This window comes from Streptomyces sp. AHU1, from assembly GCF_045343905.1.
In the GTDB taxonomy this organism is placed as follows: domain Bacteria; phylum Actinomycetota; class Actinomycetes; order Streptomycetales; family Streptomycetaceae; genus Streptomyces; species Streptomyces triticiradicis.
Window position 1 is genome coordinate 8,968,187 of the sequence record NZ_CP174283.1, and the last position, 55,897, is coordinate 9,024,083.

Here is a 55,897-nt window from a genome sequence, read left to right on the forward strand (position 1 = left end):
GAAGGCGAGACCGACCCCGTGGACGTCTGGACGGCGTGTGTGACGTGGAGCGAGCGGATCCTGGAGGCCGTGGACCGCATCGCCGGGGAGCGTGTCGACCGGCTCGAGCGGTACCGGACCTGGTCGATGGCACCGGTCACCGCCGAGGCACTGCTGAAGACGTTGCTTGCCTTGGTATCCACGCCCCCGTCCTGGACATCGAAGCCGCCGCCACCGCACGGCCCTCGCACGAGCTGCTCGCCGGCCTGCCACGCCTGAGAGAGGAGGACCAGCTTCACGCGGATGCTCTCAGGGTGCTCGTCTACGACGACGCCTCTGCCCTGCATCTGGCCCGCTTGAGTCAGATGGTCCGCATCTGCCTGATGACCGTCGCCGCCGCGCTGCCGTCCAGTGACCCGGTCTGCGCCGACATGGGCTGAGCCTTCCTGTTGAGGTAGTTCTGACCAGCCTGAGCTCACACCACAGCCGGCTCGATGAGGAGGCCGCTGGGACGCCTGGGAACGACGTCGGTGGCCGCACTCAGAGGATCGAATCGACTCGTCACTTCCGGAACAGTCGAGAAGGTCCGGCCTAAGGTGGTCGCGGTCCGGAGCCGCACGTTCATTTGGCGGGCCTGATTGGCGTATCCGCCGTGCTGGGCGACAATCTGCTGGAAACGCCGTACTGCGTCGTCGAGCATCCCGCGGTCTCTCGAAGCGGTTGCGTACAGAACGGCCAAGTCGCAGGCCACCAGCTCTCGGTTGGCTTTGCCGATCCGTAGTGACAGATCGATGAACCGCTCGAACGCCCTGTCAACGCGGCGGAGGACCTCGGGCCGAGACGGATCCAGGGTCACATCAGAACGGCGGACACTGAACCCCAGTTCGACTTCCAGTTGAGTGCGTGCCAGCGTGTAATGGATCTCCGGATCTTCCTGGGTCGCGGCGATGCGCTCCATTCGGGCGACGGCTCGATGGGCACGTTCCCGGTTTCCACCGCGCAGCGCCTCGTGATGGGCGATCCGTCCGTACGCGTCGCTGAGATCGGGAAGGTACGTTGCCTCGTACGGACGATGACGCTCCAGGTGGCGGGTTGCGGCGAGGTAGCCCTGTACAGCGGCACCATGGTGGCCGAGCGCGCCCAGCATGAAGGCACGGCCGGCCATGCCCTTGAAGACGCTCCAATCCTGGACTCCTCTGGGGCTGTACCGAAGCGCTTCGTCCTGCCGCGCTCGGGCGAAGCGCAGAGCGTGGACATTCTGCGGCTCGAACGTGGCGAAGTAGGCAAGACCGAGGTAGCGCAATCGGGTGTCCACTCCGGCTGCGGCAACGTCCGGAATCAAACGTCCTGCATGGTGGAGCAGCAGTGGCAGCACCTCACGCTGATTGCTGTTGATGGACCTCTCCAGTTGGTCGAGTGACTCGTGCGGGTCGTCAGTCAGCTCGACGGCCTCGGCCGTCACGAGACTGCCGGTCAGCTCGGCCGGGTCCCGTAATGGCGCGAGCGGTGGTCGATGCGCGGTCGTCGCAAGCCAGTTGACGGCACGTCCCGCATCTCGATATCGCGCATCCTTGTTCCCTGCTCGATACACGGGAGCGTCGTCATCTCTCCGCGACGATGGTGTGCCACGGCTGCCTGAACGATTTCGCGACAAGGCCAGCAGGGCGTCCGCTGCCCGGTCCGGATCCCGCGACATCAGGCACTCGGCCCGTACGGCCTCCCAGAGTTCCTGCGCATCGAGTCTGTCAGGTGCAAGCGTTCCCTCGACAACCGATGCCGCATCGGTACTCGTGAGCAACTGCGCCATCGATGCGTCGACGGCGAGGATCCGGCGATGAACCTGGCGCGTCGACAGTCCCATTTCTCGCGCGAGACTCCGCACGTCCGTTCGCTCGCCACGCAATCCGGCTGCATCGATCCAGAGCGCGGCGTCCAAAGCGGTGACGCCGGCAACGGCTCTCTCACTCACCAGCAGGTGCGCGAGGTGCGCCCGCACGGCGGGCGGCTCAGCCGAGCCGAACACCTTCCTGGCCAGTTCGGGCTTGGGTACCTCGGTCAAGCCGATGACCTCAGCCCCGTTCAGGGCACGTACACAGCGCAAGTCCAGCAGGAGCCACTCACGAATTGCCCTGACGTCAGCAGCCACCAGCGCAATCACCTCGGGGTCGGTCACGCGTGCCTCCAGGCTCACCAGGCTCTTGTATGGACGTTCTCCGAGTGCCTTGCTGTCCGTCATCGCATCAGCAGTGTCAGTATCGTTCCGGCTGCGGTGACGACCGCAGCAACGGCCGTTAGGTACGCAGCGACTACGTGATGGTGTGCAAGGTTCCTGCCAGCATCTGGCCGAGTGGGATCCGAAGCGGGAGCGCAGTCTGCCTGGTTGCCGGGTGCCGGGACGTGCACGCCACTCCTCATTTCAGCAGCGTTTCGACCCTGAGCGTTCGATGACTCCATCGTGATCCACCCCATCTGTCTGCCGGGAAAGTGCCTAAGGCAGAGCGAACCAGGGCCGGTTGAGCAGTAGTTGACAGTTCGCGATTGTGCGACATGGCAGGACAGTGAGATCTCATTGGGTGCGGCTGCAGTGAGCCGGTGATGCCGGGCGCCGCTGTCAGGCGGTGAGCCGGTGGGGGCTGTCTGGGACCGCCCCGGTCGTGAGCCGGGTGAAGTGTTCGGTCGCGATGATGTTGCGCCGGGTCTCCTCGGGCAGGCGGGCGAGGATGCCGGGCAGTGACCGTTCGCGGGTGACCTCTCCTCGATGCGCGAGGATCGCGGCCCACTTCTGCTCCAACCAGGGGGTGACATCGACGGTCGTAGTGGCGTATGCGTCCGGTACCACGAGCACGGATTTACCGGCGGCCTTCAGAAGGGGGCCAAGGTCGCTGACGCCGGACTCGGGGTGCGTGGCGCAGTACACGGCGCGCGGTTGCCAGGGCTTTCCGGCCTCGGGGTGAAGGCGGGGGAGCCCCGCGTCCTGGGCGGCGAGGAGAGCGGCCTGGTGGGTGCGGCGGTGGTCCGGGTGACCGGTCAGCTGGCCCAGAGCGTCGTGCGTAACCACGATGTCCGGGCGGAAGGAGCGGATCTGCTGGACCAGGGCGGCGACCGCCTCGTCGAGCGGTGCGTCGACGAGGCGGGGACGGCCGGGAGCCGCCTGCGGGTTGCGGGCATCGCCGTATCCGAGCATGCGCGGTGCGCCTGCGCCGAGCTCCCGCAAGGCGTCGGCGAGTTCGACAGCCCGCAAGCTGTCGGGTGCCCACGTCATGGTGACGACGGCGGTGCGCGCGTGTGCGGCAGCGTGCTGGGCCAGGATGCCGCCGGCGAGGAGGCTCTCGTCGTCGGGGTGGGCGAAGATGCCGAGCAGGGACGGCAACGTGGAGGACGCGGCCTTCTGGGGGGTCAGGACGTCGGAGTCAGGCATGCTGTCCTCCTGCAGCCAACATGCTCATTGCGTCGGCGGGGGTTCGGCCCGGCCACTGGAGGACAAGCCGTGCGCTGGGCTTGTCGAGCACGTCGCCGGGCGGCAGCTGGTCGTCGGGCGTTGCGGCCGGGTGGATGGTCATCGGCGGATAGCCCATCTCGCGCACCTCGCGGTCCCAGGCGCGCACGCACGAGGCGAAGCACTCCGCCACCTCTTGGGCTGCCGGGCCGTAGGCGTGAATGAAGAACTCCGTACGGCCGGCCGGCTCCGGGGCATCCTTGACCTTCCGGTAGGTCAGATAGGCGAGTGAACCGTTCGCCAGGATCGCCGCCGCGTCCTGCTGCGCCACGAGCGTGGACCCCTTCGACGCGGTCAGGCGGCAGAACCCCGGCAGTGTGGTCGCGGCGTAGACCTGCAGCGTCTCGAAGTTGAAGATTCCCCGGACGACCAGACCTGTAGAGCGCTCGTGCCGGGGCCCGCGCAGAGCCTCGTCGAGGCCGGCCGTGTCGCCGGGCGTCCCGTCCTCCCACCGCACCGTGACGTCGCCGTCGGCCAGTCGCACGGCCGGGGCGGTGTGGGCGGCGGCACCGCGGTCGCGTACGAACCCGCAGTATGTCCAGTGCTCGCAGTGCAGCACGTCGCCGCGCCGGACCAGGGTGAGGGAGCGGGTGTAGCCGCCCATCTCCAGCGGCACCACCAACCGCGCCCCTTCAGCGAGTTGTTCCCGCCAGGCCGGAGCGACGTCCCACGCGTTATGCGTGATCACCATGCCGTCGAACCCCTGGGCGGGGACATGGTCAGGCGCGCCCAGAGCACCGTCGCCGAGGACAGCGGTGACCCGGCCGCTGCCGGCCTCCGCGCACAGCCGCCTCGTTCGGTGCACCACGTACGGGTCGACATCCACGGTCACCACCCGGCCGCGCTCTCCCAGGACGTGCGCCAAAAGTTCCGCGTTGTATCCGCCGGAGCCGACCTCCAGCACGGTCATCCCCGGCTCCAGCCGGAGTTGCTCGATCATGTCGGCCTGCAGCCAGGCAGCGGAGACGGAGCTGAGCGCGGTCTGGGCTGACTCCCGGACCGTCACCACGGCGAGGTCGTCGTGGTAGGCCGTCTCGAGCCGGGTCTCGGGGACGAACCTGTGCCGAGGCACCTCGCGCAACGCGGCTTGGACCTGCGGAGAGGGTGCCCAGCCCTTGCTGATCACGATGTTCGCCATCCGTTCGCGCAGCCGGACCGCCTCGGCCGGCTCTCCGGGCACCGACGGGGCGGCGGGGGAACACGCGTAGGGGTGGACCGGCGGGAGGCCCGGCAGCACCCCGGGCCACACCGCGGTCAGGGCCTGGGCGCTGGGTGCGAAGATTTTTCCGAGGGTCGTCAGGATGTTCAGGTCGTGGAACTCCCAGCGTACGAAGCGGTGTGGCTCGGGCAGAGCGAGTTCACCGTCCCAGCGGGAGACGCGGACCACTGCGGTGACGCGGCGTAAGTCCAGGCGGTCGTCGTGCAGCATGGTGATGACGTGAGCGTCGTTCAAGCGCGCCGTCAGCCCGGTCTCCTCGTTCAGCTCCCGCACGGCGGCCGTGGTTGCGGCCTCGCCTGTCTCGATGCGGCCGCCGGGCAGCTCCCACATGCCCCGGGTGGAGCGGCCCAGCAGGACCCGTCCGAAGGCGTCGGTGACCACCACTGCGGCACCGAAGACGGCCTGCGGCTCGGGCCGCCCCTTCTCCTCCGCGCTGAACGATCCGGTCGGTCCGCGCAGGAGCAGCACCGCCAGGCCCGCCGCGTCGAACTGCTCGACGCGCTCGAACCCGTCGGTGAGCGCGGCGAGTTCGTTCTCGTCCAGGGCGATGTGGCGCCGCTCTTCCGGAGTGTTCTCCACGATCGGCGTGATGATGACGAGGGCCCCGCCCTCGCGCAGCCGCGCGGCCAGATGGCGAAGGACACGGGCGCGATCGCGGATGAACGCGATGGACAGCCGCAGGACGATCAGGTCGTAGCCGTCCTCGGCGAGGCCGGTCAGGTCGCCGTGCTCGACATCCAGGCTCAGCCAGCGCACCCCGTCCACCTCGGCGTGCTCCGCGCGGGCTCGCTCGAGCGCACCCTCGGCGAAGTCCACGCCGTCGACGGTGTAGCCGAGCGAGGCGAGGTGGACGGACATCTCGCCGGTCCCGCAGCCGATGTCGAGCGCGCGGCCGGCCTCGGGCGCCGGGGCGTGTTCGACGATCAGGTTCTTTTCCTCGTCGCCGAGCCGCCGGAAGCCTCGCCCGTCGGTGTAGTGCTTGGACCAGTCGGTCCGGGTGTATGCCACAGGTCGCTCCTCGTTCGTGAAAGGCGGAGTGGTTGTCAGAGGCGGGGTGCGATGCGCAGCCGGGTCAGGGTGCGCAGGCCGCGCTCCATCAGCTCGGGATCACCGTGGGCGGTGCCGTAAGAGATGCCGGAGACGGCATCGAGGACGGACAGGACCGTGAGCCGGGCCTCTTCCGCGGGTGTGAAGGGGCGGCCGTAGCCGTCCATCACGGCCTGGAAAAGGTCAGGCCGGCCGTGCCAGGCATCGGCCAGCCGTACGAAGTCCCGCACCGCCGGCCCTTCTTCCGACCGTTCGAAGTCGATCACGTACAGGGCGTCGGCGGCCTCGTCCCACCGCAGATTGCGGAGCTGGAAATCACCGTGCGTGGATACCGCCTCCAAGGGGTCCAGGCTGACGACTCCCTCGACGGTGGCGCGGATGAACTTCTCGTCCCCGGGGGCAAGATGGGGCAAGGCTCCACGCAGGTGCCGCTCCAGCTTTCCCAGCGGCAGGCTGCCGACGGCGGGCCGGGGCGGGGCGCTGTGATGGATGGCCGCCGCGAGCTGCCCAATGCGGTGGAAGATCCGGCGCTGCTGCCCGGGCGGGTAGACGGCACCGTGCAGGGACCGGCCTCCCACCGCGGTGAGCACCACGGCCCGCAACTTGGCATCGGCGGCCACCAGCCGGGGCACGGCCGCGCCGAGACCAGGAACCCAGCCGCGGAGCGCGTCCACTTCACGCTGGTGGAAGCGAGTGTTCTGGTGGATCTTGACGTACCAATTGCTGCCCTCGGGACCGCGCGCCCGCCACACCCTGCTCTCCTCGCGCGCCCAGGACACGTCCGTCCAGGTAGTGATCCGGCCGACCGCCTGCTCGGCGAAGGCGCGCACCGCATGCTCCGGGACCACGCCGGGGCCGATGTGGTCGGGGACCAGGGCCAGCCGGTCGGCGGACCGGTCGTAGGCGATCGGGTCACCAGGCTCCTGGAAGTGCACAGCCATAGGCGCGCCGGCCCGGTAGGCGTCCAGCCCCGCCCGGCAGTACGCCACCATCGGCTCCGGCAGGGCGTCGTACGAAAACCACCCCATGGCATCGCACACCCGGGGCTCCATGACCCGCGGGGTGCCGTGCCAGCGCCTCACCTCGAAGAACAGCCCGATGCGGGCGCCGCCGCCGGGGGAGCGATGGTGCACGGTGACGGCCGCCCGGACATCGGCCGGATCGACCACGACACCGGCCTCCTCGAAGGTCTCGCGTACCAGGGCTGTGACCATGTCCTCCCACGGACCGTCCAGATGTCCGCTGATCAGGTGCCAGCAGCCAGCCGCGTACACCTCACCGGCCCGCCGGGACAGCAGCACCTCGGGCCCCGTTGCGCCGTCGCGCACGGCGATCAGATGGACGTCAAGCGGCTCGGTGTGTCGCTGGGGGCCACTCACGCGTCACCGCTGGAGCAGTGAGCGATCAGCGCGGTGAACACCGCGTCTTCGTTCAGTACGCCGCCGCGGGCATGGTCCTGGAAGAGCTGGAGCGTCTCGGCCTCGAACGCGGGAGGGCGGTCGTGCCAGAGACTTGCCGGGCAGGCGGGACGGGGCGCTTGTCCCGGCAACCGGGCCGGTGTCAGCCCATCAGCGCCCTGGGCCCGTCCGGGCCCGCTCGCGGTATGTGCGCTCACGGCGTTCACCAGCCCTGTTGCGAGTAGGTGTGGCCTTGGGCGATCCCTGCGATGGCCGTCCGGGTGTAGGGGACGAGTCGGTCAGGGAGCTCGTGCGGCGGCCACCACCGCCAGGCCAGGCACTTGTCGGGCTCGCGGATCTCCGGCGTGCCCTTCCAGCGGTGCGCTCGGAAGACGAGCTGCATCAAGGGCGGTTCGCCCGGGGAATCCACGACGTGTACGACGTGTGCCAGCTCCACGTCTGCGGGGTCGATGACCAGACCCGCTTCCTCCCACGCCTCCCGGATCAGGCACGCGGTCGCGGACTCCTGCTCGCACCGCCCGGCCAGGTAGTGCCAGGTGTCGCCCGCGTAGCGGGACTCGGGGTGACGCAGGCCCAGGAGCACCCGGCCCTCCTCGTCCTCGACGTGGAGGTGGACGCCGACGCCGTTCAGCACGGTCCGGCCGCCTCCGTCCCGCAAACGAGGGGCTTCGGCCGGTGCGCGGTCCGGGGTGTTCTCGGCCGCGTGCCGGCGGATGAGGTCCCGGGTCGCGGGGCTCAGGCGCAGGCGGTCGAGCTCGTCGGGACTGAACCAGCGCAGCAGCACCCCCTCGTGCAGCCAGAGCCGTTCGGGGTCGCCGCGCCAGCGGCCGGTGAAGACCTGAATCGGGATGCTGAGCCCGTCGACGCTGGTGGCCTCCTCGACGGCGTACGGCTCCAGGTCCTCCAGGCGGAGGGTGGGGACCTCCTCGGACAGCTCACGCAGCAAGGTGCCCTCGAGGCTCTGGTCCTCGTGAGCGCGGCCGCCGCCGAGAAGGGCGAACGCCCCTGACTGCCAGATGACGCCGGGCTTGTGGTCGCGCAGATGGAGCAGGTAGCGGCCCGCACCGTCGTGGATCAGCACGGAAGCGTTCACCGGCTCGGGCTGCCCGTCCAGTTGGGCCTCAAGGAGTTTCGCGCGCAGAGTCGGCGAGGTGATCTCCGGCAAAGCGAGCCATCGGGCGCCGGACACTTCCTCGTCCTGCAGCGTGATTGCCGGGGGCTCTTCGTCGGCGAGATAGAACGCGTACCGGAAGTCGTAGTGCCGGTGGGCCGGTTCGCCCTTGGACGGGCGGGCGTCGATGTTGTGGACGTCGATGTCGATCGGGGAGCCGAGCATCTGCCGGGTCAGGCACAGGGCGCCCGGCGCGATCCCGGCCTCCTCCGACACCTCGCGCAGCGCCGCGGCGAGCAGCGTGCGGTCCTCGGGCTCGATGTGGCCGCCGGGTGTCAGCATGAGATTGCCGGTGGCCCGGTGCCGGATATGTAGGACCCGGCCCCGGCGGTCGATGACGACGGCGCTGCAGGTGACGTGCCCGGGCAGCGTCGTACGGGCGGTCACGTCGAGGGGCCGGTCCAGGGCGGCGAGCAGCCCGGCCAGGGCGTCACGCTCACCGGGATGGCGCTCGAGGTACGCCTCGATGGTCTTACGAATCGCGGAAGAACTGAGTGGCATGAGCGTCGTCTCGCCTTCGACGTGGGCGGTTCTGAGGGGTGGACCGTGGAACTCGCGCTGGTGGATCAGTTCGCCCTCTCGTGGTCGGGCGGCTGGGAAGCGCAGGTGCCGGCCACGGCCTCCGGCAGGTTCTGGACCCCATCGCTGTCGCGTTCGACGGGCGTCAATGAGTTCCCCTCTCGTGGACGTGATGGTGGTATCGCCGTGCTCAACGACAGCGCACCGATTTCGAACACCTGCGCTTTCGGACGGGTTGCGCACCCCGGAATTGAGCGGATTTTCGAAGGTGTGTGCTGCATCGACCCTTGCTGCGCAAGAGCACACGCCCGGTGACGGATTGGCCGAAACGCCGACGCTCAGGCAGCTGTGTCTGTCGGACGCGCATCCGTGGCCGGTCGGCCAGGGCTTGAGTCAGGCGGCGGTGCGCTGCGCAGTCAGCAAGACCGTCGAGAGGGTGTCGGCTTCGGTGATCCGGCCGCCGCCGCACATCGCCACCTCCTCCTCCAGCGTGACCCAGCGCAGCTTCATGTCGGCCTCGCTCTCATCCCGGTGGTGTTCACCGGTGCTCAGGCCCCGGGCGAGGTACAGGTGCTTACGAGTACGCGCGTCGGCGGGCATCCGCCACATCACCGTCAGCAGCTCGACCTCGAAGGCGCGGATGCCGGCCTCCTCGGCCAGCTCCCGGTGTGCAGCCGCCAGCGGGTCCTTGCCGGGCTCGCATCCGCCACCGGGACACATCGGCAGCCGCTGACCGCACACGTAGACGTTCTCCTCCACCAGGGCGATCCGGTCCCGGTCGTCGAGGGCTACGACGCGCACGCCGTCGACCGATTCGGTGTACTCGTAGGTCCCCAGGCTCTGGTCAGCGCGCCGGACCGAGTCGCGGCGCACCACCACCCGGACTCCCGATGTACTGGACGGTCGACGAGACCGTAATCCAGCCGCCGATCATGCTGACTCCTCCCTCGGACTGTGCTGTGCCAGCAGGAGACACAAGGCTGCTTGGAGTGCGTTCACGCGACAGAGCCGTCCCGGTCGGCCCGGACGGTTACTGAGATTCTTCGCGTGATGTCGCCCCTGTCAGGTGCCGGAACAGCAACAGTGCTTGATCCGCCAAGCACTCGCCCAAAGATCATCGATAGGCGGGGGAAGGGAGGTCCCTCAAGTCGCGTTCCCGCGCGTTGTCGGTGGCTGCCCGTACGCTCTCGCCATGGATTTGGTGACGTCACCGTGGGAGTCAGCTGCGCGAGTTGACCAGATAGGGGAGCTGGCGAGCAAGGGCGACCTCGCCGGGCTGTCGCGTGCCTTGCTCCTTGCGAAGGACTCATGGCACGAGGGCTTCGGAGTGACGACGGTGCTGCGCGGTCTGCCAGAGGCGGACCGCATTGCACTGGCCCGGTCTTTCGCCGAGCACGCAGTAACGACACCGGCAGACGGTGAGGTCGGTGACCGCGGGCTGGTGCTGCTCGCCGCGGTCTCGCGTGACATCGTCGACGCCGACTGGTGCGAGGCATGGGAAGCGCTGCTGACGGAGATGGCGGATCAGTTCTGGTCCTGTGGCATCAGCGACGAGCTGTGGACGTGCAGCCAGGCTCTGCTGGACGCCGGCAGGCACGTACCCGAACCGGTCGTCGCCCTGCTTCGCCGCTCCGCGCTGGAGCACGCCTGGCCCACGGAATGCGTGACACCGGTGCTCGACCGCCTTCGCGGCCCCGTACTCAACCCCGGCGAGCCGTGGGCCGATGCGTTGCTCACCGACTTGCCCTCGCTCGGCGAGCCCTGGCCCGGCGTCATCGGCCACGCTCTGCTCGCGCCGGTGGCGCGTCCCACGCACGCCTGGGACCGCAGGGCGCTGGCCCTCACCGCCCCGATCGGCACCGAGGAGATCCGCCGGGCGGTGACGCCCTGGCTGGACCTCGCCGCCGACGGCGGGGGCCGTTGGGACGGCGGCTACGATCCGTACAACTTGCCTGCACTCGCCGGGTTGACCTGGCTGCTCTCCTTGCTGCCGCCGCACCCCGCATCCATCCGCACCCTGGGAGACCTGGTCGAACGTGCACCCGTGCGAACCCCGCTGACCGGCACTGCCGTACGCGCCCTGGCTCGCGTCCCTCAGCAGGCGGGTCGCTCCGAACTGGAGCGGCTTTCCGGTCGCGTCCGGCACAAGGTGACGCAACGACAGATCCGTAAGGCGCTGGACGCTTGAGCCCAGGAGGTCCGCGACAGATTCCGCGGCTTGTCCACCAAAGACTTGATCGGCACCCTCGCGCGCTCCCGCTCCACCGGGAACCTCGAAGATCCTGCTTACACGACCAAAGTCGCCCTGAGGCGCCTGGCCCGCCGTTGTCAGGCCCTGGACGAGGAGATCAAGGAGGCCGAAGCCGAGATCGGCCCGCTGGTCACCAAAGCGGCCCCCAAGCTCGTCGCGCTGCCCGGCGTGGGCCCCGAGACTGCAGGTCAGCTTCTGGAAACCGCCGGTGACAACCCCGAACGTCTCCGTTCCGAGGCGTCCTTCGCCCACCTTTGCGGAGTCTCACCCATCCCTGGGGCGTCCGGCCGCACTCGCCGTCACCGGCTCAACCGCGGCGGCGACCGCCAGGCCAACAGAGCCCTGCACGCCATCGTTCTGGTCCGCGTGAAGTACGACCTGCGCACTCAGAAGGACGTCGCCCGACGCACCGCCGACGGCCTCTCCAAGAAGGAGATCATCCGGTGCCTGAAACACTTCGTCGCCCGCGAGATCTACCGTCTGCCACCCCGCCCGTAACTCACCACCGAACAACTCTGCCCCACACTTTGACGATCTATAGGAGCGTCCTCGTCGCCGACCGATCCGGTCTACCGGTCGCGGTCGCCATCTCCACGGCCAACACGCACGACGGTCTCCCCCCCCCCAGCCGCAGGTGGTGGGGAGAAAGAAGGAACAGACCGCCCCTCCCGGAAGGAGGGACGGCCTGGAATCGTGCCGGGGTCTACTTCGGGCAGGTTTCCTGGGTCACCTTGCCGCCCGCCGTGGTGGCGGTGGCCGGGTCCATCGACAGGCACTGGCCCGTCCAGTTGTTGATGAATGTGTAGGCCGGCCGGGACCCGGTCGGGGTGGCGAGCTTGGTCGGGATGATGTTCCACATCTGGCTGCCCGAGAACCAGCGGGTCTCGCAGTCCCACCAGAACAGCTGGGTGCCGGAGCCCGGCGGGGTGCCGTTGTTGTAGGGGACGGTCAGGCACTTGCCGTTGCTCGTCTTGATCCAGTAGTAGCCCTTGCCGTCGTACGACGGCTTCTCGGCTCCCCACTGGTGGCTGCTGGGCGGGGTCGACTGGCACTCTCTTTGGGTGACCAGGCCGCCGGTCTTGGAGCTGTCGAACTCGGGGCCCCGCACCATGCAGCGGTTGTGCAGGCTGTTGACGTAGGTCTTGTTGTCGTTGACCAGCCAGATCATCCGGTTGCCGCCCTTGACGGCATTGTCGGCGTTGTGGTCGATGATCGCGTTCACCAGGCCCCAGCCGGGGAAGTCCATCATGACGATGCCGACGCGGCCTGCGCTGTTGTTGAGGTGCTTCATCAGCTGGTAGTTGACGCCGAGGGCCTCGGAGCCGTCCTCGAACTGGTAGCCGCCGGCGTAGTTGGCCGGCGAGTAGTTGAAGGGGGCGGTGGACGCGGACGAGTACGTCAGATACATGTCACTGGAGGGGCTGGTGATCGCCTTGTTGACGTTGTCCTTGACGTAGCCCCACTTCTCCGGGATGGTCGACGCCGCCCAGTGGTCCTCCTTGTGGTCGTCGAAGCCCTTGATCCCGTATCTGTCGCTCTCGACGCTGTCGAAGCTTCCCAGGACCAGCTTGCCGCGGACCTGCCCCAGTGTGGGGACGTTCGCCCGACCCGCGCCCGACGCCGAAGGGGCGTAGAAGAGGTCAGGGTACTTCGCCACGTAGTCGGCGAAGATCGACCGGACCTTGTCCGGAGTCACCGACTTCGGATCGTTCGCGCAGTCGAAAACGCCGACGTCCGAGTACGGGCACTCGGCCTTCAGCCGCATCACGATCGTCTCGGTCGGGTGCGCACGGAGGAAGTTCCGTGCCCGGGTGAGGACGTCGTCGAAGTTGGCCTTCTGGTAGAACGCGCCGTGGTGGATCGTGAAGGACTGGTTCCCGGATACGCGGGCCCGGATGTCGATGGCCCGGATGCCCCGTTCCAACTGCGCGGTCAGGGTCTGCGCGCTGTCACCGTAGTCCTCTTGCGTCTGTACGTCGACGCCACCGTGGATGGCGAGCGTGTCGTGGGTACCGGGGATGGACATGCCCGAGAGCGGGGTGTCGCTCGCGATGCCCCACATCCACTCGGCCCGGTCCGCCTGCCCGAGGTTGCGGTAGGCGTCCTGGTTGGTCGACCCGGCCGCCCCGGCGGCATTGGGCGTCAGCAGTACGGCACCCAGCGCGACACAGACTGTCATCAAACGTGCCAGCGGGCGGGACCGTCGGCGCGATCCGGCGCCGGCGGCGTGGGGGGTGATGCGGGGCATTGGACTCCTGTCCGAGCACGGGACGGTACGAGGTCCAGCCTGAGCCCCGCCGCTATCGTTTCGCTGACGTTCCGCTTACGCCCCACCCCACACAGCGAAAGCAGCCGGTGGATCCGGTCCGGACGGCGAAAACGCCCGGTGGTGTACGTGAGCTTCGACGGCGAAGCCGGCCGGCTCGCGCTCGGGCTGTCGGAGTTGGTCCGACTGTGTCTCGTGGCGCCGCGGCGCGCGCTGTGCTGTTTCCGCTGTGCCGGGCCGCCGGGCCTGGTAGGACTTGACCGAGAATCGGGGGAGAGGGCCATGTCGGAGTACCAGCACTACCAGTTCGAGGTCGACACCCCGTTGACCGACGGGCAGCTCGCGCAGATCCGGGCACTGACGACACGCGCGAGCCTGACCCGGCACAGCTTCGTGAACACCTACGGCTGGGGCGATTTCAAGGGTGACCCCCGGCTGCTGGTGGAGACCCACTACGACGCCCACCTCTATTTCGCGAACTGGGGTACCCGGCGGCTGATCCTGCGCTGGCCCGCCACCGCCCTGTCCCTGGACACCGTTCAGGCGTACTGCGCCGGTGACTCGGCTGACGCCTGGGAGAGCAACGGATACGTTCTTCTCGCCCTGGAGTCCGATCCCGAGGACGACATCGAGGACTTCAACGACCTCTTCGGCATCGACGAGCATGACTTCGACGAGGACGGGAGCCGGGACGAGCAGTGGCTGCCCTCCATCGCCCGCGCCCGCCGGCAGGTCGCCGAGGGAGACCTGCGCCTGCTCTACCTCGCCTGGCTGCTGTGCGCGCACAACGGCGAACTCGACGACGACGACCTGGAACCCACCGTGCCACCAGGACTGGCCGACCTGCCCGAGCCCCTGGCCGACCTGGCCACGTTCCTGCGCATCGACGAAGACCTCATCGCGGCCGCCGCCCAGCACGCACCCCCGCCGCCCCGCCCCACACTCGCCGCCCACCGGGCCTGGACCGCCACCCTCGACACGCAGGAGAAGGACACCCTCCTCGCCCAGCTCATCCACGACGGCAATCCTCACCTCCTGTCCGGGCTGCGCCGCCGCTTCCTCGAGAGCCGGCCGTCCGGCGGCCCCGCTCCCGCACCCCGCACAGTCGCCGAACTCTTTGCCGCGGTCCCTGCCCAGAAGACGCTGCGTATCGCCCGCGAGGAGCAACGGGCGGCCGAGGAACGCGACCGGGAAGTGCGTCAGGCACTCGAGGCCCAAGACCGACGGCTGGCCGACCTGCAGCGCGATCCCGAGGCGGCCTGGCACCGCGTGGAAGAACTCCTCTCACAGCGAGGAACCCGCCACTACCCAGAGATCGTCCGTCTCCTGGGAGATCTGGCCGCCCTCGCCGACCGGGACGCCACCACCGGCACATTCGCGGAGCGCTACGCCCGGTTCATCGCCGCTCACCGGACGAAGAAGGCGCTGATGCGCGATCTCAGAGCCGGGGGACCTGCCTGCACCGCCCTCATCGCTCTCACCCCCGCGGTGGACTGAGCCCCGGCACCGGCTCGTCCTGTGGCGTAGCACGGCTCCAAGGCGGCTCGCAGAGCACAACGGTAATGGCCGCCAGAATCTGAGGCGCAGTGACTCGGTGATGCCCTGACTACCGCAGCTTCCTGATGATGTCCGCCGTGGGACCTTCGGGGTGCAGAAGGTTCACCGCATTCGTGTCGAAAATGATCAACAGATCCTCCCGCATCTTTCTCGGAGCGAAGTATCTCGACCGTCACCGACAAACGATCGCTCTCGCCACCTCTGGCCCCGGACAGCGCAGGACCCCGGGCCGCCCCTCTGCCCCGGGGTCCTGCCCGCTGGTCTCACCCTCCACATCACCAGTCGTCGGGCGTGCTGCCCAGCTCGCCAAGCTCAGGCGACGACACTGCGAGGAGGTTCAAGCCCTGCGGCAGGCCATCGAAGTCGCCCAGAGCGAGAACCTCGAACTGCGACGCCGTCTCGGCCCCTGGCACACCGTCCGCCCCGAGCCGTCCTGACAGCGATCTTCTGCCGAAGTGCGGCTTCAGCGGGGCGCCGCGACTGCAGTGCCCCAGGCCCGCTCGATCTCGGCGGCCGGGAATGGCGTCCGCTTGCTCTCGGTGAGAAAGCGGCGGTGGAATTCGCCCAAGACCACGGCAGTGCGGGCATGCCGGTCGATGATCGCGGCGATCTCGCGCGGGACGTCACCGGGCTGGTGGCCGGCGATCCAGTCGCGCAGGAACACCTCGTGTTCCACACCGCCGCCCAGGCCATCGGGCAGGTGGTGGCGGAGCAGATGGCTCACGGTGTGGCAGCGGTCATACGCGAGGTGGTCGGAGAGGAACTCTGCCTCGGCCGCTGACAGTTCGAAGCTGGAGCTCAGGGCGAGTCCGAAATCCGCGAAGTACAGCAGCCGGCCGTCGGTCAGGACATTGGCGAAGTGGGCGTCGAAGTGGACGAGTCCGTGCGAGCTCATGAAGGCAGTGCCGCGTGCCAGGGCCTCCTCCACCCACAGGTATGGCGAGCCCACCCCGCCCTCCGGGTCGGGGAGCCGGTGGTCGTGCAGCCAGTCGGCGAGTGTCTGCGGGACGTGTTCCAGGAAGATCACCAGGCTGGACGAGGACTGGCCGATGGCCTCCAGCCGCTCGCGCACGGCCGATGAGCCCTCCCAATGCGCGACCGCCCCGTCGATGCCCCCGAACTCGTCGGCGAACCCTTCGGGAGGGGAGTCGGGCAGGATGCGCCAGTGGTACATCAGCGGAAAGCCCTCGTACTCGTTCCCGAGAACCCAGTTGGTGGTCATGGCGTGCACGGCCAGCTCTCGCCAGGCCCCGAACCCGGCCGAGCCCACCCCGTACTGGTAGAACATCGGCAGTCCGAAGAGGTTCGCCGTCGACCGCACGTTCTCCGGCCGTAACTCGGTGTCCGTGAGGGGAACGCGCTTGACGAACACCCGCGTGCCGTCGATGTCCAGCTCCGCCGACCTGCCGCCGATGCCAGAACCAAGCGGGTCGGCGGCGGCCACGACTTCACCGAGCCGACGGTCACTCAGCAGGGAAAGGAGCGTGGCCACGGCCCCATACGTGGCGAGCCGTGCGGCATACCGCGGGTCCGAATGGCGCATCGACGACTCCTCAGATGCCCGGAACCAGGGCTTCGTTGATCTCGCGAACGTGGTCGAGCCTATCCGCCTCGGCCCCGCCACATCGTCCGCTCCGAGACCCGTGAGACGGATCTCTTGCAGACGCCACTGCAAACGTTCTACCTGCGCGAACGGCACCGGTTCACCTGATTGCCCCGGATGCGCTCTTCAGCACCCGCTACATGGACGCCGCCGTCACCCGGCTCCGCGCCGAGGGCTTCGACGTCCGGGCCGAGGGCGTCGCGCTGCTCTCCCCGCTCAAGCCGCAACCTGAATCTGCTGCCCTGCGGTGGCGCGCTGGCGGTAGTGGTCGGTCATCAGCGGGGAACGCAGCTGTCGGCGGTGGCGTGGTTGCGGGTCATCGGCGCCATCGCCATCCGGTTGGCGAGCGTGAGGTTGCCGCGCTCGAACGGCGCGAACAGGTCGAGGTGCGTGCGGAGTTCCGGCGTTGAAAATAGTAGGACAGTCGTCCTGGGGTGCCGTCACGCTAGGTCGCTGGTCTCGGCAGTGTCAACGGCTTGACGATCTAGGACAGTTGACCTACGTTGTGGCTCTAGGTCGACTGTCCTACGGTATTGGAAGGGGATCACCATGACTGCTGTGGCGACCCGCGAACAGATCGTCGCGGCGGCCGACCGGCTCTTCTACCACCACGGCTACGAGCACACTTCGTTCGCGGACATCGCCGGAGCCGTTGGCTTGTCGCGGGGCAACTTCTACTACCACTTCAAGTCCAAGGACGCGATCCTCGATGCGGTGATCGACGCCCGCCTCGCCGACACCCGGCGGATGCTGGAGCAGTGGGAGGCCGAGGCGCCGACCCCGGCCGGCCGGATCATGCGGTACGTCGAGATCGTGCTGACCAATCGCGCCGACATCCAGGACTACGGCTGCCCTGTGGGCACCTTGACCACAGAGCTGGCCAAGCTGGAGCACGCCATGCTCGGCCAGGCCGGCCGCCTGTTCACCCTGTTCCGCACCTGGCTGCGCGAGCAGTTCGCACTTCTTGGACCGGTCGAGCAGGCCGACGAGCTGGCGATGCACGTCCTCGCCTTCAGCCAGGGCGTCGCCGTCATGGCCAACGCCTTCCACGACGAGGCGTTCATCCAGCGCGAAGTCGACCGGATGCGCGACTGGCTGCATACCTACGAGAGATGAGAGAAAGCATGTTCGTGGTCCTGCTTCGGTTCTCCGACAATAAGGCCGCCGCCGCCCAGTACATGGCCGGCCACCAGGAGTGGATCAAGCGCGGCCTGGACGACGGGGTCTTCCTGCTGGTCGGCAGTATCCAGCCGGGCCTCGGCGGCGCGGTCCTCGCGCACAACACCTCGCCCGAGGAACTGCACAAGCGCGTCGACGAGGACCCGTTCGTCGCCCAGGACGTCGTCACGGCGGAGATCATCGAGATCGCTCCGGGCATGGCGGACGAGCGGCTGAGCTTCCTGCTGTGACGCCACCGTTCCTCGGACCTGACGGTGCGCCGCGCTGCGCGTGGAGCGGCGCCGCCCCGGAGTTCCTCGCTTACCACGACACCGAGTAAAACTTCCCCGTCGGTGACGACCAGCGCCTGTTCGAGAAGCTGAGCCTGGAGGGCTTCCAGTCCGGGCTGAGGTGGCGCACGATCCTGGCCGAGCGCGAGAACTTCCGCTCCGCCTTCGCGGCCTTCGACATCCCGACCGTCACCCGATTCGACCGGCACGACGTCGAGCGCCTCCTGGGCGACGCCGGCATCGTCCGGCACCGCGGCAAGATCGAGGCAGTGATCAACAACGCCCGCCGGGCCGAGGAACTGATCGAGCGCGAGGGGTCGCTGGCAGCGTTCCTCTGGCACTACGAACCCGACGCCACCACTCTGGCCGAGTCCCAGACCGCATCGGCCTCACCCGCCTCGGTCGCCCTGTCGAGGACCTGAAGAAGCGCGGCTGGAAGTTCGTCGGGCCGACCACGGTGTTCGCGTTCATGCAGGCCATGTGACTGATCAACGACCACGCCCGGGACTGCACGATCCGGCCCAAGGCCCAGCGGATTCGTGACGGATCCGACAGCCCCGGACAAGCTCTCGGGGGCCTGGCTGGACCGGAGTTCGAGCGGTAGCGGTGAACTCGCGGTGACCTGCTTCGGAAACTGCACCGGAGGCACGGAGCTCCTCCACTCGCCCGACCGGCTGGGTGCTCCTGATGCTGCCGCTTGCGTTCCCGCTGCCGTACCCACTTGCGTGCCCCGAACCCGGGTTTCCGGTATTTTCCCCTTGCCGCCAAGGGCTTTGAGGGCCGGGCCGATGATCGGCAGTTCGCAGGCGGTGGTCACATCGTGGGCTCCCAGGCGAGCACGACCTCGTTCGTGCTGGCCGCGGCGGTGATATTCGTGAGTTCGGCGAGCGCGTCCTGGCCTACCTTGAGCGGACGGGCCCAGATCGGCCCGACCAGCTTGCCACGCAGGTTGTCCCCGTGTCAGCGAGCGGATCAGCCAGCTGCGGTATTCGGTCAGGTCCGATGGCTTCGTGCCATTCGTCGGCAACTCTGCCCCAACATCACTGAGGCCCGGCTGCATAAGGAGGCTGGGGGATTTCCGTGTTTGGCGGCTGCGGTGGCGTACGGAGGCCCGTAGCCGCTTCGACGAGAAGCTGACCGTCGTCATCGTCCTGGCGCTGGGCGTCCTGATCGCACCTACCCCGGTGGGCCAGGGGATCTTGAACATCTTGAGGCAGCTGGCGAGCGGCGTCATCCAGGCCAGCTGATGAGCCTCCGCACGCGTATGGGCCGGACGGCGCCCGTCGGTGTGCCCTGCGGAGCACAGAGCTGAGGAGTGAGGCAGTGACGGCACCACGTCGACGGCGTCGGCGCTTGAAGAAGCGGACGCGCAGGCAGCTGCAGGGCTGGGGTGCGTTGGCGGCGGTGGCCGCCGCGGTGCGGGTGGCTGGGCGCTGGTCGGTGGTGTGGCCCGTCCTGGTGGCCGTGCTCGCCGCGGCCGTGGTGGACGGGGGCGGATGGGCGCTGCTGCAGGCGCACCGTCACGCGGTCGGCCAGGACCGCGCGTGGCGGGCGCAGGAGGAGGCCAGGGCACGGGAGTTGTCGATGGCCCAGGTCGACGCGTTGTCGTGTGTCTGACCGCCGGGGTCAGGAGGTCTACACTCCAGCGGCCGACCTGGCGTCCCGACATCCGGGCCGCCGTCATCAACAAGGCCCGCATCAACATGCACCGCAAGCTGAACAACACGGCGAAGATGACCGGACTGTTCCCGCTTGCCGTGCTGTTCGACTGCGTCGTCTACCTCTCGCCGGGCGACAGTCTGCTGGACTTCCTGCCGTACGCGACGTCCGGCAAGCCGCAGCCGGCGGGTTCCGCCTCGGGCCGACGCCGGGTCTGGCGAAGCTGGAGGGTGTCCAGACGATGCTGTGGGCGGTCGACCTGATGGAACAGGACCTGAACCCGGCCCGCTACATCAAGGGCGGCGACGCCGTCCTGGACGACGGGGAGTAGACGCTGGGGGAGATCGACGACGCGATCGAGCGCGCCGACCGCGAAGCGTTCACCAAGGACCCGCCCAAGACCCTCAAGGGCCAGATCGGGTTCCTGCTCAAGCAGTTCGGCAGCGCGAAGGCCGTCGCGGCAGAGATCGGGGGCACTGCCGAGTCCGTGAACCGCTACCAGCGCGGCGCCCGCAAGCACGCCCGCGCCGATGTCGCCGCGAAGATCGACGACGCCTTACGGCAGTGCTGGCAGCCGCTGGTGCGCAAGCGCTGGCAGAAGCAGGCCGCCACCACGGGCGGGATCACGGTGGAGACCCGGGCCCGGTTCGGCTACGTAGCGCCCATCGGCACGACCGACGACGGACGGTTCCGGCGACTGACCGTGCACCTTCCCCCGGAGTACGCACGGCGCCTGTTCGACGCCCGCGACGCCGGGGCCGGCGACCGGCAGATGAGCCAAATCATTGCCGAGGGATTCAAGGACGTCTATTTCCAGGACGGCGGAGCTCGCGCCATGGGACTGTCGGACGTAGAAATCAACAACATTGACTATCTCGATCTGGATCACTGAAAGCGATCCGGAGGGACGACGGCGGAACGAGCGGGTGAGCCGAAGCGCGATAGTTGTCACACAGGCGGGCGTGTTGCCATCAAGATCGCGGGGCGGACCCGCGCAGGGAAGCTGACGGAATGAGGCCGCTTCGGCTGGTACCCGAGCACTTCGGTAGGCGCTTCGAGTGCCGCAGTTGTCATGAAGGGATCCTTCCAGGCCTTGCGGTAATCCGCTTGAACGACAGACGGGTGGACGTGGCAGGCTTGCGCGGTGATTGTCGAGCTGTCCCCCCGTTTTCTGGCCTGGGACGATGTGGATCCCGCCCGTCATTTCTTCGACAGCGCCTCGGCGCCGCAGGTGGTGCGGTCACTCGGACCTGCCTGGAGGGTGCCCAGCCGCCCCGACATCCCCCTCGGTGACCCGGCGATGAGTGCCTGGAGCTGGGGCGAGGGACAGCCCTGGGCCGACGCCATGTCGCAGACCCTCGCCGAGCACTACGGCCGCTGGAGCGTGGGCTGGCGTTGGGCGCACGACGAAGGCGACTTCGACGGAGGCCCCGTCGGGAACTGGTGCTGCCCGCGGGACTCGATCACCACACCCCAGGAGACGCTCGCTCGTGTCGTCGCGGCACTGTGCGAGTGGCGCGAGTGGCTGGAGAGTCTCGCCGGGTGGTTCGACGCGTACCCGCTTGACCTGGCCGGCGTCGAGGACCAGCGAATCTTGTGGGAGCGCGCCGCCCGAAACCTGATCCTGCAGGTGGTCGACCGGACCGGCTGTGGCAGTGGCTGGCACGGACATTGCCGTCAAGTGCTCACCTGGTTCCTCAGTCGCTGGGGGGTCGCTCCCGACCTCGCGCAGGAACTGGTCGACGAGGCGATCGGCGGGCGGTTCGCGAGCTGGACCGGCCCCGACCCGGCGCTGGTCGAGGATGCCGCGGAGCGCCTCGCGCTGTCGCTGCGGCCGGACGATGGCACACGATCCGCCAGGCCCGCGCCGGACCACCTCGAGGGTTGGCTTGCGGTGCGCGAGAGCGTGCCATGGCAGGAGGTTTCGGAAGGCAGCCGGGACGACCCGGTCACCCCGTCGCGCGATGGCGCGGTAGAGGATATCCGCGCCTTCGACGGCGCCTTGGATCCCGCCCGCGCACGGGGCCTGCTTGCCGCCCTGGAGCTGCTGCGGGCCGACGCGGCGCGCGGCGCCTCCCTTGACTTCGAGCTGCTCCAGCGCTGGCAGCAAGATGTCCTGGGCGCGCCGCAGCCGCCGCCGTTCCGCGACCTGCCGGCCTTCGCCAAGGCGGGCCGGGAACGTTACGGCATCGGCCCGGACACCCGAGCCCGTCTCGACGCCTGCCTGGCCGAGAGCGCCCGCCATATTGAGCGTCCCCTTCCCCTCATCGCCCGGGCCGCGCGTGCCTATCTCGACGTGTGTTTCTTCCACCCGTTCGACGACGGCAACGCCCGGTCCGCCTTCCTCACGCTCGTCTTCGTCCTCGCCCGCGAGGGTGTCGCGCTCGACGGGGTCAGCCTGCTGCGTCGCGTCACCTTTCAGGCCGATGAGCCGCAGGACGCGCTAGCCCTCACGCGGTACGTCGGCATTCACCTCTCGGAGACCCGACGCAACACCGCCGCCTCCCTCGACTCCTAGCGGTTGGGCATGAAGTCGCTGACGAGACCATCTGGGTTGCTCGGTCCCCGTCGTGCAGGTCACGGAAGGCGACGACGTACTGGTGCCGGTGACAAGTCGCGTGCCGCCCTGGTGACAACTATCCTGCTTCGGCACAGCCCATCGACCGAGACAAGAGTTCGCTGTTCGACGCCGACCACGACCCGGTCCGGGGCGCCGACGCGCTGCGCCGCAGCCCGCACTTCGCGGTCGCCGACCCCGGTGGCGACACGGTGTGGTTCACCACCGAGGCCGGCATCAACTACACGCTGACCTTCAAGGACGCGGAGCCCACCGACGACGACCTGCTGCCGGAGCCGGTGCTCACCGAGGCCGTCGCCGCGGCGATCCTCAACCACCCCGGCTTCGTCATCGCGGATGCGGACTCGCCGCGCGAGGACACCATCACCATCCAGTCCCGCAACCAGGTGCGCCACCTCCTGGTCCTGGACGTCGACCGCGGCAACGCCGTCGCCCCGGAAGACCTGTCCACCCCGGCCGTCGACGTCGCCATCGCCAGCGACCCGAGCGACTCGGAGCGCGCCACGGCCGAACTCCTCAACTACGTGGCCGCCACCTGGGACAAGCAGGACCTGCCGCTGCGCGAGCACACCCAGGCCGTCGCCCGCACCCTGCGCACCCAGTAGGAAGGAATCCGTCCATGCCCGCATCCACGACCACCCGGCGCGCGTACCGTGAGGGGAGGACCCGCCAGGAGGACCAGATGAGCGCGCAGCCCGACCACGCCCCTGTCACGCCGTACGCCCCCGCGCCCGGGGCGCCGGCCGAACTCCTCGCCCAGCTGCGCGCCGACAAGCGCGCCGACACCTGGGCGCCGGCCCCGACGGCGTACGGCTACCAGTGGTACCGCAACGGCAAGGCCATCACCGGCGCCATCAAGTCCACGTACAAGCTCACCACGGCCGACCGCGGGCGCGACATCACCGTCAAGGTGACCGCCAAGAAGACTGGATGCACCAGCGGCACCGCCACCAGCAAGGCGGTCCGCGTCAGCTGACCGTCAGGCGCCCGTGAGGCCCGGCCGCCCGGCCGCCCGTCCGGCGGCCGGGCCTCACGGGCGTTTCACGCAGGTGGCCGGGATCTGCCTGCCGTGCACCATGTGCCAGACCGAGCCGGTGGCGGGCGAGGTCAGGACCGGCTACGAGCGCAGCAAGTTCCGTCATTGGATCGACGCCGACAAAGTTATCTGTAACCGCAACCTCTGACGTACCGTATCGGCGCCCGACGCCTTGTGCAGGCATGTCCACGAAGGACGCCGTCGTCGCAGTCGCCCGTGGCCTCATCTGCCGGCATCGACTCCACCGAGGGCCGCGCTGATGGCGCCGAGGCGCACCGAGACACCTGCCGTTGCCGGGTCTCCTACTGCGGCACCTGCCTGGAACCGGCTGACTCCGCCTCCTCTGTCTCGTAGGCGGTAAGGATGAGTCGTCCGTCTTCTCCTGCTGCGGCTACGTTGACCAGCAGCATGCTCCCCTCATCGAGACGCAGGGTGAAGAGCGGATCGAGCTTCATCAGGAAGTCGAAGTTCTCCTGGTCCTCCGCAGACAGGGGAGGTTCGAGGATCGTGTCGCATGCCCAGTCGTTGCCGGTGACGCGGACCGCTACTCGCACACCCAGCCTGCCCAAGCACGTCGATCGGTTGGCCCACCACTCAAGCGTCGCGGTGCCCTCGTAGCTGTCCATCGCCCCAGTATCGAGGGCAGGACGCGCAGCAGGTTCGTGATCACACGCTGTGTGTGGCGGGAATGCGCGAGCCGTCGAAGGAGGACCGCGCCCGCTCTCACCCGGGTGGGCGCCGGTCTTCACCGCAGGAACGATCATCCCCAACTTGTCCGAAGGACCAAACGAGACGATCTCTAGGGCGCGTATCGAGTCGTGATCATTGCGGGATGTGCCTTCGTGGCACGGTCCGGTCCGGTAGGCGGTCTTACGTGACGCGAGTGCAACTGGCCGGTCCGGATTGGGAGTTCATCGAGCCGTACCTGCCGATCGGCGAGTACGGCCCGTACCCCGAGCGACTGCGGCAGCAGTTCGAGGGCGTGATCTGGCGGTTCAAGACGGGCGGGCAGTGGCGGGAGGCGCCGACGGAGCTCGGCGCCTGGTCGACCGCCCGCAATCGCTTCCGGCAGTGGTGTGACGCCGGCGTCTTCGAGGCCCTGCTGGAGGGCCTGATCACGGAAGCTGCGAAGCGGGGTGAGGTGGACCTGTCCCTGGTCGGCATCGACTCCACCACCGCCCGAGCCCACCACGAGGCGGACGGGATGCACCTCGACGAGGACGTCGTCACCGCCCTGGAGAAAGCCGCAGCCGAGGAGGAGAAGGCCAGGTCAAAGGGGGCGACCTCGAAGAGCGAAACGGGCAAGAGGCCGAAAGTGATCCCGCGCTGGAAGAACGACGACGCATCCGGCGTCGGCGGAAACTCCGGCTGAAGGCCGCCCTCCTCGGACGTTCCAGAGGCGGGCAGACCAGCAAGGTCCACCTCGCCGCCGACTCCAAGTGCGCCCGCTGGCGTTCATCCTGACCACAGGCCAGGCAGCGGACAGCCCGCAGTTCATCCCCGTCCTGGAGAAGGTACGGGTACGCGGGCCCGTCGGCCGACCCCGCGTCCGGCCGGACGCGGTCGCCGGGGACAAGGCGTACCCGTCTCGCGGAAACCCCGCCCACCTGCGCAAACGCCGTATCAAGGCGGTCATCCCGGAGAAGAAGGACCAGGCCGCCAACCGGAAGGAGAACGCCGTATCAAGGCGGTCATCCCGGAGAAGAAGGACTAGGCCGCCAACCGGAAGGAGAAGGGCTCCAGAGGTGGCCGACCCGTCAGCCACGACGCCGGTCTCCACAAGGAGCGGAACAGCGTCGAACGCCTGATCGACAAGCTCAAAGCATGGCGAGGCATCGCCACCCGATACGACAAGACTCCCGACAGCTACCTCGCCGGTCTCCACCTGCGCGCCTCGATGATCTGGATCAAGGACCTCACCAGGGCCACCCGATGAACACGACTCGACATGCCCCTGGGTGACGCGCTGAGGTGCCGGACGCCAAGGGCGGGAAGGAGTTGAGTCAACGGTCGACCAGCCGTGGACGCGGGGCCTCACCCGTGGATTCCGCGTCGGTGTCGTCGGTGCCGACCGGGCCGCGGGGAAGCATCCGGTCCAGCCACTTCGGCAGCCACCAGTTGGCCCGGCCGAGGAGCGTCATGGTCGCCGGTACCAGCACCATGCGTACGACCGTGGCGTCGATGAAGATCGCGGTGGCGAGGCCGAGCCCGAACATTTTGGTGGAGGGGTCCTCGGCGACGGCGAAGGACAGGAAGACCGCCACCATGATGAGGGCGGCCGAGGTGATGATCCGGGCGGTGCGCGAGACGCCCTCGACGATCGCCGTGCCGTTGTCGCCGGTGCGCAGGTACTCCTCGCGTACGCGGGAGAGGAGGAACACCTCGTAGTCCATCGACAGGCCGAACAGGATGGCGAAGAGGAACATCGGGATGAACGACACGATCGGAACCGTCGCTTCCAGCCCGATGAGTGCGCCTCCCCAGCCCCACTGGAAGACCGCGACCATGATGCCGTAGGCCGCGCCGATGCTCAGCAGGTTCAGCAGTACCGCCTTGAGCGGTACGAGGATCGAGCGGAAGACCAGCATCAGCAGCAGGAACGACATCGCCAGCACGGCGGCGACGAACACCGGCAGGCGTTGGCTGGTGCGTCGGCCCACATCGGACAGGCTCGCGGCGGCGCCGCCGACATGGGCCCTGGCCGGGCCGTGCCCGATCGCCGTGGGCAGCACGTCGGTGCGCAGCCGGGCGATGGTGTCGGCCGTGGCCTTGTCCTGGGGGCTGGTGGTCGGGAACACCACGAGGGTCGCGATGCCGGTGGCCCGATCGACGCGCGTCGGCGCGACGGATGCGATGCCCGGATCCGCCGCGACCGCCCCGACGAGCCGGTCCAGCACTCCCGGATCACCGGTGGGGTCCGCGGCGATGACGAGGGGACCGTTGGTGCCCGGGCCGAACCCCTCGGCGACGAGGTCGTAGGCCCGGCGCTCGGTACGGCTGTGGGGCAGTGAGCCGTCGTCGGGCAGGCCGACGCGCAGGCCGAGCACGGGCAGCGTCGCGGTCAGCAGCAGCCCCGCCGCGCCGACCGCGTACGGCACCGGGTGCCGGCTGACGTGCCCGATCCAGCGACGCCACCCGGCGGCGTGGGCGGCGCCCGCCGCCGTGTCCCGCCGTCGGCCGAGGCGGCCCGACCACCCGGCCCGAAGTGCCCGGCCGATCCGGCCGGCCCGGCCCAGCCGCGGGCCCGCCGCGCCGAGGAAGGCCGGCAGCAGCGTCACCGACGCGAGCACCATCGTCAGGACGACGATCGAGACGGCGAGCCCGCCCACCGTCATGAACGGCACGTTCGCGACCGCCAGGCCGAGGATCGACACGACGACGGTGCCGCCGGCGAAGACCACGGGCCTCCCCGCCGTGGCCACCGCTCGCCCCGCCGCCTCGCGGGGATCGAGCCCGCGCGCGAGGTACTCCCGGTGCCTGGCGAGCACGAACAGCGCGTAGTCGATGCCCACTCCGAGCCCGACCATGCTGCCCAGGACAGGGGCGAAGGTCGGGACGTCCGTCACCCCCGCCAGTACCGTCATCGTGGCGACCCCGACCGTCAGCCCGAAGACCGCCATGCCGATCGGCAGCGCGGCGGCGACGAGCGAACCGAACGCCAGGAACAGGATCGCGACCGCGGCGAGGAGGCCGATCAGCTCGCTCGCGCCGCCGTCGGGGTCGGAGAAGGCGTAGAAGAGGTTCCCGCCCATCTCGATGCGCAGCGGCAGCTCGGCGCGCAGCCGGTCGCCGAGATCGACGAGGGCGTCGAGGTCTTCGGCCGACAGCCGGCTCTGGTCGGGATACTGCACCCGGACGACCGCGATCCGCCCGTCGGCCGAAACGAGGCCGCCGCGCACGGCGGTGTCCCCGCCCGCGTCGAGCGCCCCCGCCGGGTCGCTCGTGCCGAGCACGTGCGGCAGCCGCTTCACCTCCGCCCGCAGTCGCGTGAGAGCGGTGCGCGCGCCGTCGTCGTCGAAGAACGTCGCACCGCCGTCGAGGGGGGTGACGACCACCTGGGCGGTCATCCCCTCCTGGCCGGTGCCAGCCCGCTCGATCAGTTCCGCGGCCCGCTGGGAGTCCAGTCCCGGAGCGGTCATCGAATCCGCATTCCGCCCGCCGAAGGCGACGGCGGCGAGGACGGCGAGCGTGGCGGCGACCAGCCATGCCGCGATCACCCGCCAGGGATGGCGGGCGGCGCTTGCGCCCAGGCGCAACAGGGCTTTCGAGAGCATCGGGTCCTCCAACCACTTCGTCGGCCGTCCTTGTACGGCCGCCGATGCCGAGACTCGTCGCCACGGCGCTCCGCGGCATCGGCCCGCGGGCCGCGGATCCGTCGGCCCCGGGGCGGAGTGACGACCCGTCCTTTCGGCCGATGCGCGGCACGGCGCGGCCCCTAGGCTGAGAACCGTGCTGCGAGACGACCTGCGAACCCTGTGGACCGAACCCCGGCCGCCCGACGCGCCCGCCCGGGTGTGGCGGGACTGGGCGCTGCTCGCCGCGAGCCTGGGCGCCGTGGTGCTGGAGGCCACCCTGCGCGAGAACGTCGTGTGGCGGCCGGTGGCGGTGGTGTTCGCCGTATGGCTGTGCCTACTGCCCCTGTGGCGCCGGACCCGCCCACTAACGATGGTCACGCTGGGGTTCGGCTCGGTGATCCTGCTCCAGCTGGCCTCACTGGTCGCCGCACCGCGCGAGCCCGTCGGCCTGGACACCGGTGTGGTCGTGCTCGTGCTGGTGTATGCGCTGCCCCGGTGGGGATCGGGACGGGAGATCGTGCTGGGCAGCGCGGTGATCCTCACGGCCTTCGCGCTGGGGGTCACCGCGGACGACACCCCGGCCGCCGAACAGGTCGGGGGCTTCGTCTTCCTGTCGCTGCCCGGCTTGATCGGGGCCGCCGTGCGGTTCTGGGGGACCGCTCGCGAGCGGCAGTTGGAGCAGGTACGCTCCCGCGAGCGTGAGCAGCTCGCCCGGGAACTGCACGACACTGTGGCCCACCACGTTTCGGCCATGGTGATCAGCGCCCAGGCGGGCCGGGTGCTCGCGGGCACCGACCCGTCCGCCGCCGTCGAGGCGCTGGAGGGGGTCGAAGAGGAAGGGGCGCGCACGCTGGAGGAGATGCGAGCCATGGTCGCCGCGCTGCGCGACCGCGGGGCCGGCGCCGAGCTGGCGCCGCCTGCCGGCGTCGCGGATCTGGAGCGCCTGGTGCGCACCCCGGGTGGTCGCCTCAGGGTCGACCTGGATCTCGACGGCGAACTGGACACGCTGCCCCCGGCCGTGGACGCGGCCGTCTACCGCATTGTGCAGGAGTCGGTGACCAACGCCATGCGCCATGCGGTCAACGCGACCGAGGTCGTCGTCCGGGTCACCGCGGAACGGCACACGGTACGGGTGAGCGTGCGCGACAACGGCCAACGCACCGGCCGAGGTCGCGACGGATACGGACTTGCCGGACTGCGCGAGCGCGCGGCTCTGCTCGGCGGCACACTACAAGCCGGCCCTGGCCCCGACCAGGGCTGGCATGTCGAAGCCGAGCTGCCGAGAGGGAGGACCGAGAGCGGTGCCCATCCGCGTCCTCGTCGCTGACGACCAGACCATCATCCGCACCGGGCTGCGGATCATGCTGAACGCCCAGCCCGGCATCGAGGTGGTCGGCGAGGCCGCCGACGGACAGGAAGCGGTACGTCTGGCCCGCGAGCTGCGCCCCGACGTCTGCCTGTTCGACATCCGCATGCCCGTGATCGACGGGCTCGGGGCCACCCGGCTGGTCGCCGGCCCGGGCGTCGCCGACCCGCTGGTCGTGGTCGTCATCACCACGTTCGACCTCGACGAGTACGTCTACGGCTCACTGCGTGCCGGCGCCCGCGGATTCCTCCTCAAGGACACGGGACCAGACCTTCTGGCCCAGGCCGTACGGTCGGCGTCCGACGGTGAGGCGCTCATTGCGCCCAGCGTCACCGTCCGTCTGCTCCAGGCATTCGCGGACCTGCCCGCCGGCCGGCCCGCGGCCCAGCCCGTCTCCCCCGTCACCGCCCGCGAGGAGCAGGTGCTCCTCGCCGTCGCTCGCGGGCTGACCAACACCGAGATCGCCGATGCGCTGCACATCAGCCTCAGCACGGTGAAGACGCATCTGGCCAGCCTGATGGCCAAACTCGGCGCCCGCAACCGGGTCGAGATCGCGATGTGGGCCTACGAAACGCGCCGTATCCTCCCCGGAACCTGAGCCGGGTGCCGGGCCATGTCCCATGAGTCCCCGCCCGGACATCACTGCACCGGCCGGCTCACGTCGGCTCCACGTGCCTCACCCGCCCCAGAGCGTGACGTACCAGGAGGCCGGAACCGGGACGGTGGGACACCCGATACACAAGACTCCCGACAGCTACCTCGCCAGTCTCCACCTGCACGCCTCGATGATCTGGATCAAAGACCTCACCAGGACCACCCGATGATCACGACTCGATACGCGCCCTGGCGCAAGGGCGTGCTCCTCGACCCGGCGCAGTGCGGTGCCCAGGCCGGGCACCGTCTTCTGCGCCCCGACGACCCAGATCGCCTGCGCGGCGCCGTCGGCGCAGGCGGGCAGATGGCTGCCGCCGGCGGAGGCGGTGACGAGCGAGATGGTCTCGGTGACGGCCGCGACGCCGGCGGCGAAGACGTCGGGGTGGCCACCGGTCGGCGGATCCGGTCGGACTCGGTGGCGCGGTCCATCGTCGGCACCCGCGGCCGGACGGCCCGGTAGCGGTCGCCCGCCTCGATATCCTGCGCGACGCCGGAAAGCCGCAGCGTCTCACTGGCCCCGGTGAAGACGCTCGCGCCCGGCGGGATCAGGTTCTTGACGCGGGCACGGCCCGGACGACGCCGTCGGGGGAAGCTCCGGGGGCCGGCCGCGCGCCCGTGGCCCCGGCGCCGTCCCGTCACGACCGCGCCGCACGCTAAGGTCAGCAGGCGAAAACAGGCCAAGGCCAGACGCGAAGACGACCTGCGGGACACGCGATGTCCGTCGTACGACCGGTGGTGCGTGAACACCTGATCCGAACGTGCAACTGACGGTGGCCGGAAGTCGTCCTTTGCGACGAGCCGACGAGGCGCACCGAGAACCGGGACAATAGGGGGAAACATCATGAACGTGACGTCGAGAAAGAGCCGACGCAGACCGGGCGTTGTCCGGGTGGCCGTCCTGGGCGCCTGCGTGGTGGGCGCGTTGGCCCTCACCGGGTGCAACGGCGACGACGTGACAGGTTCGCACGTCGGCACGAGCACGAGCCCCACGAAGGCGGGGAGCACCGGTGACGGAACGGGCACCGGCAACGGGACGGGTACCGGCGCGGCGAGCAAGAAGCCGACCGCCACGCCGTCTTCGGGCTCGGGCAGCGCCGCCGAGTCCGCCGGAGCGGCTCCGGCCGCGTCCTCGTCCCCCATTGCCGCGGGGTCGGGTGCGGGTGGCGCCGACGATGGATGCGACCACAAGATGCCGATCTCCCCCGACGAGGTCGCGGTATACCGCTATACCCCCGAAGGGGGATCCCTCAGCCTGATCGTCAAGCACGGCAACTGGGGCTGCGGATCGCCCGACTCCGATGGCGCGCCGTTCGAGACGGTCGGCAAGGAGACGTTCATCCCGATGGACCAGGCCGCGTACGTCACCGTGACCAACCCCATCGTGGAGAGCACCGAGAACCAGCACATCGGTGTGCAGGAGTTCCTCGACTGGCTGGAGGCGCACCCGAACTCGGGGCTCGTCTTCACCTACCACCTGGGCGCCGACGGTGCCATCGACCGCCTCGACGAGGTCTTCACCCCCTGACAGCGGGCCTCGTGAGCAGGCGCCCGGACGACGCCTGTCATGCGGGCGTCCGCTCACCGCCCGCACAGCCGTACCCGGCAGTGGGTCGTAGGTCATCGGCGACCTTGGGGTCCGTGCCGACATCGACAGCACCGTACACCTGGAGTCGTGGAAGGACCTCACTTGCCGCGTCAAGGAAGCAACCGTCGCCGACGTCCGCCCGGGGCACGTTGCCGATGCTGTCGTAGAGGGTGACCAGGTAAGCCGGGACGAGGCCCGCTTGGGCGAGCGCGCGAGCCGCTGCTTGACCGTCGTGGTCGGTCGGACCTGTGCCGACGCCGTCATGGCTGCCGCTGTAGCCCCGGGTGACGACGCCGGTGACCCGGCCGAGGGTCTGTTTCATGAGCCGGAAGGTGTGCTCCAGATCGAAGCGGCGCAGGAACGACTGCCACCAGCGGTCGACGTCCGCACTGGCGGCGGCGGGGGACGAGCACCACAGCCGGACGGCTTTCGGGTCGCGGTTGCCCGGCAGGTATCTGACCGCACCGTCGTAGGGCATCGGTCAGGTGTTCTTCAACGGCGTCCGCGCGGCTGCGCCGTTCCGCGAACCGGCCGGAGCATCTGGCTCGTGGCGAGTTCGCGGTAGAGGGCGTTCTCGGCCAGCAGCTCCTCGTGGCGGCCGCCTGCGGCGGTGCGGCCGTCGTGCAGGACGACGATGTGGTCGGCGTGCTGGACGGTGGACAGGCGATGGGCGATGACCAGGAGGGCGCATTCCTGGGCGACGTCTTTCATGACGGTGGTGAGCGCTGCCTCGTTGATCGCGTCGAGGTGGGAGGTGGGCTCGTCCAGCAAGAGCAGCGAGGGGCGCGCCAGCAGGGCGCGGGCCAGGGCGACGCGTTGGCGTTCCCCGCCCGAGAGGGTGCTGCCGCGTTCGCCGACGACGGCGTTCAGGCCGCCGGGCAGCCGGTCGACGACTTCCTCCAGCCGGGCCAGCTCCACCACGCGTCGGATCTCGTCCTCGGCGGCGTTGGGCATGGCGTAGGCGATGTTGTCGCGCAGGGTGCCGCGGACGACGTGGGTGTTCTGGTCGACCAGGGCGATGCGCCCGCGGCACGCGGCGCGGCCGACTTCTTCGGCGGGCCGCCCGCCGAAGAGCACGGTCCCGGAGTCCGGTTCGTAGAACCTCGCCACCAGCGCGAATACCGTGCTCTTGCCGGCCCCGGACCGCCCCACCAGAGCGACGTGCCGGCGGTGCGCCACGTCGAAGGAGACCCCGCGCAGCACCGGCCGCCCCGGCACGTATCCGAAGTGGACGTCGCGCAGGGCGAGGGCGGGAGGCTCGTCGGCGGGCTCATGGTGGGCGACGGACGGTCGCGCGGGCCGCGGCGCGAGGGCGCGGACGCCCGCGTCCCGGGGGCCCGTCGGCTCGACGGGCAGGCCGAGCGCCTCCTCGACGCGCCCGTACGCGCCCATCCCGCGCTGGACGAGCCCCACGGCATGGAAGACGGAGGACAGGGGCAGGGCGAGGTACGAGGCGTACAGCAGGAAGGCGACGAGGTCGCCGAGGGAACCGGCGTGGTCGTTGACGCGCAGTCCGCCGATGACCAGGACGATCAGAAACGAGCCCTGGACGGCGAGTTCGACGGCGGGGCTCATGACGGAGGCGTGCTTCGCGGCGCGTACCCCCGCACCGTAGGCGTCCTCGATGCGTGCGCCGATGGCGGAGGCCTCGCGCTCCTCGGCGCGGTGCACCCGGATCAGCGGCAGGGCCCCGAGGGAGCGTTCCAGGTCGGCGGCGATGTCACCGACCGCGTTCTGCATGTGTTCGGACGCACGCCGGATGCCCGTGAGCAGCGAGGCGACGATCACGGCCGCCGCGGCCACGGTGGCAGCGACCAACAGCAGCAGCAGCGGGTCGAGCCACGCCATCAGGATGATCGCGCCGCTGGCGACGAGGCTGCCCGTCACCAGGTCGACGAGGGCCTGCGACACGACCTCCCGCACCAGCGTGGTGTCGGCGGTCACCCGGGCGATGAGGTCGCCCCTGCGGTGGCGGTCGTACTCCCGCATCTCCAGCCTGAGCAGCCGTGCTACCAGACCGTGCCGGAGCTGGCGTACCACGCCCTCGCCCATCCGCTCCAGGACGAAGCGTCCTACGGCTCCTGTCGCCGCCTCGACGGCGAACAGCGCGCCGAGCAGGGCCAGGAGCGGCCAGACGGACCGTCCGTGGCCGCTCGCGTCCATGACGTGCTTGGCGACGAGCGGCTGGGCCAACCCCAGGGCCGAGCCCGCGAGGGTCAGTGCGCAGGCCACGCCGATGACGGCCCGGTGCCCGGCGGTGAGCCGGTACATCGTGGCCACCGCCTTCCAGGTGGACTTGTCGCCGTCCTTGCTGACGTCCCCCTCCCGGCCGTCGCGAACCCCGGCGGCCTCGCCGACCCCGCCGCCGTCGCCGACCCCGGCTCCGGCTCCGTCACCCACGCCAGCAGCCTCGCCGGCCCCTGCCCCCTCACCGGTGTCCGGGGCGCGTCCCGCGGCCGGCGGCGTTGTGCGGGTCACCGGTCCGTCGGCCGTGGCGGCGCGGGTACCGCCACTAGCCGGGCGAAGTATCCGTCCGGCACGCCCTCGCCGACGGGGCGGCCCTGCGCCTCGATCCAGGCGTGTGCGGTGAAGGGCGGGACCATGCGGACCCCGGTGCACCAGGTCGGCCACGTTCCGCCGAGGCGGCACAGCAGCGCCGCCCCCAGGGACCGCGGCAGACACCCTTTCGGTCCGGCGCAGGTCAGACTGACCGCGCACATGGCGTCCCGGGCGTTCTGGGCCTGTGCCGCACTGGCGGGCGCCGCCCCGCGACGCAGGAGTCCGAGCACGGCGCGGATGCGGCGGGGCGGCAGGAGGGCGAGCGCGAAGGCGGGGAGGAGGACGAGAAGGGCTGCCAGGCGCCGGGCCGGGGGAACACCGGTGGGGCGCTCCAGTGCGCTGGGCGTCGTCATGAGGCCAGTCCCGAGCTCCGCAGCTGACGTACGAGTGCCTCGACGTCCTGCTGGGCCTGCGCCCGGTCGACGTCGAACTGCTCGGCCACGGCGGCGGCTGCGTCCGCTTCGTCGCCGCCGTCGAGCAGCGTCCGCACCACCAGGGTGGCGGTCGGGTTCAATTCCCAGTACGAGCCGGAGCGTTCGTCCAGCAGTACCGTGCCGTACTCGGTCTCGGCTGTGGAGACGTCGGCAGCGAACCGCATGGGCATGGTCGGACCGCCTTTCCGATGGTCGTGTGATCGAAGAGCTGGGGTGGGACGGGGCGGCGTCAGGGGGCGGGGGCGCGGCTGCAGGTCAGCCCCCGCAGCCACACCTCTGCGGCGATCGTGGTGTAGAGGATGGCGTCGGAGAGCCCCGGTGAGGCGGGCCGGCGGGCGAGGTGGCGCAGTGCGGCGCCGTCCACCAGCCCCAGTTCCTCCAGCCGCGAGTCCTCCCACAGCGCCAGCAGGTCGGCGCGGTTCTCCCGCAGTCCGTTGGAGGCGTCCATGGAGGCAGTGGCCTTGGTGCTGCGCCGCAGGCAGACGTCAGGCACGATCCCCCGCATCGCCTCGCTGAGGACCGGCTTGTACCGCCACGGCGTGACGCGGTCGTCCGGGCGTACGGCCAGACACGCCTCGATGACGCGGTCGTCGAGGAAGGGGGAGGCCATGGGCAGGCCGGCCCGAGCGGCCATCCCGTCCCACTGCCGGATGACGCGGCTGCACGAGCGGATCTGTTCCAGGTCGCTGTGCAGGCCCCGGTCAGGATGCAGGGGTTCGGCGGTCATCGCGGCCTTGAGCAGCGCCTTGCGCGCCAGCCGCTCGGCCTGCGGCGTCACCCAGTCGAACAGGCGCGGGGCCATGCCCCAGCCGAGCCCCGTGGCGACTGGCGAGGGCGACGGGGCGCGCAGGTCGCGGGCGGCGTCGGCGAGCCACCTCCCGTAGGGGCGGGAGTCGGCGAGCGCATGGACGGCGCCGGCAAGCGGCCACTGCCACAGTGCCCGCAAGCCCCGCAACTGGCGCAGGGCGAACAGCGGCCGGGTGCGCAGCAGCCGGTGGTAGTAGGCCTCGGAGCACCACGCGACATGATCGCCGCCGATGCCCGTCAGATGCAGCCGACTGCCCCGTGCGGCGAGGCCGGGCAGATGGTGAAGGACCCGGGAGCGGTCCATGACGCCGATGGTGGGTTCGTCGAGGAGGTCGTCGACGCCGAGCAGGTCGTCGTAGACCAGCGGCGAGGCGTCGGCGGCCCAGACCACGTGCTCGACGTCGGGGAGGTGCTTGACGGCCTGCTGCGCCCAGTGGAGGTCAGTGTCCGCCGGGTCGCGGCCCGGCCAGGTGCTGGCCACCAGGCGGGCGGGGGAGCGGGCGGCCAGGAAGCAGACGGAGGTAGAGTCCAGGCCGCCGGACAGATCGCAGCTGACCACGCCGCCCTGCCGGGTGCGCGTGGCGACGGCCTCCTCCAGCGCCGCACGGATCACCGGCACCGCCTCGGCGAGGGGCTGGACCGGCTCCGGCGGCGTCCACCACCGGGTGTGCCGTACGGTGCGCCCGTCCGCGGCCACGACGACGGCGTCCTGCGGTGGCACGGCGGTGACCGCACGCCACAGGGACGTCTCGAACAACGGGTAGGGGGCGGGCCACAGCAGCCGGACGGCCAGCTCCTCCACGTCGGGGTCGTGGCCCAGCGCGGCGGCGAGCGTGTCGGCCCGGGTCGAGGCCACCCGTACGCCGTCGATCTCCGCGTGGAAGACCAGGCGCAGGCCGGACGCCGTCCCCTGTGTCCGGACCCGCCGGTCGAGCGCGGCGACGAGATGGAAGCTGCCGGGCAGGGAGCGGGCGAGGGCGTCGATCTCCGTGAAGTCGCGCAACCGTGAGGCTCGGCGGCGCAGTTCGGCGGCGCCGACCGGGCAGAAGCCGACGATGGCGAGGGAGGCGTCGCCGACGTGCGCGGTGACCATCTCGTCGTCGCGCCAGCGGCCGACCAGCCAGGGCCGGCCGGAAGGATGGGTGAGGGTCTGGGTTCCGGGGCGGGCGAAGGCGTGGGCCACGGCGGCCGCGTCCGCACGGTCGGTGAAGACCGCGAAGTACGCGTCGCCGGGGCCCACCCTCGCACTTTCGTGCGGCACAGTCATGACGTCGAGTCAGGGACCGCCGGCCGTCAGTTCTTGCTCAGGATCAGCCGGTCGTTGCCGGAGCGTCCCAGGAGCCCGGTCTCCTTGCGGAACGAGCCGAGCCGGACGAGCGTCGGGGCCTCGTAAGCCTTCTTCATGACTACTCCTCATGTACGGGTGTGCTGTCCGCCCCTCTGACCTGACGGCGTCCCAGCGCCGCTGGGACGCCGTCGGTCTGCTCTGATCCATGGGGACCGGGCGAGAAAGCGGGCCTGCATCCAGCTAGCGACAGAAGAGGCGGGTGCAGCAAGCCCGTCCATAAAGGTCGTACGGTATGGCGAATATGGAATCACTCTGAGGGGTGGCTCTCGTCCGCATGGGAGCGGTCGGCGGTTCGCAGTGCGTGAGAGAGGCGTACGCCGGTCTGCAAAAACGTTCTGTAGTCGGCTCTGGCGTAAGCCCGCTTTCCCGCGCGGCAGTGCTGCGGTGACGGAGGCGCCGGGGCGCACTCCACGGCCAGGACGCACACCCCCGCCAGACGTGACGAAGCGCGACAGTTTGCGAATGGAGCATTTCAGTTCGCGAACGGGCTGGTAGTGACGCTCCGTGCGGCCGCCCGGTGGGCCGAACCAATCTGGGTCTGGTTGCCCTTGGCGCGACTCGCCAAGGAGTCGGTCAGGCGGCGGTGATGGCGACGAGGGGGCGTTGGCGCCGCAGAGCCCGGTCGAACAGGCGGATGAGTCGGTAGAGGAAGAAGCGGCGCTTCATCATGTTCTGGACGCGAGCTGTTTCCGAGTTGCCGAGGAGCCGGGCGGTGCCGGTGATCTTGGGTGCGCCGTCGGGGACGGTGCCGTTCATGCTGCACGGGGAGATGGCGACCCGGGGGTTGTTGCGGATCCGCTTGACCTTCCCGGTGGTGGGATCGGTCAACGCGTACACAGTGCCGTCGTGGACGACACCGCCGACGGGGGTTGGTACGGGCCGACCGTCCTTGCGGAATGTGGTGAGCAGGACGTGCTTGCTGTCGGCGATGCGTTCCAGGGCTTGGACGAAGGTGTCATGGGTCGTGGGCATGGAGTCTCTCCTGCGTCAGCGGGCGGTGTAGTGGGCGGCGAGGGCGTGGGCGGCGAGGGCCGCCTGTTCCTCGGCCCAGGCCGGGGAGCTGCGGTCTGCGGGCAGCATGTCCTGCTGGTGGAACAGGGCCAGGCCGTGTGCTGCCGCGGCCACGTGGACCAGCAGGTCGAGCGCGGACTCTGCATCACCGGTGATCCGGCCGGTCACAGGCGTCAGGTCGTCGTGCAGGAAGCTTCCCGCCTCGGCGAGTTCGGAATGCCGGGTCTTGTCGAGGCCGGCGAGAAAGGTGATGTCGAACAGGGCGCGCTCCTCGATGGCGAACCGCACATAGGCGGCCGCGAAGGCGGCCAGCTGGTCGGCCGGGTCGGTGTACGCGGCGAGCGCACCGCGGTAGCGGCGCCGCTGTTCCTCGTAGCCCTTCAGTGCCAGCGAAGCCAGGAGGGAGTCGCGGTCGGCGAAGTGCTTGTACGGCGCCGCGACACTCACCCCGGCGCGTCGGCACGCCTCGGCGAGGGTGAATCCGTGCGCCCCCTTCTCGGCGACGAGGGCGAGAGCGGCCTGCTCAAGTGCGTTGCGCAGGTCTCCGTGGTGGGTGCCCGTGGGACGGGACCGTTTGACTGTCACAGCCACAAGGTTAACACTATTAACCACAAGGTGAATGGCATTAACCGTGTTGGTCGTGTCGTGCAATCACATGGAACCCGTATCGAGGAGTCAGTCATGAGCCGATCACGCACGGGGCGCTGGAGCGCGAGCGACATGCCCAACCAGCACGGCCGCACCGCCGTGATCACGGGAGCCAACACCGGCATCGGCTTCGAGACCGCCAAGGCACTCGCGCTGCGAGGTGCAACCGTGGTCCTCGCGGTACGCGACCTGGATAAGGGCAAGCATGCCGCCGAGGAATTGCGGACCGCCGCACCGACGGCACACATCGCCTTGCAGCATCTCGACCTGAGTTCGCTGGCGTCCGTGTGCGCCGCTGCGGAGGGGGTGCGTAGCACGTACCCACAGGTGGATCTACTGATCAACAACGCGGGTGTGATGTACACCCTGCACCGCACCACCATCGACGGCTTCGAGCTGCAATTCGGAACCAACCACCTCGGGCACTTCGCCCTCGCCGCACTGCTCTGGGACCTCTTGCCGCCCACACCCGCCACGCGCGTGGTCACCGTCAGCAGCGCCGGCCACCGCATGGGCGGACCCCTCGACCTCGACGACCTCAACTGGCACAGGCGCCCCTACAACAGGACGGCCGCATACGGACACTCCAAGCTGGCCAACCTGCTGTTCACCTACGAACTCCAGCGCAGACTCCCCGACGGTGGTCCCCTCGCCGTCGCCGCCCACCCCGGCGGCGCCGACACCACCGGCTCCAGGACAGCGATGTCCCATTCCTCGATACTCACGCGCACCGCATTCGCAGCCATCCGCCCACTGCTCCTGCAATCCCCCGCAATGGGTGCCCTGCCCATCCTGCGCGCGGCGACCGACCCACAGGTCAGCGGGGCCGAATATTACGGGCCACGCGGATTCCAGTAGAGCAAGGGACACCCCAAGGCCGTCCGCTCCAGCCCTCAGTCCCACGATGCCGACCTCCAGCGACACCTATGGGCCCGCTCCGAAGAACTGACGGGCGTCACCTTCCCGGTCTGACGTCCACCGTTCCACGAGGACGGCCGTCGCGGGCCAGTGCCCTCCTGCACGACACCTTGGTCGCGCACCTTCTGTCGGACCATCCCGCTATCACCACCGGCAACCAACACGACGGCGAGATCGCGAACTTCGGCCCGCCGAACTCGCAAACTGACGCGCGACACCAGGCGCCGGACCATGCCCTTCCCCGCGATCACTCGCAAACAACGCTGCTCCGTCACACCGGAGCGCGTGCACAGGCGCACTCCTCGTGGCCTCAAAACGGGAGATCGGGACGGAGGTCGCTGCACCGGACGCACCCCATTCATCCCGGCGCGGTCCGGCGGCAGCTGGCCGGGGTGGTTCGCACCGGACAACACCGCGGCCGGTTCAGATGGAACCGGACCGGTCGGGTCTGCGGGCTTGAACCTGCAACCGGGAAAGCGGCTGTTACTCACTTTCGGGTGACAGCCGACTGTCCGGTGGGGTGGCGTTACCTGGTGTGCAGCCCCTGGGGGCCAACCGTCGCAAGGCTGTCGAGACCAGATCTGCGTCAACTTCGCCCCCCGGCGAAATGGATGGCTGTTGCAGCCAAGTGTCACGGTGGTGCGGTTGGTCGGTAACGCGCCCCGGATCTTGTTCACACCCCGGCGGGCAGGGTGTGAATGCGCGGCCGGCCGCCACCCGCACACCGCACAACCCGCTGCCTATCAGGGCGTTCTGGGGCTGTGCCCGCACGATGCAGGGGGATTCCCGATGACTGTATCCACGACCACCCGCCGTCTGACCGCCGCCGCACTGACCGCTGCCGCCGTCACCGCCGCGATCACGGTCTCGGCGTCCGCCGTCGACCCCCGCCCGTACCGGCAGAGCGTGGAGTTCGACCGTACGGGGCTTCGCCCGCGTCCGGAGTCTCGACGAACTGCTGGTCAAGGCCACCAACCGGGCATCGATCCTGGACGAGCACAAGCCCTACCTGCACCAACGCTTGCGCGAGGGCTGCCACGACATCCCGCAGCTGCACCGCGAACTGCGCGCACGTGGCTTCACCGGAGACATCCAGTGCGTCCGTCGCTACTTCCGCCCCTTCAAGAAGCCGCACAGTCCCAAGCCGAAGAATCCGCCCGCGCCTGCTCCCGAGCTGCGTCCCGTCCCGAAACCCCGGCGCGTCGTCCGCTGGATCATGACCAACCCCGGACACCTCGCCGAGACCGATACGGCCGAGCTCAAAGAGATCCGGGCCGCCTGCCCCCACCTCGACGCCACGTTCGCGACTTCGCCGACATGATGCGCGATCTGCGGGGCGAGGAACTGCCCGCATGGATGGACCGTGTCCTCGCAGATGACCTGCCTGCCTTGCACTCCCTGGTCAACGGGATGAAGAGGGACCGGGACGCGGTCACAGCCGGCCTGTCCACGCCCTGGAGCTCTGGCCGGGTCGAAGGACACGTGACCAGAGCCAAGCTCCTCAAGCGCATGGGCTTCGGACGGGCCAACCTCGACCTCCTCCGTAGACGCATCCTCCACAGAGTCTGATTCTGTTGAAGCTGTTATCGTCCGCCGCGTGACGAGCGACGAAGAAATCCTGGACTCGATTCGACGTGATCCTGCGCTCGCCGAGTTGCTGTGGAAGATTTGCGAGTTCGATCTCTCTCGTGGCGATCACGGTGAGCCAGTCCGGCTGTCGTCCGGGGTTGCCCTGGAGGGTGTTGCCGGCGATTTCACCGGCGGGACGTTCTTCCTCTGTGGTGATCACGGCACGGCTCGACCCGTGCTGTATGCCAGCTCCGAGGGACAGGCCGGTCTGATCGGCCAGAGCCTGGCCGAAGCGCTGGAGATCATGATTGGGCTGCCGTCCTGGCATGACTGCCTAGGTTTCTCTGGATCCGGTGACCTGGAGGTCATGCGGACGACTGCAGCCCACCTTGGCCGCGACGAGTTCAGCGACAAACCGGGAATGGGCGCTGACCGAGTGCGTCTGGCAGCGGCTCTGAACCTGAAACCTGAGGCCGTTCCGGTCTTGCTGGCTCGCCTGCACGCCGCGGTTTCCGCAACAGAGCCTGATTTCGTACTCACCGTCGAGACCGGTGACGAGTACGAGTCCCTGTTCGGACCATGGCTGCCGAGCCGCAATCCCGCCTGGCGGTGACAGGCAGAACCGGGTGGTTCGAGATGGACGATCAGACGGTGGATCAGCCGCGCGCCCTTGGGTAGCTGCGAGGCCCTGAAGCCCGCGGTCGGCAGTCATCACAAGATCCCCGACAGAGCCCGTAATTCCCCATCTCGATCGGTTCCGCGTCACGTAATTCCCCACCCGCGTGGCCAGACTTCCCCAGAGGGATCGCGATTGTGGACGTACGTTGACACGCCTCCGGTCGTGGTCGATCTTGAGTCGCTGGGTGGATGCGCTTGGAGGCCGCCGGTACACCGTGGGGCGGGTCGCTTACGCGCTCGGTGGTGTCGTGCGCAAGCCTTCGAGGAGGGCGGCGAGGTAGCGGTGTGCGGTGTCGACCCGGTCGGCAGGGGTGCCGCCGTGGACGCTCACGGCGTGGGCGATGCCGCACATGAGCGGGACGAGGTCGGCGGCGGCGAGGTCGGGGCGGACTACTCCGGCATCGCGGGCCCGGGCAAGGAGGGTGGCACCGACCGACGCCAGTGACTTCTTGAGTTCCGTGGTGCGCGGTACGGCGTCCGTGGCCGCGGCGGCGACAGGGGGCAGGGCGGCGCAGGTGACCTGCGCCTCGACGGTGTGGAAGAGGAAGTCCGTCAGGCTGCGCCAGGGGTCGACATCGGTCAGCGCCTGCTGGCCGTGGGCGGCCAGGGCCTCCAGGCATGGCGCGGCGACGGTCTCCAGCAGCGCCTCGGGCGTGGCGAAGTGACGGTAGACGGTGCCGACGCCGAGCCCGGCCCGGCGTGCGACGTCGTTGAGCTGCAACGGTGTGCCTTCGTCGACCAGGTCGCGGGCGACGGAGACGATCCGCTGCCAGTTGCGGGCCGCGTCCTTGCGTAGAGGCGTCGTCATGAGGCCATGCTAATCGGATGGTTCATCCGGATGGTTCCGCCGCCCGCCGGGTGCCCGCAGCGCTGCGCCGCCCGTATGACGCTCAGGCGAGCGGCGCGTGCCGTTCGCTGAGTCGGCGTATGGCTTCGGCGACGCAGGGGTCGGCCGCCGCCCGGTGCGGGGCGACCGGGTGAGCCTGGGCGCCGATGACGATGCCGGTTCGGCCCGTCAGCGTCTCGTCGGTGGCGGCCATGATGGAGGGCTTGGCTGCCGCGGATGCCGGACCGGAGGTCGAGCGTTCGAATGTGCGACGCACCAGGGGCCACAGCAGCCGCAGGGCGGGCGAGACGATCTTCGGGTCGGTCATGGTGCCGTTGGTCATGTCAGTCGCGGCCCCTCCGGGATCGGCGGCGAAGACCGAGACGCCGGTGCCGTCCAGCCGGTCTGCCAGGTCCAAGGTGTAGGCCAGGTTGGCGAGCTTGGCGCGACCGTACCAGTGGAAGCCGTAGTAGCCGCCCGGCGGCTCAACGGCGTCGAACGCGCGCTTGGCCACGGCGACCGCGCCCGACGTCACGTTCACGATCCTGCTCGGCGCACCGGCCGTGAGTGTGGGCAGCAGCAGTTCGGTCAGCAGGTAGGGGGAGAGGTGGTTGACGACGAACGACGCCTCGACACCGTCCCGGGTCTGGCGCTCGGCGAACATCGCCCCGACGTTGTTGACCAGCACCGTCAGCGGTTCCCCTGAGGCGGCGTGCTCGACCGCGATCGTCCGGGCGAGTGTACGTACCTGGTCGAGCGAGGCGAGGTCCGCGGACAGGAACCGGGCCGGGTGCACCGGGCCCGTCGCGTTGATCCGCTCGACGGCCTTGGCTCCCCGTTCGGCGTCGCGCCCGATCACCGTGACCGCGAGCCCGGCGGCGGCCAGCCCCAGCGCCGTCTCCAGGCCGATGCCCCCTGTTCCGGCCGTGACCACTGCTGTCTTCTTCATGTGCCCCTCCACCCCAGCAATCAATCGGATAGGTCATCCGCTTGGCCGGACGGTAGCACAGATTCGGATGAACTATCCGGTTGAGGCGGTGGTGGCAGTCCGCCCGCCGGCAGGAGACAGACGGATGCCTGGGGAAATGCGTGACGTTTGCCCTGGGGGGTTGCGTAACCGTCGACACAGCCGTGGCCGGGAAGACCGCCGGCCCGAACGGCTCGGCCTGGCCCCGCAGCACGGCGAAATCCGAGATGGTCTCGCCACCATCGGCGGGCATCACCGCCATGTCCGTGATCACCTGGCCCGGATCGTGGCCGCCGGTGCGCTGTCGTCCTCCGGCCAGCGCGTCACCGAAGGCACTGGTCAGCGCGGTCACCTCCGCCAGATCGGCCAGCGGCCGGGCCCGGCATGCGAGACGACACCTCGCCCGTCGGGCGTTACGGACAGCCTCGAACGAGACGTTGTGGAGCTCACGTGAAACTGCTCCCGGCTGCGGCGCTTTGATCCTCGACAAGTCAGATCAGCGCAGCTCAGGGCGACTTCTGCGTTCCGGTATCAAGATCCGGACTTACTCGATGAGACTGGTCGGGATCGAGCAGGCCCACGCCTGCCCCGCGCCGCTGACCCGCCCGGCCCTGCTGCGCGATCGCCAAGGCGTTGAAAACCGGATGATGTGAAAGGAGCAGGGGCATAGCGTGCGCGTATGGATCTTGAACCTGGAAAGACCGTGCCCGCCGTTCCTGTTCCTCTCGATGCCGAACTTCAGGTCGCTTATGACGCCTACCTGGCGGAGGAACCGGACTTGGCGCCGATGAGCCTCGAGAAGCTGTCGGTGATCCGCGCGGAGGCCGACGCCGCAGTGGCGACGCTCGAGGACCTCAGCCATGGCGGGCGCTTCACCGTCTTCCAGCCTTCGGTGCCCGGCCTGGACGGCGCCCCCGAGATCCCGCTGCTGGTGTGCACACCCTCCGGCGCGCCCGCATCGCGGCCGGCGCTCTACTTCATACACGGCGGCGGCTTCTACTGCAGCGATCACCGCACCGGGCTCGACCAGATACTCGAGACGGCCGAGCGGTTCGGGGCCACGCTGATCTCGGTCGGCTACCGGCTCGCGCCCGAGCACCCCTACCCCGCCCAGATCAACGACGCTTACGCCGGTCTGCTGTGGGTGGCCGACCACGCGGACGAGCTCGGCATCGACTCGGAACGCATCGTCGTCACGGGCTTCAGCGCCGGCGGCACCCTCAGCGCCGCGCTCGCTTTGACCGTGCGGGACAAGGGCGGTCCCCGCCTGCTCGGCCAGCTGCTGATCGCCCCGCTGCTCGACGACCGCAACGACAGCGCCTCGGCCCTGCAGATGGACGACGTCGAACTCTTCGACCGCAGCCGCAGCGGGTTCGCCTGGAGCTCGCTGCTCGGCGACGCCCAGGGCGGAGCCGACGTGCCGCAGTACGCTGCGCCCGCCCGCGCCACCGACCTGGCCAGCCTGCCGCCCACATTCCTCGACGTCGGCTCCGCCGAATGCCTGCGCGATGAGATCCTCGCCTACGCCGACCGGATCTGGCAGGCCGGCGGCGAAGCCGAGCTGCACGTGTGGCCCGGCGGAATCCACGGTTTCGACCGGAAAGCCCCCGAGGCGCGGATCAGCAAGGCCGCTGTCGCGGCACGCCGCAACTGGCTGGAGCACCTTCTCACCACCAACTGACGTTCTCCTCCGGCGGTAGTCGGTCGCGGGATGGACAACGTGCCGCCAGGCGCCCCGTAGCAACGAGGTCGAGGAACCTTGCGACGGAACTCAGGCGGATAGCTGCGTGACACGGAGCCCTCCCAAGCTTCTGGGCCAACAAGTGTCCAGCATCTCGGCTCCGTCAAACCCCGAGCACGTTACGAGTTGGTGCGTGATAGCGGGTGAGGCGTCGTGGCCGGCGGGTGGCATGATCCGGCTGTGGCGATCATGGTCGATCGGGCGGTGCCGGCGCATCGGCTGTTCACGGGGAACTCTCGGCGCCATCTGGCCCACCTGGTCGAGGAGTTGGCGATGCCGTGGCAAGCCGGCGTCGAGGGCCGCCGTCACGCCGCACGGGGCGGTGCCAGGAAGCGGGCCGCGGGTGCCGGCGCCCGCCACCAGCCGGTGTTCGTCGACCGGCTGGTGGCCACGCCGAAAAAGTTCAGGAACGATGCCGTCGCGTTGTATCGGGCGGCGGGTGGGAAGCGCACGGCTCTGTCACGTTGTTGGGTGCCTGATGGTGTGGTGGGGCCAGGGCGCCGACCTGTGGTCAGGCCGTGGTGGGCCAGCCGGCTGCGCCGGTGATCTGGTTCCAGATGGCGAAGCGGATGGTCGTTTCGGCTCGATGCTGGGATGCGGTCATCAGGTGGCGGTGGGGTCGGAAGTGGGGTGAGATACCGCTGAATGCGGACAGGAACCGCTGGGCCGCGCCGACGGAGCGGAAGCCCTTCATTGCGTGTTCGCGTTGTCTCGTCGGCTGGTGGGAGTTCTCGGCCCGGTTGTTCAGGCCCTTGTGGGAGCGGTGCTCGACGGAGGGCATGACTTCGCGGTGGGCGGCGCCGCAGGAGCGGAGCTTGTCGGTGACGATCATCAGCGGCACCGCGCGCGTCTTCTTCATCAGGTGGCGGAAGAAGCGCCGGGCGGCGGCCTTGTCCCGCCGGTTCTGTACGAGGATGTCGAGCACGTTGCCGTCCTGATCGACGGCCCGCCACAGATACCTTCTGCTCACCGTTGATCTTGATGAAGACCTCGTCCGAGTGCCACTTGTCACCGGGCCAGGACCGGAGGCGGCGCAGTCCGTTCGCTTAAGCCTGGCCGAACTTGGCGCACCAGCGGCGGATCGTTTCGTAGGAAACGATCACGCCGCGCTGGAGCATCAGCTCCTCGACCTCGCGGAAGCCGAGCGGGAACCGGAAGTACAGCTACACGCAGTGGGAGATCACCTCGACCGGGTACCGATGTCCCCTGTACGACGGCGACACACTCTCCACGGATGATCCCCCCAGCATGACCAACCCGAAGGTCATCCCACCCATCAGCCAACGTGACAGCTCCCTCGCTGGTGGCAAGCGGCCCCGGGGCGACGCGCGACCGGCCTGTGACGATCTGCTCCTCGATGAGACGAGCCAGCGGCAGCGGCAGAAGTGCGGGGTTCTCCTCAAAGGTGAAGCAGGCCCCTTGTGTGATCTTGATCGGCGTGTCGGGGGGGCAGCGGTGCGTCTGGAAAGCCTGTGTGAGCTACGAGTTCGGCCTGTTCGGGGCCTGGATGCTCATCAGGCTCGGTGAGACCGCTTCTCTGCCGTCGTGGCCTGGGGTTCCTCCGCCGTCCAAGACTCTCAGCCGACTTCTCTCGCGTCAGCAAGTGGCCGCAGAACGTGACCCGCTGGAACCGACCGCGACCCGTGACTGTCCCCACTGCCACCAGTCGGTCACCATCGTCGCGCTTCTCTCGACCCCCGAAGCCGCCCGCCCTTCCGTCCCCACCACCAGCCTCGACATCGTTCCGCTGCGAAGGGCTCAGTGACCGTTGTCCACTGACCGTCACTGATCACCGAGCCCGCCGACCTGACGGTCGGTGGGTTTACGCCGGTCGACGGCCAGCGGGTCCTGCGGCACTCCAGACGCCGCGCGGCGATCCACATGGTCACCGGGACACTGAACACCGCACCGAACAAACTGACTTGCCCGGCGCAGATGAACGGTCCGAAGCTGTCCGTTCCTTCAAAGGCTGCCGACCCGAAGTCGGCGTTGCTCTGGAAAGTCGCCGACCCGAACCAGGTGTTGTCGTGGAAGGTCACCGAATCGAACCCGGCGAGGCTGTGGAAGGTCGGCGACTCGAACCGGGTGTCGCCCTCGAAGCAGGCGAAGGGCATCGCACTGGTGGAGACGGCGGCGAAGACGGCGTTCACTGGTAAGTGAACGGTAAGAACCGATAAATGATCCGACTTCCGGCGCCAAGTGATCTAGTCTTTAAGGAACTTGACGATAAGCAGGCCGGACGATGGCGTTCTCTTTACCGTTTTTGCTGTGCGCCTCGGGTTCGGCCACGGAAGGAGCGCAGTGCCTCCCGTACGCCCGAATCGCCGTTCCCTCATAGCCGGTGGCCTCGCAGTAGCCGCCGCAGCCGCCGTTCCCCTGTCGGTGTCCACGCCCGCAGTGGCCGCCGGTCTCATCCCCATCCGGCTGGCCGGGCCGACCGGTCCCGCGCCGGTGGGTGCCGTAGAGCTGCACCTGGTCGACCCGTCGCGGACCGACCCTTGGTCAGGGCAGTCGCGCGAGGTGATGGTGACCGTGACGTACCCGGCCGCCGACGTGCGTGACCGCGCGATGCTGCCCTGGCTGCCGTCTGGTGCCGAGCGGGCCCTGAAGGCCCGCTTCGGGGGCGCGGTGGACGGCTACGCGCTCCCGGAGACCCACAGCGCGGACCGCGCGCCGGTCCGGCCCGGCCGCCGGCCGGTGCTGCTCCACTCGCCGGGATATACCTCGGACCGCACGTTCAACACGCTGGTCATCGAGGAACTGGCGTCCTGGGGCTATGTCGTGGTCGCGGTCGACCATCCCTACGACTCGGGCGAGGTGGAGTTCCCGGACGGCCGCGTGGTCGTCAACCGCCCCGACGACGCGAGCCACGAGGCCCGCACGGCCGCGGTCGCGGTGCGCGCCGCCGATCTGCGGTTCGTCCTCGACCAGCTGACCGTGCTGGAGCGGGGCGGCAACCCCGACGCCGAGGGGCGTCCGCTCCCGCGCGGGCTGCGCGGGACGCTGGACCTCACGCGGGTCGGTGCTTTCGGGCACTCCCGGGGCGGCGCCGCGTCGGCGGCGGTGATGTATCTGGACGAGCGGGTGCGGGCCGGCATCGATCTGGACGGCGCGCTGTACGGGCCGGTGGTTGAGCACGGTCTCGACCGGCCGTTCCTGCTGATGGACACGGCGGTCCACGACGGGCTGAACGAAGACGGGTCCTGGCCGCCGTTCTGGGCGCACCTGAGCGACTGGCACCGCTGTCTGCGGCTTACAGACGCCGACCACGACTGCTTCACCGACATCGTGGCCATCGCCCCGCAGGTCCCCGAGCCGGTGCGCAAGACGCTGCAGATCGGCACGATCCCCGCCGACCGGGCGGTGGCTGCCGTACGGGCGACCGTGCGGGCCTTCTTCGATCTCCAGCTGCGCGGCCGCCCGGGCGCCGGGCATCTGCTGTGGGGGGCTTCACCGCGCTACCCCGAGGTCGAGTACATCGCCGGATAGCAACCGGCGCCGGACGCCCTCAGACCGTCTGCCTGCGGCCCCGCCACAGGACGACGCCCGCCACCAGCAGCACCCCGACCGGGCGGGCCCGGCCGGGGACGCGGTGCCCGTCGTGGCCGCGGTGCGCCGAAAGTATTGAATGCCGCTCGCAGAGCCGCTCTGCTGTCCATGCCAGCCCCTTGTCGTGATCGGCGAGGGGGCTCTTCCGCGCCCGCTGCTGTCCGTGACCGGGAAGCGCTCCTTTACCTACGAACTCCCGGCGGCGTTGCTTGCCTGTCCTGGGATGCCGGTATCTACGACTGGTGCTGCTGGCTCAGGTTCTGGCAGTCAGCGCTGGCACCGCTGGAAGCGGGCACTGGTACCGCGTCTCTTCGGCCCGCAGATGCGGTCGGGGGACGGGAAGGGGCATTGAAGACGCTCCCTGGGTCAGCGTGCTGTTGTGAAGGCGAGGGCGAGGAGGGCGGTCAGGGCGGAGATGGTGGCGATGGCTGCAGTGACGGGACCGTTGAGGGCGGGGCGGCGGTGCACGGCGTAGAAGACACCGCCGACGAGGAGGGCGCCGACCAGGACGGCGAGAGTGATGACGACTGCGTAGAGCGCAGGCATGAGGGGTTCCTCTTCGGTATCGGGCGCATGGCGGGGCCACGTGCGGTCCGGAGCGTGAAGGGCCGCGCTGGGAGCGCTCCGGCCGACCGAAGCGGGCCGTGGCGGCCTGCTCCAAAGCTCCAAGCCGACGTCCGGTTGCCGGAAGAGGGGCGAGGACAGGCAAGGCCCGCAATGTTCTGCACCCTGTGAAAGGGCGGGTGTTGCGGCGGCCGGCAACCCGTGAACGACCACGGCGCTGTCCCGGCCCGATGGGGCGGGACAGCGCCGTGGTCCCAGGGTCACACCCAGGTCGCGAAGCCTTGTTCCGAGTAGATGCCTGACTGGTTCTCCGGGAAGTAGCCGCGGTCCATCAGGGCCGGCATGGCGCCCAGCCATGAGCCGAAGCCAAGGGTGACGGCCGCCAGCGCGGCCCAGGCCACAGTCGTGTTGCCCCTGAGGGCATCGACCACAGCCCAGTCCAGAGCGGCAGCCGCCTTGGGATGCATGACGGTGGCCAGTCCGACCAGAGCACCCACCACCATGACGGGGAAACCCGCACAGACCAGGGCGAGCGGCCCGGAGGCCGACTTCTGGCGCTCCGCCTTCTCCCCAAAGGCAGGCGTGCCGGCGACCTCGGCACGCTCCTTCTCCGCGGCCAGGGCCTGCTCGGTGACCGCGATCGCCTCGGCCAGTACAGCCTCCTCCCGCTCGTGCCGACAAGGCTCCTCCCTCAGCGCAGCCACCTCCGACTGCGCCTTCTCAACTGCACCGCTCAGCGCCTCGATCGTGGAATGCGCCTCCACCAGCTCGCCCCGCAACGCCTCGATGGTCGCCTGATCCACCCGGCGCTCCTGGCGCTCGGCGGCGAGCTGCTGGGTTCGCTCGCTGATCCTGGCCTGCGCCGCGGCCAGATCTGCAGCCCATTCCAGCTCCCGCCTCTGCGCTGTGGCCAGATCCGCGGCCCTCTCACCCTCCCGCTCCCGCGCTGCGGCCAGATCCCCGACGCGTTCCTGCTCGCGCCGCTCCAGCTCGCCCTCCAGACGGGCCACCTCGTGCGCATGCTGCTTCGCCTGCTGCGCCATGCGCACGCGAAGGTCCTCCAGCGTCTGGAGTGCTTCTTGGCAGCGGATCTCTGCGGCCGCGGCCCGGTCGGCGGCCAGGTAGTCGGCATGCCGGCCGCGTTGATCGTGACCAGCGCCTCCATGTACAGCTCCCGGGTCCGCTTCTGGACCTCGTCGCCGACCCGGCACGCTGTCAGAACCATGTCCACGAATTCTCGGCTGGGCATGCGGGTGCTGCCGTTGCTGTCCACGGCGTTGAGCCCCCGTGACAGCCACGTCTCGCTCTTGCCTCCGCACGCCGCCGCAGCCTTCTTCTGCGTATCGAAGGCCTGCTTCACCAGCGTTCGCATGTGCGTGCACCAGATCTCTAACTGGGCAGACCGGCCCTTGCCCGCTGGATGCGCCTCACGACCCCTCCTGCTTTTCTTCTCCCATCGCTCCCCACGCTCGTGATCGATTGCTCCTTCAGGCAACCTCTGCCGTCGTCCTCACGGTAGGCGTGAGGGAGGAAGGCTGTGAGCGGACCGGCGAGTGGCCGTCCTACGGCGCCGGGACCGGACTCCCCGGGAGGACCGGTCCGCAGATTCAGGCGCAGGGCCGATTTTGAGCCGGCAAGAGATCGTCTCTGTCGCAGCCTACGATCGGGGCGACATCACTCCATCGACTCCAGAATGCGGTCGAGTGTCCGGCGCCCCATTCTGCTCATCGTCGGATTGCTCTCAACGTAGTACCAGACAAGACCCATCGCCTGTTCGAAGGCCCATGCCTTGCCGCGCTCCCACTCCAGACCGTCGCAGTCCAATGTCCGCCGGAGCACTTTCCGTGGGCCCGGTTGCAACAGGTGCCAGGCGCTGACCAGATCCAGCGCGGGGTCGGCCGGGCCGAAGCCGCCGGTGTCGAGCACGCCGCTGAGCCGGTCTCCCGCGACCAGTACATTGCCGGGAATCAGGTCACCATGGCTCATCACGTCGGCACCCGTGCGTGGCAACTCCCGAAAGCGGCTCCACACCTGGCGCAACCGGGGCACGTCGAGCAGCCCCTTGCTCTCCTCGAAGCACTTCGCCATCCAGTCGTCGTGGTGAGCGAGAACGCCTCCACGATTTTCGCCGCTGAAACGCCGCCCCCGAGTCTCGGCGTCCCGCAGGGCTGCGATGAAGGACGCAAGGTCCTCGGCGAAAGCGTCCGACCCACTCGGGTCGGCATCGAAGGCGACCGTTCCCGGCAGCCATGTCTGGACCGACCACGGCATGGGATAACTCGCTCCAGGCTTTCCCAGGGCGATGGGTTCCGGAACAGGGAACCGAGACACCTGTGCCAGCTCCGCGCTCGCCTGGGCTTCCCGTTCCAGAACCGCCAGCGCCTCCGCGGCGTCGGTCAGACGCAGCGGGAAACGCGCGGAGAGGTCGTTTCCGACGCGGAAGATCGCGTGGACCGTCCCGGTCGATGACAGGAGTTGAATCGCCTTGCCGCTCCACTGAGGGAATTGTTCTTGGATCAAGGCCGCAACGATGTCGGTGGTCACGTCCACTTGGTCATCGTGCATAGTCAATCTCGCAGGCCCTTCCACTGATCCAGTTCGAAACGACGGCAGTCCAGTTCAACTGAGACGACAGCCAGTATTCAGACGCCGGGTTCCAGATCAACTGAGTTTTTTTTCGGCCACCCAGGTGTCTCAACCGTCCTGGTCACACCAGGTCACAGCCGCTGCTTCGGACCGGATCGCTTGAGACGGAACACGAGAGGCACCCACCGAGAGCGATCGTTTGCCATCGAACCTGGCCACCCAAGGTCAGGGCATCGCACCGGACTAGCTTCGCTGTCGAAGGACACTCCTGGTCGTTCCTCAGGGCTTTGTGATCAGGGAAAGTACGCTCACGACCCCGACTCCCACCAGGATGGCCACGCCGGCTTGGGGATACGTATAGGCCACTACGCCGGCGGCCAGACCTGCCAGCAACAGCAGTAACGCATAGGGGCTCAACGGTTCGTTCATGACGCTCCTTCGCAGGGAAGTTCGGCACGTCGCTCCTTCGGGGCGACTCCCCAAACTAGGGGCAGAGGAGGCGGCTGGGGTGGCAGCCAGGCGCGCTAACTTGCAGGTCGACGACCCGGCTCGGGGCGTATTGCGTACGTCGATCGGGGGCGCTATGTCGACAGGAGTCCAGTGATTGGCGCGGCCGCCCAGGTCCCGTCCGGATGGGTGCGGGAGGCCGGGGCAGGGCGGGTCCGGTCTCTTCTCCGGCTCGTTGCCCGGCGGCGGGGTGGGTGGCTCAGGTGGTGACGGTCGCGCGGACCAGATTGTGGTCCGAGAGGCCTTCTGCGCTCTCGACCGCGGCGTTGCTGACAACGGCGTCCCGCACGACCACGTGGTCGATCCACTGTGCCTTCGAGCCTGACGTGCGCGGCCGTGTCGGCAGGGCGTCCGGCGGGAGGTCCGCGACGGTGAAGCCGGTACCCAGAGCCGACGCCACGGTGGCACGGTCGGTGTTGAAGTCCCCCAGAAGTACCGCTGCGTGTCCCCGGGGAGGGGTGGCCAGTTCGGCCAGGCGTGCCAGCTGGCGCGTGTGCCGTTGATCGCCGCTCACGTGCGTGGCGACGATCAGCGTTCCGGCGGTCTCGACGGCGAGCGCACCCTTGCCCGGGTCGTCCTCGAAGGACTCGGCACTGATCTCCCGGGTCGGTCCGTCGACAAGGAGCACGAGGTACTCCTCGGGGTTGCGCAGCGAGCAGGTGCCGTGGCGCGGTGTCGGGACGCGCGGGTACCTCAACGCGTGGATGGTCCGGTCGGTCGGCGCAAGGCGGAGGCTGGCCAGTTGGTCGCCGCTGACCTCCTGCAGGGCGATGACGTGCTCGTCTCGTCCCACCAGCAACGCCGTGACCGCGGCGATCCGCTCCGACTCGTCCGGGCGACTTCTCAGGATGTCCTCGCCCCAGTTCTCGGCGTGGACGCGGTGCAGAACGTTCCAGCTGGCAACCGTGATCATATTTTGCGATGTTAGACGGTGATGTCCCACCCGTAGTCCGGTCCGACAATTGAGCGGCACAGACCATGAGCCGTCGGCTGCCGGCCTGTCGAAGAAATGCCGCGGGTCTGAGACTCGAGCCGCATGACACGGCGTGAGACGGTGCGAGAACACCTGGCTTCACAGCCTCGGCGGACGTCGCGGAGATTGAGAACCTGCACCGGCACCCGGATTCGGGCTCAGGATCTTGAGAGACCCGAAGAGGCCCCTGGCGGCCCCGTAGAACGCCGATCCCCCGGCCCGGTGCCATATCCCCCTCCCCGCCAGGCCGGGAGATCGTCCCGCACGCGGGCGTGCGGCGCCTCGGCCCGACCCAGAGAGTAAATATCCGAACGGGTTAACTGGATTGGTTAAATCAAAGGGTAAGCACTGCTAGAGGGCGTCTGAAAAGCCTGTCAGCGGGCCGACCTTGCGAGGCGCCGTATGAGGAGCATGGCCATGGTGAGGTAGATGGCGTTCTCCGAGCAGACGCGCAGGTACTCGTAGTCCTTCGACAGCCGACGACACCGTCCCAGCCAGGCGAACGTCCGCTCTACGACCCAACGCCGCGGGACCACCGCGAAGAGAGGCACTGCCGGAGGCGGTGCTCCTGCCTTCGCCCAGGTCGGGCGGAATCCTCCGTCGCGCCGCTGCACGATCTCCACGGTGATACCGGTGGCCTCCAGAGCCCAGGCGCGGAAGTCGGCGCCGCGGTAGCCCTGGTCCGCCCACACGTGCCGAAGGCGCGGGAAGGCATCAGCGGCCCGGGAGAACAGCACCGCGGCGCCGTCGCGATCGCCGACGCTGGCCGGGCTCACGCACGTCACCAGGACGGTGCCGCGGGTGTCGACGAGCAGGTGGCGCTTGATGCCGCTGACCTTCTTGCCGCCGTCGTATCCGTGCAGGCCACCGCGTTCGCTGGCCCGAATGCTCTGGCTGTCGATGATGGCCGCGCTGGGTGTGGGGTCCCGGCCGAGCTGCACGCGTTCGTGCTCACGCAGCGCTGTCAGCATCCGCTCCCACACGCCTTCTTGCTGCCATCGTCGCCAGTAGTGGTAGACGGTCTGCCACGGCGGCAGGTCATGCGGCAGCAGTCTCCAGGCGCAGCCGGCCCGCAGCCAGTACGCCAGCGCGTTGATGATCTCCCGTCGCGTGTGTTTCGCCGGTCGCCCACCGGGCTTGACCGCCGGAACCAGCGGATGGAGGATCTCCCACTCCGGATCGGACAGATCCGTCGAGTAACGGGTGCGCAGCCCGTACACGCCAGCCCCCGAAAATGCGACACCGCCCCGCTACCAGGCAACTTGCCCGCTGACAGGCTTTTCAGACGCCCTCTAGCCCAGATGCCGGGCCAGCGCCTTCTCAATTTCCGTCGTGTCCGCGTCCTTTGCCGCCCAGGCCGCGTATCCGTCGGGCCGTACCAGGACGGTCGTCCGGCGGTCGCTCGCCCAGCGCTCCACGGTCAGCCACCCCTTATGGACACCAAGGCCTTCGTATGTCTGGGGCGTGATCAGTACGAACCGGCCGCCGCGCAGCGCCTCGTAGAGCCGGCCGTCCTTCAGGGCGACGTCGGGGACACGGGTGCCGGTGAGGCGGTGGGCGCCGCGTGGGGCGGGGTAGGCGTAGCCGATCCCGGTGATCTGAGCCAGGGCCTTGCGCTGGACGGGCGGGGCCATGCCCGCGAATGCGGAGACCAGGGCGCGGGCGGCACGCAGCAGCGGATTTTGCGCGCGGGCCAGCCGGACCAGTCCGCCACTGCTGCGCAGCACCGCCCTGCCGACCGGGTGGCGCTCGGCCTCGTAGCTGTCGAGGAGCCCTTCGGGCGCCCGGCCCTGGACGGCCGCGGCGAGCTTCCAGCTCAGGTTGGCGGCGTCCTGGAGCCCGGTGTTCATGCCCTGCCCGCCGGCCGGGGAGTGGATGTGTGCGGCGTCCCCGGCGAGGAAGACCCGCCCGACCCGGTAGTGCGGTGCCTGGCGCTCGTCACTGTGGAAGCGGGAGAGCCAGCGAGCGTCGTGCATGCCGTAGTCGGTGCCCAGGGCGCGGCGGGTGATCTCCTTGACCTCGTCGAGGCCGAGCGGGGCGTCATCAGAGACCTCGTTGCGGCGGTTCCAGCCCATGACCCGGTACCAGCCGTCGCCGAAGGAGGCGATCATCGCGAAGGCGTCGCCGCGGCCGTTGACAGTAAGGACGTCCTCGGGCCTCTCGGCCAGCCGGACATCGGCCAGGATCAACGACTTGATGACGGAGACACCGGGGAAGCCCAGGCCGATCGCCTCCCGTACGGCGCTTTGGTGACCGTCGGCGCCGACGACATAGGCTGCCCGGCGGGTGACGACCGCCCCGTCCGCGCCGCGCACGTCGAGGTCGACCCCCTCGTCGTCCTGCCGCAGCCCCACGACCTCGCTTTCGTACGCGAACTGGACCCCGGCCTCCCGGGCCCGTCGCTCCAGGAGCCGTTCGACCTCGTACTGCGGGGTGATGAGCATGAAGGGGAAACGCGAGGGCAGCGTGCTCAGATCGAGGGAGAGGCGGCGGAAGAGCCGCAGGCCGGTGATGGTGTCGCCGGTGCTGAGGAGTTCGTCGGCGAGGCCGCGGGCGTCGAGCTGCTCCAGGGTGCGGGCGTGCACCCCAAAAGCGCGCGAGAGGTTGCTGGTCTTGCGTGGCCGCTTCTCGACGAGGGCCACGGTGACGCCGGCTGTGGCGAGGTCACCGGCGAGGAGGAGGCCGGTGGGGCCGGAGCCGACGACGATCACGGTGCGGTCGGTGGCGGTGCCGTTCATGGTGGCCTCCTGCTGCCAGTGCCTGCTTCCCGGCGCCCGTTTGCCAACAAGTGTTGGCCAACGCTCGTTGATGACGATAACGGGGTGCCGGGAGTGATGTCAACAGGCGTTGGCAAACAGTTGTTGGCCTATGCCCGTTGGCCTACGCTTGTTGGCATGAACGGTAGCGACAGCACCTCCACGATTCCCGGCTCCGGCGCCCCCCGCCGCTCCGACGCCACCCGCGGCGCGATCCTCGCGGCGGCCCGCGAACGCTTCGCGAACGACGGCTACGAGCGAGCCACCATCCGCGCCATCGCCAAGGACGCGAACATCGATCCGTCGATG

General features: G+C 69.3%; 54 protein-coding genes and 7 pseudogenes (2 of these 61 cut by a window edge). 32 read left to right on the forward strand and 29 right to left on the reverse strand.

Going from position 1 to position 55,897, the window contains the following annotated elements; all coding sequences use genetic code 11:
- Both ACICHK_RS39370 and ACICHK_RS39375 read left to right on the forward strand, forming a co-directional pair.
- Positions 1-258, forward strand: the 3' portion of a protein-coding gene (locus ACICHK_RS39370) for a hypothetical protein (RefSeq protein WP_406841467.1). 174 nt of this gene lie to the left of the window's left edge; the window shows 258 of its 432 coding nt (coding positions 175-432); the start codon falls outside the window, past its left edge; the stop codon is at positions 256-258.
- 35 nt (positions 259-293) lie between these two features.
- A complete protein-coding gene (locus ACICHK_RS39375) occupies positions 294-419 on the forward strand; it encodes a hypothetical protein (protein WP_406840747.1) in 126 nt (41 codons plus the stop codon).
- Between the two features lie 35 nt (positions 420-454).
- Here ACICHK_RS39375 and ACICHK_RS39380 read toward each other — a convergent pair whose 3' ends face one another.
- The 6 genes from ACICHK_RS39380 to ACICHK_RS39405 all read right to left on the reverse strand — a co-directional run bounded on the left by ACICHK_RS39380 (position 455) and on the right by ACICHK_RS39405 (position 8,831).
- Entirely contained in the window at positions 455-2,215 is a 1,761-nt protein-coding gene (locus ACICHK_RS39380; RefSeq protein ID WP_406840748.1) for a hypothetical protein, read from the reverse strand.
- 375 nt (positions 2,216-2,590) lie between these two features.
- The gene (locus ACICHK_RS39385; RefSeq protein WP_406840749.1) at positions 2,591-3,397 is read right to left on the reverse strand and encodes a PIG-L deacetylase family protein; all 807 of its coding nucleotides are present in this window, start codon (positions 3,395-3,397) and stop codon (positions 2,591-2,593) included.
- Positions 3,390-5,702, reverse strand: coding sequence for a methyltransferase, FxLD system (gene fxlM / locus ACICHK_RS39390; protein ID WP_406840750.1), 2,313 nt, complete (start codon positions 5,700-5,702; stop codon positions 3,390-3,392). The genes ACICHK_RS39385 and fxlM overlap by 8 nt, the downstream gene beginning before the upstream one ends.
- A 35-nt stretch (positions 5,703-5,737) precedes the next feature.
- Complete coding sequence (locus tag ACICHK_RS39395) at positions 5,738-7,120, reverse strand: phosphotransferase (protein ID WP_406840751.1); 1,383 nt, start codon at positions 7,118-7,120, stop codon at positions 5,738-5,740.
- Complete coding sequence (locus tag ACICHK_RS39400) at positions 7,117-7,356, reverse strand: hypothetical protein (RefSeq protein ID WP_406840752.1); 240 nt, start codon at positions 7,354-7,356, stop codon at positions 7,117-7,119. Before ACICHK_RS39400 ends, ACICHK_RS39395 begins: the two co-directional genes overlap by 4 nt.
- Positions 7,357-7,361: 5 nt before the next feature.
- Positions 7,362-8,831: an NUDIX hydrolase gene (locus ACICHK_RS39405; protein WP_406840753.1), complete on the reverse strand. Its 1,470-nt coding sequence runs from the start codon at positions 8,829-8,831 to the stop codon at positions 7,362-7,364.
- Between the two features lie 45 nt (positions 8,832-8,876).
- Between ACICHK_RS39405 and ACICHK_RS39410 the strand changes: the two genes are divergently transcribed.
- Positions 8,877-9,164: a hypothetical protein gene (locus tag ACICHK_RS39410; protein ID WP_406840754.1), complete on the forward strand. Its 288-nt coding sequence runs from the start codon at positions 8,877-8,879 to the stop codon at positions 9,162-9,164.
- Positions 9,165-9,242: 78 nt separating this feature from the next.
- Here ACICHK_RS39410 and ACICHK_RS39415 read toward each other — a convergent pair whose 3' ends face one another.
- Positions 9,243-9,728 (reverse strand): NUDIX domain-containing protein, encoded by a 486-nt coding sequence (locus ACICHK_RS39415; protein ID WP_406840755.1) that lies wholly within the window; start codon positions 9,726-9,728, stop codon positions 9,243-9,245.
- A 313-nt stretch (positions 9,729-10,041) separates the two neighbouring features.
- Here ACICHK_RS39415 and ACICHK_RS39420 point away from each other — a divergent pair, with 313 nt between their 5' ends.
- Together ACICHK_RS39420 and ACICHK_RS39425 are read left to right on the forward strand one after the other, a co-directional pair.
- Complete coding sequence (locus ACICHK_RS39420; RefSeq protein WP_151472621.1) at positions 10,042-11,037, forward strand: hypothetical protein; 996 nt, start codon at positions 10,042-10,044, stop codon at positions 11,035-11,037.
- A 30-nt stretch (positions 11,038-11,067) separates the two neighbouring features.
- Positions 11,068-11,598: a transposase gene (locus ACICHK_RS39425; RefSeq protein ID WP_406840756.1), complete on the forward strand. Its 531-nt coding sequence runs from the start codon at positions 11,068-11,070 to the stop codon at positions 11,596-11,598.
- A 205-nt stretch (positions 11,599-11,803) separates the two neighbouring features.
- Here ACICHK_RS39425 and ACICHK_RS39430 read toward each other — a convergent pair whose 3' ends face one another.
- Positions 11,804-13,279, reverse strand: a complete 1,476-nt coding sequence (locus ACICHK_RS39430; RefSeq protein ID WP_406840757.1) for a phosphatidylinositol-specific phospholipase C domain-containing protein — start codon at positions 13,277-13,279, stop codon at positions 11,804-11,806.
- A gap of 369 nt (positions 13,280-13,648) precedes the next feature.
- Here ACICHK_RS39430 and ACICHK_RS39435 point away from each other — a divergent pair, with 369 nt between their 5' ends.
- On the forward strand, positions 13,649-14,863 hold the full coding sequence (locus tag ACICHK_RS39435; RefSeq protein ID WP_406840758.1) for a hypothetical protein: 1,215 nt from the start codon (positions 13,649-13,651) through the stop codon (positions 14,861-14,863).
- 523 nt (positions 14,864-15,386) lie between these two features.
- On the opposite strand, the gene ACICHK_RS39440 is transcribed toward ACICHK_RS39435, so the two are convergent.
- A complete protein-coding gene (locus tag ACICHK_RS39440; protein ID WP_406840759.1) occupies positions 15,387-16,466 on the reverse strand; it encodes a protein kinase family protein in 1,080 nt (359 codons plus the stop codon).
- Between the two features lie 200 nt (positions 16,467-16,666).
- Between ACICHK_RS39440 and ACICHK_RS39445 the strand changes: the two genes are divergently transcribed.
- The 11 genes and pseudogenes from ACICHK_RS39445 to ACICHK_RS39495 all read left to right on the forward strand — a co-directional run bounded on the left by ACICHK_RS39445 (position 16,667) and on the right by ACICHK_RS39495 (position 23,187).
- On the forward strand, positions 16,667-16,936 hold the full coding sequence (locus tag ACICHK_RS39445; protein WP_406840760.1) for a hypothetical protein: 270 nt from the start codon (positions 16,667-16,669) through the stop codon (positions 16,934-16,936).
- A 139-nt stretch (positions 16,937-17,075) separates the two neighbouring features.
- Positions 17,076-17,642 carry a TetR/AcrR family transcriptional regulator gene (locus tag ACICHK_RS39450; protein ID WP_406840761.1) on the forward strand — a complete coding sequence of 189 codons (567 nt, stop codon included), beginning with the start codon at positions 17,076-17,078 and terminating at the stop codon, positions 17,640-17,642.
- The gene (locus ACICHK_RS39455; RefSeq protein ID WP_406840762.1) at positions 17,639-17,935 is read left to right on the forward strand and encodes a YciI family protein; all 297 of its coding nucleotides are present in this window, start codon (positions 17,639-17,641) and stop codon (positions 17,933-17,935) included. Before ACICHK_RS39450 ends, ACICHK_RS39455 begins: the two co-directional genes overlap by 4 nt.
- Positions 17,932-18,458, forward strand: a pseudogene (locus ACICHK_RS39460) (DNA-3-methyladenine glycosylase I). Before ACICHK_RS39455 ends, ACICHK_RS39460 begins: the two are co-directional and overlap by 4 nt.
- A gap of 559 nt (positions 18,459-19,017) precedes the next feature.
- On the forward strand, positions 19,018-19,221 hold the full coding sequence (locus tag ACICHK_RS39465) for a hypothetical protein (RefSeq protein ID WP_406841445.1): 204 nt from the start codon (positions 19,018-19,020) through the stop codon (positions 19,219-19,221).
- Between the two features lie 106 nt (positions 19,222-19,327).
- Positions 19,328-19,591 (forward strand): hypothetical protein, encoded by a 264-nt coding sequence (locus tag ACICHK_RS39470; RefSeq protein ID WP_406840763.1) that lies wholly within the window; start codon positions 19,328-19,330, stop codon positions 19,589-19,591.
- 20 nt (positions 19,592-19,611) lie between these two features.
- Positions 19,612-19,964 (forward strand): annotated as a pseudogene (locus tag ACICHK_RS39475) (transcriptional regulator); the annotation flags it as partial.
- Positions 19,965-19,967: 3 nt separating this feature from the next.
- Positions 19,968-20,525 (forward strand): telomere-protecting terminal protein Tpg, encoded by a 558-nt coding sequence (gene tpg, locus ACICHK_RS39480; protein ID WP_406841446.1) that lies wholly within the window; start codon positions 19,968-19,970, stop codon positions 20,523-20,525.
- Between the two features lie 252 nt (positions 20,526-20,777).
- Complete coding sequence (locus ACICHK_RS39485; RefSeq protein ID WP_406840764.1) at positions 20,778-22,151, forward strand: Fic family protein; 1,374 nt, start codon at positions 20,778-20,780, stop codon at positions 22,149-22,151.
- Between the two features lie 251 nt (positions 22,152-22,402).
- Positions 22,403-22,816, forward strand: coding sequence for a hypothetical protein (locus ACICHK_RS39490; RefSeq protein ID WP_406840765.1), 414 nt, complete (start codon positions 22,403-22,405; stop codon positions 22,814-22,816).
- A gap of 14 nt (positions 22,817-22,830) precedes the next feature.
- Positions 22,831-23,187: a hypothetical protein gene (locus ACICHK_RS39495; RefSeq protein ID WP_406840766.1), complete on the forward strand. Its 357-nt coding sequence runs from the start codon at positions 22,831-22,833 to the stop codon at positions 23,185-23,187.
- A 362-nt stretch (positions 23,188-23,549) separates the two neighbouring features.
- Here the strand turns inward: ACICHK_RS39495 and ACICHK_RS39500 are convergent, their stop codons facing one another.
- A complete protein-coding gene (locus tag ACICHK_RS39500; protein ID WP_406840767.1) occupies positions 23,550-23,873 on the reverse strand; it encodes a hypothetical protein in 324 nt (107 codons plus the stop codon).
- A 248-nt stretch (positions 23,874-24,121) separates the two neighbouring features.
- Here ACICHK_RS39500 and ACICHK_RS39505 point away from each other — a divergent pair.
- Positions 24,122-25,183, forward strand: a pseudogene (locus ACICHK_RS39505) (IS5 family transposase).
- Positions 25,184-25,250: 67 nt separating this feature from the next.
- On the opposite strand, the gene ACICHK_RS39510 reads toward ACICHK_RS39505, so the two are convergent.
- The gene (locus ACICHK_RS39510; protein ID WP_406840768.1) at positions 25,251-27,521 is read right to left on the reverse strand and encodes an MMPL family transporter; all 2,271 of its coding nucleotides are present in this window, start codon (positions 27,519-27,521) and stop codon (positions 25,251-25,253) included.
- A gap of 175 nt (positions 27,522-27,696) precedes the next feature.
- Here ACICHK_RS39510 and ACICHK_RS39515 point away from each other — a divergent pair, with 175 nt between their 5' ends.
- The 4 genes from ACICHK_RS39515 (at position 27,697) to ACICHK_RS39530 (ending at position 31,087) form a co-directional block, all read left to right on the forward strand.
- The gene (locus tag ACICHK_RS39515) at positions 27,697-28,869 is read left to right on the forward strand and encodes a sensor histidine kinase (RefSeq protein ID WP_406840769.1); all 1,173 of its coding nucleotides are present in this window, start codon (positions 27,697-27,699) and stop codon (positions 28,867-28,869) included.
- Positions 28,844-29,506, forward strand: a complete 663-nt coding sequence (locus ACICHK_RS39520; protein WP_406840770.1) for a response regulator — start codon at positions 28,844-28,846, stop codon at positions 29,504-29,506. Before ACICHK_RS39515 ends, ACICHK_RS39520 begins: the two co-directional genes overlap by 26 nt.
- 222 nt (positions 29,507-29,728) lie before the next feature.
- Complete coding sequence (locus tag ACICHK_RS39525) at positions 29,729-30,022, forward strand: hypothetical protein (RefSeq protein ID WP_406840771.1); 294 nt, start codon at positions 29,729-29,731, stop codon at positions 30,020-30,022.
- A 381-nt stretch (positions 30,023-30,403) separates the two neighbouring features.
- Positions 30,404-31,087 carry a hypothetical protein gene (locus tag ACICHK_RS39530; protein ID WP_406840772.1) on the forward strand — a complete coding sequence of 228 codons (684 nt, stop codon included), beginning with the start codon at positions 30,404-30,406 and terminating at the stop codon, positions 31,085-31,087.
- Positions 31,088-31,451: 364 nt separating this feature from the next.
- On the opposite strand, the pseudogene ACICHK_RS39535 reads toward ACICHK_RS39530, so the two are convergent.
- From ACICHK_RS39535 to ACICHK_RS39570, 8 genes and pseudogenes are all read right to left on the reverse strand, one after another.
- Positions 31,452-31,598, reverse strand: a pseudogene (locus ACICHK_RS39535) (transposase); the annotation flags it as partial.
- A 41-nt stretch (positions 31,599-31,639) separates the two neighbouring features.
- Positions 31,640-33,418: an ABC transporter ATP-binding protein gene (locus ACICHK_RS39540; RefSeq protein WP_406841447.1), complete on the reverse strand. Its 1,779-nt coding sequence runs from the start codon at positions 33,416-33,418 to the stop codon at positions 31,640-31,642.
- Positions 33,419-33,621: 203 nt separating this feature from the next.
- Positions 33,622-34,059 carry a lasso peptide biosynthesis B2 protein gene (locus ACICHK_RS39545; RefSeq protein WP_406840773.1) on the reverse strand — a complete coding sequence of 146 codons (438 nt, stop codon included), beginning with the start codon at positions 34,057-34,059 and terminating at the stop codon, positions 33,622-33,624.
- Positions 34,056-34,310, reverse strand: a complete 255-nt coding sequence (locus tag ACICHK_RS39550; RefSeq protein ID WP_151472608.1) for a lasso peptide biosynthesis PqqD family chaperone — start codon at positions 34,308-34,310, stop codon at positions 34,056-34,058. Before ACICHK_RS39550 ends, ACICHK_RS39545 begins: the two co-directional genes overlap by 4 nt.
- 59 nt (positions 34,311-34,369) lie before the next feature.
- Positions 34,370-36,214 (reverse strand): lasso peptide isopeptide bond-forming cyclase, encoded by a 1,845-nt coding sequence (locus tag ACICHK_RS39555; RefSeq protein ID WP_406840774.1) that lies wholly within the window; start codon positions 36,212-36,214, stop codon positions 34,370-34,372.
- 26 nt (positions 36,215-36,240) lie between these two features.
- Positions 36,241-36,351 carry a keywimysin-related RiPP gene (locus tag ACICHK_RS39560; protein ID WP_019759430.1) on the reverse strand — a complete coding sequence of 37 codons (111 nt, stop codon included), beginning with the start codon at positions 36,349-36,351 and terminating at the stop codon, positions 36,241-36,243.
- A 517-nt stretch (positions 36,352-36,868) separates the two neighbouring features.
- A complete protein-coding gene (locus ACICHK_RS39565; protein WP_406840775.1) occupies positions 36,869-37,267 on the reverse strand; it encodes a PPOX class F420-dependent oxidoreductase in 399 nt (132 codons plus the stop codon).
- 15 nt (positions 37,268-37,282) lie between these two features.
- Positions 37,283-37,891 (reverse strand): TetR/AcrR family transcriptional regulator, encoded by a 609-nt coding sequence (locus ACICHK_RS39570; RefSeq protein ID WP_406840776.1) that lies wholly within the window; start codon positions 37,889-37,891, stop codon positions 37,283-37,285.
- Between the two features lie 96 nt (positions 37,892-37,987).
- Between ACICHK_RS39570 and ACICHK_RS39575 the strand changes: the two are divergent.
- From ACICHK_RS39575 to ACICHK_RS39590, 4 genes and pseudogenes are all read left to right on the forward strand, one after another.
- Positions 37,988-38,926, forward strand: a pseudogene (locus ACICHK_RS39575) (oxidoreductase).
- Positions 38,927-39,893: 967 nt separating this feature from the next.
- Positions 39,894-40,193: a hypothetical protein gene (locus ACICHK_RS39580; protein WP_406840777.1), complete on the forward strand. Its 300-nt coding sequence runs from the start codon at positions 39,894-39,896 to the stop codon at positions 40,191-40,193.
- Positions 40,190-40,441 (forward strand): transposase, encoded by a 252-nt coding sequence (locus tag ACICHK_RS39585; RefSeq protein WP_406840778.1) that lies wholly within the window; start codon positions 40,190-40,192, stop codon positions 40,439-40,441. The genes ACICHK_RS39580 and ACICHK_RS39585 overlap by 4 nt, the downstream gene beginning before the upstream one ends.
- A 28-nt stretch (positions 40,442-40,469) precedes the next feature.
- Positions 40,470-41,054: a hypothetical protein gene (locus ACICHK_RS39590; RefSeq protein WP_406840779.1), complete on the forward strand. Its 585-nt coding sequence runs from the start codon at positions 40,470-40,472 to the stop codon at positions 41,052-41,054.
- A 294-nt stretch (positions 41,055-41,348) separates the two neighbouring features.
- On the opposite strand, the gene ACICHK_RS39595 is transcribed toward ACICHK_RS39590, so the two are convergent.
- A complete protein-coding gene (locus tag ACICHK_RS39595) occupies positions 41,349-41,927 on the reverse strand; it encodes a TetR/AcrR family transcriptional regulator (RefSeq protein ID WP_406840780.1) in 579 nt (192 codons plus the stop codon).
- 82 nt (positions 41,928-42,009) lie between these two features.
- Complete coding sequence (locus ACICHK_RS39600; RefSeq protein WP_406840781.1) at positions 42,010-42,894, reverse strand: SDR family NAD(P)-dependent oxidoreductase; 885 nt, start codon at positions 42,892-42,894, stop codon at positions 42,010-42,012.
- A 494-nt stretch (positions 42,895-43,388) separates the two neighbouring features.
- On the opposite strand from ACICHK_RS39600, the gene ACICHK_RS39605 reads away from it, so the two are divergent.
- The 3 genes and pseudogenes from ACICHK_RS39605 to ACICHK_RS39615 form a co-directional block, all read left to right on the forward strand.
- Positions 43,389-43,565: a hypothetical protein gene (locus ACICHK_RS39605; protein WP_192582651.1), complete on the forward strand. Its 177-nt coding sequence runs from the start codon at positions 43,389-43,391 to the stop codon at positions 43,563-43,565.
- Between the two features lie 26 nt (positions 43,566-43,591).
- Positions 43,592-44,593, forward strand: coding sequence for an alpha/beta hydrolase (locus ACICHK_RS39610; RefSeq protein WP_406840782.1), 1,002 nt, complete (start codon positions 43,592-43,594; stop codon positions 44,591-44,593).
- Positions 44,594-44,842: 249 nt separating this feature from the next.
- A pseudogene (locus ACICHK_RS39615) lies at positions 44,843-45,133 on the forward strand (IS5/IS1182 family transposase); the annotation flags it as partial.
- Positions 45,134-45,164: 31 nt separating this feature from the next.
- On the opposite strand, the pseudogene ACICHK_RS39620 reads toward ACICHK_RS39615, so the two are convergent.
- A pseudogene (locus ACICHK_RS39620) lies at positions 45,165-45,816 on the reverse strand (IS6 family transposase).
- A 718-nt stretch (positions 45,817-46,534) separates the two neighbouring features.
- On the opposite strand from ACICHK_RS39620, the gene ACICHK_RS39625 reads away from it, so the two are divergent.
- Together ACICHK_RS39625 and ACICHK_RS39630 are read left to right on the forward strand one after the other, a co-directional pair.
- Positions 46,535-46,813, forward strand: coding sequence for a hypothetical protein (locus ACICHK_RS39625; RefSeq protein WP_406840783.1), 279 nt, complete (start codon positions 46,535-46,537; stop codon positions 46,811-46,813).
- Between the two features lie 222 nt (positions 46,814-47,035).
- Positions 47,036-48,142: an alpha/beta hydrolase family protein gene (locus tag ACICHK_RS39630; RefSeq protein ID WP_406840784.1), complete on the forward strand. Its 1,107-nt coding sequence runs from the start codon at positions 47,036-47,038 to the stop codon at positions 48,140-48,142.
- 426 nt (positions 48,143-48,568) lie between these two features.
- Here ACICHK_RS39630 and ACICHK_RS39635 read toward each other — a convergent pair whose 3' ends face one another.
- The 7 genes from ACICHK_RS39635 to ACICHK_RS39665 form a co-directional block, all read right to left on the reverse strand.
- Positions 48,569-48,748: a hypothetical protein gene (locus tag ACICHK_RS39635; protein ID WP_151472595.1), complete on the reverse strand. Its 180-nt coding sequence runs from the start codon at positions 48,746-48,748 to the stop codon at positions 48,569-48,571.
- A 278-nt stretch (positions 48,749-49,026) separates the two neighbouring features.
- Positions 49,027-49,815, reverse strand: a complete 789-nt coding sequence (locus ACICHK_RS39640) for a hypothetical protein (protein ID WP_406840786.1) — start codon at positions 49,813-49,815, stop codon at positions 49,027-49,029.
- A gap of 625 nt (positions 49,816-50,440) precedes the next feature.
- Positions 50,441-51,331, reverse strand: a complete 891-nt coding sequence (locus ACICHK_RS39645) for an aminoglycoside phosphotransferase family protein (protein ID WP_406840788.1) — start codon at positions 51,329-51,331, stop codon at positions 50,441-50,443.
- Between the two features lie 300 nt (positions 51,332-51,631).
- Positions 51,632-51,781, reverse strand: a complete 150-nt coding sequence (locus ACICHK_RS39650) for a hypothetical protein (RefSeq protein ID WP_406840790.1) — start codon at positions 51,779-51,781, stop codon at positions 51,632-51,634.
- A gap of 277 nt (positions 51,782-52,058) precedes the next feature.
- On the reverse strand, positions 52,059-52,772 hold the full coding sequence (locus tag ACICHK_RS39655) for an endonuclease/exonuclease/phosphatase family protein (RefSeq protein WP_406840791.1): 714 nt from the start codon (positions 52,770-52,772) through the stop codon (positions 52,059-52,061).
- A 434-nt stretch (positions 52,773-53,206) separates the two neighbouring features.
- Positions 53,207-54,052, reverse strand: coding sequence for an IS5 family transposase (locus ACICHK_RS39660; protein ID WP_406840793.1), 846 nt, complete (start codon positions 54,050-54,052; stop codon positions 53,207-53,209).
- A 72-nt stretch (positions 54,053-54,124) separates the two neighbouring features.
- A complete protein-coding gene (locus tag ACICHK_RS39665; RefSeq protein WP_406840795.1) occupies positions 54,125-55,570 on the reverse strand; it encodes an FAD-dependent monooxygenase in 1,446 nt (481 codons plus the stop codon).
- Between the two features lie 156 nt (positions 55,571-55,726).
- Between ACICHK_RS39665 and ACICHK_RS39670 the strand changes: the two genes are divergently transcribed.
- Positions 55,727-55,897 carry the beginning of a TetR family transcriptional regulator gene (locus ACICHK_RS39670; protein ID WP_151472589.1) on the forward strand. The gene runs 429 nt beyond the window's last position, so 171 of the gene's 600 nt are visible here — the first part of the coding sequence; its start codon is at positions 55,727-55,729; its stop codon lies off the right edge, out of view.

What these genes read in the sequence shown, in the direction of transcription:
- ACICHK_RS39525 (WP_406840771.1), top strand. Translation starts at nt 29,729, where the DNA reads ATGATCACGACTCGATACGCGCCCTGGCGCAAGGGCGTGCTCCTCGAC.
- ACICHK_RS39565 (WP_406840775.1), bottom strand. Translation starts at nt 37,267, where the DNA reads ATGCCCACGACCCATGACACCTTCGTCCAAGCCCTGGAACGCATCGCC.
- ACICHK_RS39540 (WP_406841447.1), bottom strand. Translation starts at nt 33,418, where the DNA reads ATGTACCGGCTCACCGCCGGGCACCGGGCCGTCATCGGCGTGGCCTGC.
- ACICHK_RS39430 (WP_406840757.1), bottom strand. Translation starts at nt 13,279, where the DNA reads ATGACAGTCTGTGTCGCGCTGGGTGCCGTACTGCTGACGCCCAATGCC.
- ACICHK_RS39665 (WP_406840795.1), bottom strand. Translation starts at nt 55,570, where the DNA reads ATGAACGGCACCGCCACCGACCGCACCGTGATCGTCGTCGGCTCCGGC.
- ACICHK_RS39450 (WP_406840761.1), top strand. Translation starts at nt 17,076, where the DNA reads ATGACTGCTGTGGCGACCCGCGAACAGATCGTCGCGGCGGCCGACCGG.
- ACICHK_RS39545 (WP_406840773.1), bottom strand. Translation starts at nt 34,059, where the DNA reads ATGACGACGCCCAGCGCACTGGAGCGCCCCACCGGTGTTCCCCCGGCC.
- ACICHK_RS39420 (WP_151472621.1), top strand. Translation starts at nt 10,042, where the DNA reads ATGGATTTGGTGACGTCACCGTGGGAGTCAGCTGCGCGAGTTGACCAG.
- ACICHK_RS39380 (WP_406840748.1), bottom strand. Translation starts at nt 2,215, where the DNA reads ATGACGGACAGCAAGGCACTCGGAGAACGTCCATACAAGAGCCTGGTG.
- ACICHK_RS39495 (WP_406840766.1), top strand. Translation starts at nt 22,831, where the DNA reads ATGCCCGCATCCACGACCACCCGGCGCGCGTACCGTGAGGGGAGGACC.
- ACICHK_RS39530 (WP_406840772.1), top strand. Translation starts at nt 30,404, where the DNA reads ATGAACGTGACGTCGAGAAAGAGCCGACGCAGACCGGGCGTTGTCCGG.
- ACICHK_RS39655 (WP_406840791.1), bottom strand. Translation starts at nt 52,772, where the DNA reads ATGATCACGGTTGCCAGCTGGAACGTTCTGCACCGCGTCCACGCCGAG.
- ACICHK_RS39500 (WP_406840767.1), bottom strand. Translation starts at nt 23,873, where the DNA reads ATGGACAGCTACGAGGGCACCGCGACGCTTGAGTGGTGGGCCAACCGA.
- ACICHK_RS39510 (WP_406840768.1), bottom strand. Translation starts at nt 27,521, where the DNA reads ATGCTCTCGAAAGCCCTGTTGCGCCTGGGCGCAAGCGCCGCCCGCCAT.
- ACICHK_RS39560 (WP_019759430.1), bottom strand. Translation starts at nt 36,351, where the DNA reads ATGAAGAAGGCTTACGAGGCCCCGACGCTCGTCCGGCTCGGCTCGTTC.
- ACICHK_RS39550 (WP_151472608.1), bottom strand. Translation starts at nt 34,310, where the DNA reads ATGCCCATGCGGTTCGCTGCCGACGTCTCCACAGCCGAGACCGAGTAC.
- ACICHK_RS39625 (WP_406840783.1), top strand. Translation starts at nt 46,535, where the DNA reads ATGGTCACCGGGACACTGAACACCGCACCGAACAAACTGACTTGCCCG.
- ACICHK_RS39595 (WP_406840780.1), bottom strand. Translation starts at nt 41,927, where the DNA reads ATGACGACGCCTCTACGCAAGGACGCGGCCCGCAACTGGCAGCGGATC.
- ACICHK_RS39650 (WP_406840790.1), bottom strand. Translation starts at nt 51,781, where the DNA reads ATGAACGAACCGTTGAGCCCCTATGCGTTACTGCTGTTGCTGGCAGGT.
- ACICHK_RS39385 (WP_406840749.1), bottom strand. Translation starts at nt 3,397, where the DNA reads ATGCCTGACTCCGACGTCCTGACCCCCCAGAAGGCCGCGTCCTCCACG.
- ACICHK_RS39600 (WP_406840781.1), bottom strand. Translation starts at nt 42,894, where the DNA reads ATGAAGAAGACAGCAGTGGTCACGGCCGGAACAGGGGGCATCGGCCTG.
- ACICHK_RS39610 (WP_406840782.1), top strand. Translation starts at nt 43,592, where the DNA reads ATGGATCTTGAACCTGGAAAGACCGTGCCCGCCGTTCCTGTTCCTCTC.
- ACICHK_RS39445 (WP_406840760.1), top strand. Translation starts at nt 16,667, where the DNA reads ATGGACGCCGCCGTCACCCGGCTCCGCGCCGAGGGCTTCGACGTCCGG.
- ACICHK_RS39440 (WP_406840759.1), bottom strand. Translation starts at nt 16,466, where the DNA reads ATGCGCCATTCGGACCCGCGGTATGCCGCACGGCTCGCCACGTATGGG.
- ACICHK_RS39585 (WP_406840778.1), top strand. Translation starts at nt 40,190, where the DNA reads ATGATGCGCGATCTGCGGGGCGAGGAACTGCCCGCATGGATGGACCGT.
- ACICHK_RS39455 (WP_406840762.1), top strand. Translation starts at nt 17,639, where the DNA reads ATGAGAGAAAGCATGTTCGTGGTCCTGCTTCGGTTCTCCGACAATAAG.
- ACICHK_RS39645 (WP_406840788.1), bottom strand. Translation starts at nt 51,331, where the DNA reads ATGCACGATGACCAAGTGGACGTGACCACCGACATCGTTGCGGCCTTG.
- ACICHK_RS39435 (WP_406840758.1), top strand. Translation starts at nt 13,649, where the DNA reads ATGTCGGAGTACCAGCACTACCAGTTCGAGGTCGACACCCCGTTGACC.
- ACICHK_RS39405 (WP_406840753.1), bottom strand. Translation starts at nt 8,831, where the DNA reads ATGCCACTCAGTTCTTCCGCGATTCGTAAGACCATCGAGGCGTACCTC.
- ACICHK_RS39555 (WP_406840774.1), bottom strand. Translation starts at nt 36,214, where the DNA reads ATGACTGTGCCGCACGAAAGTGCGAGGGTGGGCCCCGGCGACGCGTAC.
- ACICHK_RS39635 (WP_151472595.1), bottom strand. Translation starts at nt 48,748, where the DNA reads ATGCCTGCGCTCTACGCAGTCGTCATCACTCTCGCCGTCCTGGTCGGC.